Raw genomic sequence first — 57,671 nt, forward strand, 5'->3', positions numbered from 1 at the left:
AGGCGTCTGCCCCTGAAGGGGGTCCTGTGGTCTTGCGCGATATGGTTCCCGCCGCAGCGGGTAAGGAGTAAAGCGATGCTGAAAGATCAGGACCGCATCTTCACCAATCTTTATGGCTTCCAGCCCTGGGGTATTGATGGGGCCATCAGCCGTGGTGATTGGGATGGCACGAAAGAGATCATGGCCAAGGGTCAGGACTGGATCATCGGCGAGATGAAAGAATCCGGCTTGCGCGGGCGGGGGGGGGCAGGCTTTCCCACCGGGCTGAAATGGTCATTCATGCCCAAGGAAAGCAAGGATGGTCGCCCAAGCTATCTGGTGATCAATGCTGATGAATCCGAGCCCGGCACCTGCAAAGACCGCGAAATCATGCGCCATGATCCCCATAAGCTGATCGAAGGGGCTTTGCTGGCGGGCTATGCCATGCGGGCGCGGGCGGCCTATATTTATATTCGCGGAGAATATGTTCTCGAGGCTGAACGGCTGGAGCAGGCCGTGGCGCAAGCCTATGAAAAGGGCTTTTTGGGCAGCAATGCCTGCGGTTCGGGCTATGCTTATGATGTGTATGTGCATCGTGGGGCCGGCGCCTATATTTGTGGCGAGGAAACGGCCCTCATCGAAAGTCTTGAGGGCAAAAAGGGCCAGCCCCGCCTGAAGCCGCCATTTCCCGCCAATGTGGGTGTATTTGGCTGCCCAACCACCGTGAATAATGTGGAATCGATTGCGGTTGCCCCCACCATTTTGCGCCGGGGGGCAAGCTGGTTTTCCGGTTTTGGGCGGCCCAATAATACGGGTACCAAGATTTTCTGTATTTCCGGCCATGTGAATACGCCGTGCAATGTGGAAGAGGAAATGAGCATCCCCATGCGGGAACTGATCGAGAAACATGCCGGTGGTGTGCGGGGGGGCTGGGATAACCTGCTGGCCGTCATTCCCGGCGGCTCATCGGTGCCGCTTTTGCCCAAATCCATCTGCGATACGGTGTTGATGGATTTCGACTCCCTGAAGGAAGCGCAATCGGGCCTGGGAACGGCGGCGGTGATCGTGATGGATAAATCCACCGATATCGTGAAGGCCATTGCCCGGCTCAGCTATTTCTACAAGCATGAATCCTGTGGCCAATGCACACCCTGCCGCGAAGGAACCGGCTGGATGTGGCGGGTGATGGAACGGCTGGTGCTGGGCAAGGCGGAAAAAGAAGAGATCGACATGCTGCTCGATGTTTCAAAGCAGGTCGAAGGCCATACCATCTGCGCCTTGGGCGATGCGGCGGCCTGGCCTATTCAGGGGCTGATGCGCCATTTCCGCGATGAGGTGGAACGCCGGATCGATGTTTATCATGGTCGTCAGGTGACCGAAGCTGCCGAATGAAGACCTTGTTGGGCGCGACCTCCGATAGGTTCGACCCAAAAGAAACTGTTAAGGTGAGACGCGAATGCCAAAGCTGACAATCAACGGCAAGGAAATCGAGGTTGCGCCCGGCTCGACGATTTTGCAGGCGTGCGAGGAAGCGGGCGTTGAAATTCCGCGCTTTTGCTATCACGAGCGTCTTTCGGTCGCCGGAAATTGCCGCATGTGCCTTGTCGAGGTGAAACCCGGACCACCCAAGCCACAGGCATCCTGCGCTTTGCCTGCCGCCGATGGTCAGGAAGTGCGCACCGATAGCCCCATGGTGAAAAAAGCCCGGGAAGGCGTGCTGGAATTTCTGCTGATCAATCATCCGCTGGATTGCCCGATCTGCGATCAGGGCGGCGAATGTGATCTGCAGGATGAAACCATGGCTTATGGCCGTGGGGCAAAGCGCTATGATGAAAATAAACGCGCCGTGGCCGAGAAGAATATGGGGCCGCTGGTCAAAACCATCATGACCCGCTGCATCCATTGCACCCGCTGCATCCGCTTTTCTGAAGAGGTGGCGGGCGTCACCGAAATCGGGGCGATCTATCGTGGCGAGAATATGCAGATCACCACCTATCTTGAACAGGCAATGGAAAGCGAATTGCAGGGCAATGTGATCGATCTGTGCCCGGTGGGCGCGCTCACTTCAAAACCCTATGCTTTCAATGCCCGGCCCTGGGAATTGATCAAGACCGAATCCATCGATGTCATGGATGCGGTGGGCTCGAATATCCGGATCGATGCGCGGGGACGCGATGTGATGCGGATTTTGCCCCGCAATCATGATGATGTGAATGAAGAATGGATTTCGGATAAAACCCGCTTTGCCTGTGATGGCCTTTTAAAAGGGCGGCTCGATCGCCCTTATGTCAAGCGCGATGGCAAGCTGGTGGAAGCCAGCTGGGCGGAAGCCTTTGCCGCGATCAAGGATGGCATCTCGGGCCTTGATGGCAGCCAGATTGCCGGATTGGTGGGCGATCTCAATGAGCTTGAAGGTACCTACGCCTTCCGCGAACTGCTTAAAAATCTTGGCTCCAGCCGGATTGAATGCCGCCAGAATGGTGCGGCCTATGATATCCGCCAGCGGGCATCCTATCTGTTCAATACCGGCATTGCGGGCATCGAGGAAGCGGATTTCTGCCTCCTTGTTGGGGCCAATCCGCGCCATGAAGCGGCCATTTTGAATGCCCGGATTCTAAAGGCCACCCGGCATCGCGGTTTGAAAGTCGCCAATATCGGCCCGGCCCTTGATCAAACCTATGCGGTTGAGCAGCTTGGCGATGATGCCGCTATTTTAAGCGATATTTTGGCGGGCAAGCATCCGGTTGCCAAAAAGCTGGCGGCCGCCGATCGCCCGATGATCATTTTGGGCGAACAGGCTCTGGCGCGTCCGGATGGTGCGGCGATTTTGAAGGCTGGTCATGATATTGCCGAGAAATTCGGCCTCATGTCTCTGGATTGGAACGGCTTTAATGTTCTTCACAGCGCCGCTGCGCGGGTGGGTGCTTTGGATTTGGGCCTTGTGTGTGATGGTGGCGTTGAAGGCATTTTGGCTGATGCTGCCTCTGGGACATTGAAAGCTGTGTTTTTGCTGGGGGCGGATGAAATCAACCCATCGCGCCTTGCCGATTGCTTCACCGTTTATATCGGCAGCCATGGCGATCATGGCGTGCAGCAGGCGGATGTGATTTTGCCAGCGGCGGCCTATTCGGAAAAGCCGGGGCATTATCTCAATCTGGAAGGGCGGGTGCAATTGGCGAACCGGGCCGTCTTCCCGCCCGGGCAGGCGCGCGAGGATTGGACGATTTTCCGTGCCCTTTCGGCGGAAATCGGGCCTGCGCCTTTGCCGTTCGACAGCATTGATGCCCTGCTTTCCGCGCTTTATGAAGTCTTGCCGCATCTGGCTGATGTGGATGTGCGTCCGCAGGCCCAATGGGATGATTTCGGCTCTGATGGTGCGATAGCCCGAGGGCCTATTCCACTGAAACATATCGATTTCTATCAAAGCAATCCGATTGCGCGGGCCTCGAAAACGATGGCCGAGTGCAGTGCGGTGAAACGTCAGAAAATGGAGGCGACGGGTACCCATGGTTGAATGGCTCGCCGGCATTTATGGTGGCACTGATGCTGCCTGGTTTTTTTCCATCGTCACATGGATCATGGCGATTGTCGCCCCGCTCCTTCTTGGCGTTGCATTTGCGGTTTATGCGGATCGCAAGATCTGGGCGGCGATGCAGTTGCGCCGGGGTCCGAATGTGGTGGGGCCGTTCGGTCTTTTCCAAAGCTTTGCCGATGGTCTGAAGCTTTTCATCAAGGAAACCGTTGTTCCCTCGGGCGCCAACAAGGGCATCTTCATTCTGGCGCCGATGCTCACCTTTGTTCTGGCCCTGATCGGTTGGGCGGTTATTCCCTGGGATGTCGGGGCGGTTCTGGCAGATATCAATGTGGGGATTTTATATATCTTTGCCATTTCCTCTTTGGGGGTTTATGGGATCATCATGTCGGGCTGGGCTTCAAATTCCCGCTATGCCTTTTTGGGCGGGCTGCGTTCGGCGGCGCAGATGGTATCTTACGAAGTCTCGATGGGTTTTGTTCTGGTCACTTTGATCAGCTATGCGGGGTCTACCAATCTTTCGGCCATCGTCGAAAATCAGGCTGGCGGCTTCTGGCAATGGCATTTCATCTGGTTTTTCCCAATGTTCGTGATCTTTCTGATTTCGGCTATGGCGGAAACCAATCGTCCGCCTTTCGATCTGCCCGAAGCCGAAGCGGAATTGGTGGCCGGTTATCAGGTGGAATACAGCTCGATGGCCTTCGCGCTGTTCTGGCTGGGGGAATATGGCAATATTCTGCTGATGTGCGCGCTCACCTCCGTGCTCTTTTTCGGTGGATGGTATGCGCCTATTCCGGCCCTTGATTTCATTCCCGGCCCGCTGTGGATGATCGGCAAGATCTGTTTCTTCTTCTTCATCTTTGCCTGGGTGAAAGCAACGGTGCCGCGCTATCGCTATGATCAGCTCATGCGGCTGGGTTGGAAAGTGTTTTTGCCTTTGTCTTTGGCGGCGGTGGTTTTCTACACCGGCTGGGGCATGGCATTTGGCTATATTGGTAATTAAGAGAGGCGGGTAAGATCATGATTGCCTTTCTGGACAGAACGGCGCGCAGCTTCCTTTTATGGGAATTCGTTAAGGCCATGGGGCTGACCTTCAGCTATATGTGGAAGCCCAAAACAACTATCAATTATCCTTATGAAAAAGGTCGGCTTTCGGCTCGTTTTCGGGGTGAGCATGCGTTGAGGCGCTATCCCAATGGCGAGGAACGGTGCATCGCCTGCAAATTATGCGAAGCCATCTGCCCGGCATTGGCGATTACCATCGAAGCCGAACCGCGCGAAGATGGCTCTCGGCGTACCACTCGCTATGATATCGATATGGTGAAGTGTATCTATTGCGGATTGTGTCAGGAAGCCTGCCCGGTGGATGCCATCGTTGAGGGGCCGAACTTTGAATTTGCGGCGGAAACCCGTGAAGAGCTTTTATACGACAAAACAAAACTTCTTGATAATGGCGACCGCTGGGAACGCGAGATTGCCGCGAACCTTGCGCAGGATGCGCCTTATCGTTAGGAAACGATCCACGGCCCGTTCGGGGCCAAACTCATGAGAATGAAGCCACATATGCTGATCATCAGGGGGCGCGAGATGTGCACCATCCAGACTTTGGAAAAAACGCGGGGGACATGGCAATGAGTTTGACCGCTCTGGCGTTTTATCTGTTTGCTTCGATCACGGTTTTATCGGGGTTCATGGTCATTTCTTCACGCAATCCCGTGCATTCGGTTTTGTTTTTGATCCTGGCCTTTTTCAATGCTGCGGCTTTGTTCCTGCTTTTGGGGGCCGAGTTTCTGGCAATGATCCTGTTGATCGTTTATGTGGGCGCGGTGGCCGTTTTGTTCCTTTTCGTGGTGATGATGCTTGATATCAATTATGTCGAGCTGCGCGAGGGTTTTTTGCAATATCTGCCCATCGGCACGCTGGTGGGTTTGATCCTGCTGGTTGAACTTTTGATGGTTGTGGGGGCCTGGCAACTGACACCGGCCATCGATGCCGCTCCGGCTTTAACGGCTGATCCCGATCTTACCAATACGGCGGCTTTGGGCTCTGTTCTCTATACCCGGTATCTTTATGTGTTTCAGGCGTCCGGGCTGGTGCTTTTGGTGGCGATGATTGGTGCCATCGTCCTCACCCTGCGCAGTCGGCCCGGGGTGAAACGTCAGGATATATCAGCGCAAAACCGCAGAAATTCTAAAGATACCATCGAGATCAAAAAAGTGAATGTGGGTGAGGGGATCTGATCCTCATCTGCCATTCGGACAACTCTGGAGAAGGACGTATTCATGGAGATCGGTCTCGGCCATTTTCTCACGGTTGCGGCGATTTTGTTCACGCTGGGGATCTTCGGAATTTTCCTCAACAAAAAGAACGTCATCATCATTTTGATGTCGATCGAATTGATGCTGTTGGCGGTGAACATCAATCTCGTTGCCTTTTCTTCCTATCTGAATGACCTCACCGGGCAGGTTTTCGCCATGTTCGTGCTGACGGTCGCGGCTGCGGAAGCGGCCATCGGATTGGCCATTCTCGTTGTGTATTTCCGTAATCGCGGAACCATCGCGGTTGAGCAGATCAACCAGATGCAAGGCTGAACCAGATGTCTCAATTTCATATCATCGTTTTCGGCCCCTTGCTGGGCTTCCTGATAGCCGGTCTGTTTGCCAGACAAATCGGGGATCGCGGCGCCATGGCCATCACCACGGGCCTTGTCACCTTATCCGCCATTCTCTCGGCTTTTGTGCTGAAGGATGTTGCCTTTGATCATAATCAATATCGCATTCTTGTGCTGGAATGGGTGCGCTCGGGCAGCCTCAGCTTTGATTGGACGCTTTATATCGATAGCCTGACAGCGGTGATGCTGGTGGTGGTCAATACGGTGTCGGCGCTGGTGCACTGGTATTCCATTGGCTATATGAGCCATGATCCCCATCGCGCCCGCTTTTTTGCCTATCTCTCGCTCTTTACCTTTGCGATGCTGATGCTGGTGACCAGTGATAATCTGGTGCAGATGTTCTTTGGCTGGGAAGGGGTGGGCCTGGCGTCCTATCTGCTGATCGGTTTCTGGTTCAAAAAACCCAGTGCCAATGCCGCTGCGATCAAGGCTTTTGTGGTCAATCGGGTGGGGGATTTTGGGTTCAGCCTGGGCATTTTCGCCCTTTTCCTGCTCACCGGTTCCGTGATTTTCGAAGATATTTTCCAATCTCTTGAGGGCTTTGCGGATGCGCGCTTTGTCTTTTTAGGGATGGATGTGCATGCCCTCACCACCATTGCGGTGCTTTTGTTTGTTGGGGCGATGGGGAAATCGGCGCAGTTGTTTTTGCATACCTGGCTGCCCGATGCGATGGAGGGACCGACGCCCGTTTCCGCCCTCATTCATGCTGCGACCATGGTCACCGCCGGGGTCTTTCTGATGGCCCGGATGTCGCCTCTTTTGGAACTGGCACCCGGCGCGCTCACTTTGATCATGATTATTGGCGGGGCTACGGCCTTTTTCGCGGCGTCGGTTGGCCTTGTGCAGAATGATATCAAGCGCGTGATTGCTTATTCCACCTGCTCGCAGCTTGGATATATGTTCGTCGCTATCGGGGCGTCCGCCTATGGGGCGGCTATTTTCCATCTGTTCACCCATGCCTTTTTCAAGGCTCTGCTGTTTTTGGGTGCGGGTTCCGTCATTCATGCCATGTCGGATGAACAGGATATGCGCAAGATGGGGGGCTTATCGAAGATGATCCCGCTCACCTATCTGATGATGATGGTGGGCACGCTGGCGCTCACCGGCTTTCCCTATACAGCCGGGTTCTTTTCCAAGGATATGATCATCGAATCCGCTTTCGCGACCCATAATCCGGCAGCGAGCTTTGGCTTTTTGATGACCGTTATTGCCGCCTTCATGACCAGTTTTTATAGCTGGCGGCTGGTGTTCATGACCTTCCATGGCACGCCTCGTGCCGATGAGAAAATCCTGAGCCATGTGCATGAAAGCCCGGCTGTGATGTGGGTGCCTCTGGCCATCTTGGCGATTGGTGCGGTGATTGCCGGGGTGGTTTTTTCCGATGCCTTCATTGGCGAGGGGCGATTGGCCTTCTGGGCGGGATCGCTGGTGGCTGCCGAAGGCGATGTGATGGATGAAGCCCATCATATTGCAAGCTGGATCAAATGGCTGCCAACCGGCATGATGGCTTTGGGCTTTGCCCTTTCTTTCCTCTTTTATATCGCAAAGCCCGGCTTGCCCGCAGCGATGGCCAGAACATTCCCGGCGGCCTACCAGTTCCTGCTCAATAAATGGTATTTCGATGAGCTTTATGATCGGATTTTCATCCGTCCGGCCTTTTGGATCGGTCGTTTCCTGTGGGTGAGGGGGGATCAGAAAACCATCGATGGATTGGGGCCTGATGGCATCGCCGCGCAGGTGATGGCCGCCGCCCGCCGCGTGCGGGTTCTGCAATCGGGCTATGTTTATCATTATGCCTTCGCGATGCTGATCGGCATTGCGCTCGTTATCACCTATTTTGTCCTGACCGGGGGGGGGTTTTAAGGTATGGCGGATTGGCCCATCCTGACCGCGCTATTGCTTGTTCCACTTTTTGGCGCGCTTTTGATCCTCTCCATTCGTGGCGAGAGTGATCAGGTAAAACAGAATATCCGCTATGTTGCCATGTTCACCACATTGGCCGAGCTCTTGCTCGCAGTCATCATGTGGATCATGTTCGACGTGGGCGAAGCTGGCTTTCAGCTTGTTGAAGACCATGCCTGGATCGGAGACTCGATCCGCTACAAGCTGGGTGTGGATGGCATTTCCATGCTGTTCATCGTTCTAACGGCCTTCCTGATGCCTTTGTGCATTCTGGCCAGCTGGCAATCGGTGACCCGCCGGGTCAAGGATTATATGATCGCCTTTCTGGTCATGGAAACCTTGATGATCGGTGTGTTCAGCGCCCTTGATGTATTCCTGTTCTATATTTTCTTTGAAGGCGGCCTGATCCCGATGTTCCTGATCATCGGGGTTTGGGGGGGTGCGCGGCGCATTTATGCCTCGTTCAAATTCTTCCTCTATACCCTTTTGGGTTCGCTTTTGATGCTGGTAGCCATCTTGTGGATGTATCTGGATGCCGGCACGGCCGATATCCCCACTTTGCTCGATGCCGATTTCCCGGTGCATGTGCAAACATGGCTTTGGCTGGCGTTCTTTGCATCCTTTGCGGTGAAGATGCCGATGTGGCCGGTTCACACCTGGCTGCCCGATGCCCATGTGGAAGCGCCCACAGCGGGTTCGGTCATTCTGGCCGGGGTGATGCTGAAGATGGGCGGCTATGGTTTCTTGCGTTTTTCCATCCCCATGTTCCCCGAGGCTTCAGAAACATTGATGTGGCTGGTCTTTGGCCTGTCGATGGTGGCGGTGGTCTACACCTCGCTCGTGGCTTTAGTGCAAGAAGATATGAAAAAGCTGATTGCCTATAGCTCGGTCGCGCATATGGGCTTTGTGACCATCGGGATTTTCGCCCTCAATCCGCAGGGTGTGGGGGGCGGCATTTTTCAGATGCTCAGCCATGGTGTGGTATCAGCCGCTTTATTCTTGTGTGTAGGCGTGGTTTATGATCGCCTCCACACGCGGGAGATTTCGCGCTATGGTGGCCTTGTCAATATCATGCCGAAATATGCGCTGGTCTTCATGATCTTTGCCATGGCCTCTGTGGGCCTGCCGGGGACCAGCGGCTTCGTGGGGGAATTCCTCGCGCTCACCGGGGCTTATCTGGCCGATAGCCGGGTTGCCTTTGTTGCGGCGCTCGGGGTTATTCTGGCCGCAGCCTATATGCTTTATCTTTATCGCAGGATCTTTTTTGGCGCTCTCATCAAAGAAGATCTCAAGGCATTGCGGGATTTGAATGGGCGGGAAATTGCGATTTTCGCGCCACTGATCGCCGTTGTTTTGTGGATGGGTTTTTATCCGAAGCCTTTTCTTGATGTGATCAATCCTTCGGTCGAGGCGCTGTTGCGTGCGCATCAGGTCTCGATTGCGGCTCCGCTTGCCGATCCTCTCGATGTACAGGCTGCCGAACCTGCCCTTGATGACCAATAAAGGACTGATTGAGACATGCCAGACGTTCTAACTGTTCTGCCGGAACTGATCCTCGCTTTGGGGGCCATGGGGCTTTTGATGATCGGTGTCTTCAATCAAGATAAAAGCTTTGGGCTTTTAAACTGGCTGGCCTCCGGTTTGTTTGTGGCAGCGTTTATTGCCATGATCGCCACATCCTCGGGCCGGGTGACGGCCTTTGGCGGGCTTTTCATCACCGATGATTTTGCCCTGTTCATGAAAACCGTGATTTTGACCGGAGCCATTTTTGCCCTTGGTCTTTCCGGCCAATATCTGCGGGAACGGGGGATTGCGCGTTTTGAATATCCCGTTCTGATCGTGCTGGCGGTTCTGGGGATGCTGATGATGGTTTCGGCCAATGATCTGCTGTCCCTTTATATTGGTCTGGAACTGCAAAGCCTGTCTCTTTATATCCTCGCCGCCTTCAATCGCGATAAGCTGCGCTCTTCGGAAGCCGGGTTGAAATATTTCGTTCTGGGTGCCCTTAGCTCCGGCCTGATGCTCTATGGCATTTCTTTAATCTATGGCTTTTCGGGGAGCACGTCATTTGAAGCCATCGCCGCTTATGGGGCAGGGGATGGGGCCAATGCCATCGGCCTGATTTTTGGGATCGTTTTTCTCATTTCCGGGCTGGCTTTCAAGGTCTCTGCGGTGCCATTCCATATGTGGACGCCTGATGTTTATGAAGGTGCGCCTACACCCGTCACCGCCTTTTTCGGGATTGCGCCCAAGGTGGCGGCGATGGCTTTGTTCATCCGCGCCCTGATCGTGCCCTTTCCCGATCTGGTTGATCAATGGCAGCAGGTTGTGATTGCGCTTTCTGTGGCCTCGATGGTTTTGGGGGCTTTCGCGGCCTTGATGCAAACCAATATCAAGCGGCTGATGGCCTATAGCTCGATTGCCCATATGGGCTATGCCCTCACCGGGCTTGCCACCGGCACCATCGATGGGGTGCAGGGTGTGCTTGTGTATATGGCGATCTATATGGTGATGACGGCGGGCACCTTTGCGCTGATCTTGTCGATGCGCCGCAAAGATGGCCTGACCGAAGATATTGCGGATCTGGCGGGCCTTGCAAAATCGCGCCCGGCTTTGGCCGCCGCCATGGCCATCTTGATGTTCAGCATGGCCGGCATTCCTTTATTGGCGGGTTTTTTCGCCAAGCTCTATGTGTTTCTGGCGGTGGTGAATGCCGGGCTCTATTGGCTGGCTGTGGTGGGCTTTGTCACATCCACGGTGGGTGCGGTCTATTATCTGCGGATCGTAAAGCTGATGTATTTCGATGAGCCCAATGAAACGATCGAACCATTGAAAGACAATGGCATTGCGGCTGTTGGTTTTGTTTCAGCGGCGCTCAATTCCCCCTTGCATCTTGTGCTGATCTGGCCTTTGACTGTGGCGGCCGGGGTTGCAGCACAATCGCTTTTCTAATGCGCCAAGCGGTATGATAGCCCTTGGCGGCGGGGTGCCGTGCCTTTGGCTTGATCAGGTGGATAGCACCAATGATGAAGCCCGCAGGCGGGTGGTGAGCGGCGCGCAGGGGCCTTTATGGATTTGTGCCCGGGTGCAGGAAAAAGGGCGCGGGCGGCGCGGGCGGCAGTGGGTCTCGAAAGATGGCAATTTATTTGCCTCCTTGCTCTATCGTCCGGTGCGGCCTTTATCGCAAAGGGCGCAGTTGTCTTTCGTGGCGGCCCTTGCACTTCATGATGCGCTGACCCATGTCTCGGGTGAACTGTCGGGGCGACTATTCTGTAAATGGCCCAATGATCTGCTGCTCGATGGCGCAAAGATTGCCGGAATTTTGCTGGAAAGCGAACAGGATTGGGTGGTCATGGGGTTGGGCGTCAATCTTTTGCACGCCCCTGATGATAGCGAACGTCCGGCTATTTCGTTGCAAAAGGCAATCGGGCTTGCCATCGATCGATTGGATATGCTGAAGGCCCTGAGCCATTCGACTCAAATCCGCGTGGCCCAATGGGAAGAAGACGGGTTCGCCCCGATCCGTGAAGATTGGCTGGCCCGTGCAACCGGCTTGGGATCGGATATCGTGGTGCGCCTTGAAGAGACTGAATTGCACGGGCGTTTTTGCGGCCTGGCCGATGATGGTGCGCTTTTGCTGCGCCCCCGATCTTTGGGATTGGATGGAAAGTCGGCTGATCCGCATGCGGGGATGATCAGAATAACCGCCGGTGATGTGTTTCCGGTGCTAAAGGGGGCGTGAGCCGTGCTACTAGCGATCGATCAAGGCAATACCAATACCGTTTTCGCCCTTCTGGATGGCGAGGCGATCATCCGCAAATGGCGCATTTCTACCGATGAAAAGCGAACCGCTGATGAATATATGGTCTGGATTTCAGCCCTTTTGAAACTGTCTGAAATGTCGGTCTCCGATATTCAGGGCGCGGTGATTGCGACTGTGGTGCCGCAGGGCAAGCTCAATCTGGTTTTGTTGTGCCGGCGCTATTTTCGCTGCGATCCGCTGGTGGTGGGCGATCCCAATGTTGATTTAGGTGTCGATGTGCGGGTCCATAATCCACAGGAAGTGGGAGCCGACAGATTGGTGAATGCCGTGGCGGCCGATCATATCTATGGCGGGCCTTTGGTGATTGTGGATTTCGGCACAGCCACCACATTTGATGTGATTGGCGGCGATGGGGCCTATCTTGGCGGGGTGATCAGCCCCGGGATTAATTTATCCCTGAAGGCTCTGCATGAAGCCGCCGCCAAATTGCCGCGTATTGCCGTTGAAGCCCCGCTGAGTGACCGGGTAACAGGTCGTTCCACCCTGGAGGCCATGCAATCGGGCGTATTCTGGGGCTATGTGGGTTTGGTTGATGGCATCAATGAGCGCCTGCGCGCTGAACATGCCGCTGATATGAAGGTGATCGCCACGGGCGGTCTGGCAAAGATATTTTACGGTCGGGCGAAAAGCATCGACCAAGTGGACCATGATCTGACAATTGCGGGCATGCGACTGTTGTTTTTAAAAAACCAACATAAATGCACCCCGGTACCGGATGAGGATTGAGATTTTTTCTGATGACATTTGAAGGCATGAAAGACGACGATCTTGTGTTCTGCCCCTTGGGCGGATCGGGCGAGATTGGCATGAACATGAATTTGTTCGGGTGCAATGGCCAATGGTTGATGGTTGATTGCGGGATGACCTTTGGCGATGACAGGCTGCCCGGCATCGATCTGGTGTTTCCTGATCCCGGCTTTATCGAGGATCGCCGCGATGATCTGGTGGCTTTGGTGCTGACCCATGGTCATGAAGATCATATCGGCGCCGTTCCTTATTTGTGGGAGCGCTTGCGTTGCCCGATCTATGCCACCCCCTTTACCGCCGAACTGGTGCGGGGAAAACTGGCCGAAGCCGGTCTTCTTAATGAGGTGACATTGCATGTCATTCCGGTGGGGGGCACGTTGGAAGCGGGCTGTTTCAAGGTGACCTATGTGCCTTTGGCCCATTCCATTCCTGAAGGCCATGGACTGAAGATCGAAACCCCTCATGGGACCATTTTTCATACCGGTGATTGGAAACTGGATGATGTGCCGCAGATCGGCAGCCCCACATCAGAGGCCGATCTGGGCCTGATGGGGGATGGCGGCATTCTGGCGATGATCGGCGATAGCACCAATGTGTTTAACAGCCGCCAATCGGGATCGGAAGAAGGTGTTCGCACGGCGCTGATCGATCTGGTTGGCACATTGGAAGGCCGGGTGGTGATCACCACCTTTGCCTCGAATGCGGCGCGGCTGAAAACCGTGGCGGAGGTAGCGCAAAAACATGGTCGCAAGATCGTTCTGGCTGGTCGCTCCATGCATCGGATCGTCGAGGCGGCACGGAAAACCGGCTATCTCCCCGATTGGCCGGAAACGGTGCCCGAGGACAAGGCATCGTCTTTGCCCCGCAATGAAGTGCTGATTTTATGCACCGGCGGGCAGGGCGAGCCCCGAGCCGCTTTGGCACGCATTGCGGCGGGCGATCATCGCAATCTTTCTCTCGCGGCAGGGGATACGGTGATTTTCTCATCCAAAATCATCCCCGGCAATGAGCGCGTGCTGGGTTTTCTGATGAATAAACTGGCGCTTTTGGATGTGGATGTGATCACCGAGCGGGATGCCGATATTCATGTCTCGGGCCATCCCGGACGGCCGGAACTGGAACGGATGTATGGCTGGATCAAGCCGCAGATCGCTATCCCCGTGCATGGGGAAGCCCGACATTTGAAGCATCATGCGGCTTTTGCCAAATCTTTGGGCGTGCCCCACGCATTGGCCCCCAAAAATGGCGATATCATTCGTCTGGCGCCGGGGCCTTTGGCTTTGGTGGATCAGGCCCCCGCCGGGCGTTTGGTGCTGGATGGGAAGGCTGTGATAGCGGTGAACCATGAAGCCATACAGGCGCGTCGGCGCTTGATGGAAAATGGTTTCGTCAGCCTTGTCATTCTGCAGGAAGATGATGGCAGCTTGTTGGGTGATCCCGAGATCATCGCCCAAGGCGTTGCGGGAATGGAGCCGGGGGGTGCCCTTGAAAGCGATCTGCTCGATGAAATCGATCAGGCCCTGACGAATTTATCGAGCCGGGAAATGCTGCTGGAAAAAACTGTGGCGGAAAGCGCCCGTATCGCTGCACGGCGTTTTCTGCGGATCAAAACCGGTAAAAATCCGCAGGTTGACGTGCGGGTGATCCGCTTTGATGATGAGCCCTTATGACGGCTTTTATCCATAGCTTCACCGAAAGGCACAGATGATGATCGGACGGCTTAATCATGTGGCGATCGTGGTTCCTGATCTTGAGGCGGCCACAAAGCTTTATCGCGATACATTGGGGGCCGAGGTGTCATCGCCCAAAGATCAGCCCGATCATGGGGTGACCACGGTTTTCGTTAAACTGCCCAATAGCAAGATCGAATTTCTGCATCCCCTGGGCGAAATGAGCCCGGTGGCCAAATTTCTGGAGCGCAATCCTGCCGGGGGTATTCATCATCTGTGCTATGAGGTGGATGATATCTATGCGGCCCGGGATCGGCTCTTGGCGGATGGCTTGCGGATATTGGGTGATGATGAGCCAAAGATCGGGGCCCATGGCAAGCCGGTGCTTTTTTTGCACCCGAAGGATTTCAACGGAACTCTGGTTGAAATCGAACAGGTCTGATCTGGATCAAGCATGTCTTATGTAACGGGAATAATGGTTTATCTTGTGCTGTGGTGGCTGGTTTTTTTCATGGCCCTGCCTATCGGCGTCACATCACAAGATGAATCGACCGATGACACGATCCCCGGAACCCCGGGAAGCGCCCCCGTGCGCCCGATGATCTGGCGAAAAGCCGGGGCTGCCAGCATCATCGCCGCGATTTTGTGGGTGTTTTTTTATATATTTATCGCCTAAGGGCCTGCTCTGTTTGTTGTTTTTACTACTTTAAATATTTTAATGATTGTTTGGAAATAAATATAATCGTCAGCGTTTTGCCTTAAAAATTTAATTCGGTAATTCTGGTTAAACACCAAATTATTTTGTAGTAATGGAATTTCTGATGTGTTCAGGAAGGAAAGGTCTACAAAAATGCCAAATCAACAGACAAAAACTCCTAAGCTATACTCTCGTTTTTCAAGAAATTTATTCTCAATATTTATAATCAGTTGTCCATCTTTTTCAATAGCTGAAACTTTACAGTCTGATGAATCAACGACTACGCAGTCTGAACAGAACTCTTCACGAGAGGGATCTCTGGTTCTTGAAGAAATTATGGTGACGGCACAAAAGCGCACACAATCTTTGCGTGATGTTCCATCATCGGTAGCAACATTTGGCGGTGATGCTTTGGATGTTTTAACATCACCGGGTTCAGATATTCGCGATTTGGCCGGGCGTGTTCCCAGTCTTAATGCCGAAGGCTCGAATGGGAATATCATGCCGCGCTTTTATATTCGTGGCCTTGGCAATACAGATTTTGATCTGAATGCTTCACAGCCGGTTGGGATTTATGTCGATGGTGTTGTGAAAGAAAATGTCCTTCTCAAAAGTCAGATGATGTTCGATATCGAACGGATCGAAGTTTTGCGTGGTCCGCAGGGCACGCTTTTTGGTCGCAACACACCGGCTGGGATCGTAAAGATTGAAACCCGCAAGCCAACCCATGAATTCGATGCCTATGCCCTGGCCAGCTATGGACGGTTCAACAGCTTCCAATTTGAAGGCGCCATGGGTGGCTCGATCATTGATGGTGTTTTGGCGGCGCGCGTTTCCGGGCGATTACAGCATCAGGATGATTATATTGATAATCTGGCGGAAAATGCGCCTGCCAATACTTTGGAATTGGGCCGTTTGAACGATATTGGCGGCCGGGTGCAGTTTCTCTACACGCCTACAGAAAATTTTTCTGCCTTGCTGAATTTTCACGCCCGCAGCTTTGATGGCGATTCAGAAATCTTCCGGGCCAATATCATCGCGCCCGGCGGGGGCTTTGTGGACGGGTTTCGGCGGGATCAGGTTTTCCAGGACGGCGAAAATGATCAGGGGCTGGATTTAAGGGGCGCTAGCCTGAGCATGGATTATGTGCGGGGGCCCTTGACCTTCACATCGATTACCGGCTTCGAAAATGCCAGCAAACCGATCGGGCGCGGGGACATTGATGGCGGTTTTGGTGCTGCATTTTTGGGCGAAGGGAATTTCGGACCCGGTTTCATCCCCTTTCCTTCGGCTTCAGGCTCGGATGTGCCTGATCTTGATCAATGGACCCAGGAATTCAGAGTTGCCGGTGAAGGTCTTGGGATCTTTGATTTCCAAGCCGGTTTTTTCTATTTCTCGGATGATATCAGGATCAATAATTTCAGCTTCGACACCTTGAACAATAACGCTCTGAATGGGGCTGCCAGCCAAAGACAGCAAACCGAAGCCTGGGGGATTTTTGGTTCGGTCGATATTCATCTGACCCCCAGACTGACGGTGGCCGGTGGCGTTCGCTATACCGAGGAAGATAAGGATTTTCAGGCGGAAAGAACTTTGGGCGGTCCTGGCCCCCTGCCTTTAAGTTTTCGCTCCACAAGTGATGAGGTGATCAGTTGGGATGCCAGTGTCAATTATGATCTAAGCAGCAATACCACAGTTTATAGCCGGATTGCCCGGAGCTTTCGCGCGCCTTCCATACAAGGTCGCATTACCTTTGCAGATGATATCACGGTGGCTGACTCTGAAACAATTCTATCTATTGAGGCTGGTTTCAAAACCGAATTGTTTGATAATCGCCTGCGGCTCAATGTATCGGCCTTCAATTATGATATGGATGATCAGCAGCTCACGGCGGTTGGTGGCGATGTCAATACGGCCCGGCTTTTGAATGCACAGGATTCGGATGGTCGGGGCTTTGAAATGGATGCGGAATGGGCTGTGACCTCGGCTTTGAGGCTGACCGCAGGCATGAGCTATAATTTCACCAAGATCAATGATCCCGATATTCGTGTTCCCTTTCCGGGCGGGATTAATGGGGTTTGTCCGCAGACCTGTGTCATCGATAATCCAATTGTCGATGGCCTGATTTCCATTGATGGAAACCGTCTTCCGAATGCGCCGCGCTGGATTGCTAATTGGACAGCCCGTTACGGCATCCCCTTTGGTGAATCCCATGAGTTTTATCTGTTCACCGATTGGGCGCTGACCACGAAATCCAATTTCTTCCTCTATAATTCGCAGGAATTCAGCAATGGCACCAATGCTGTTGGTGGCGTGCGCATGGGGGCGAAGTTGAATGATGGTCGCTTTGATTTTGCGCTTTATGGTCGCAATATCACGGATCAAACATTCCTGCGCGGAGGCATTGATTTCAATAATCTGACCGGCTTTATCAATCCGCCGCCCTTATGGGGTGTTGAATTGCGGGCCAATTTCTAAAGCCAGTCGTTTTTGCAACATCGTTTTGCTCGTGAAGGGGCATGAAATATCTGCCCCTTCAAAGCAATAAGATCTGATGACATGCGAAAAGTCAGGCAAATGCCTGAAGGATAATAGCCATAAAAAAAGACAGGATCATCACATGACCCTGTCTTTATTAAACGCGGTTACAAAACCGTGAACCTGTCAGCCTTCTGGTGGCGACTTTATTTTCATATTCAGAGTTTTCCCCTCCCTGAACTTGGTCCGCGCCGCAGCTTTTAAAAGCCTCTTACGCGACGAGATGAACGTTACGCAGCAGGCCTTGCCCTGTCACCTGTCTCGGACCCGAAAAGCCGATTTATGGCCCATCTTTTCAGGCGCTGTTGCCGATATGCCACATTTTTATTCGGATATTGCGTCATAGCGCATCAGAATGCATTTGCCTTGGGTCCATTGTGTTTGGCAAAAGGAAGATAAACCGTTATCGGTTGCCTTCCACACTTTATGTCAGAAAGATTCGCTGCTCATGCGCCTGTCAAAACTTTTTCTGCCGGTAATGAAAGAAACGCCGGCTGAAGCCCAAATCATTTCCCACCGGCTTATGTTGCGAAGCGGCATGATCCGTCAGGCGGCGGCCGGGATCTATAGCTGGCTGCCTATGGGGTTGCGAGTGCTTCGCAATGTGGAACGGATCGTGCGCGAAGAACAGGATCGCGCCGGCGCTCAGGAAGTGCTGATGCCCAGCGTGCAGCAGGCTGATTTGTGGCGGCAATCGGGCCGCTATGATGCCTATGGCCCTGAAATGTTGCGGATCGTTGATCGCCATGAGCGGGAAATGCTTTTTGGTCCCACCCATGAAGAGCAGGTGACCGATATTTTCCGCAATTCGATCAAAAGCTATAAGGATCTGCCGCGCAATCTTTATCAGATTCAGTGGAAATTCCGCGATGAAATCCGCCCGCGTTTCGGGGTCATGCGGGGTCGTGAATTTCTGATGAAGGATAATTATTCCTTCGATCTGGATGAGGCGGCGGCGCGGCGTTCCTATAACCGGATGTTTGTCGCCTATCTGCGCACCTTTGCCCGCCTTGGCGTGCGGGCCATCCCCATGCGCGCCGATACCGGCCCTATTGGTGGCGATCTGAGCCATGAATTCATCGTGCTGGCCCCCACCGGGGAAAGTGCGGTTTTTTATGATCATGCTTTCAACCGCTTTGAAATTCCAGGCGAAGACATCGATTATGATGGCGATCTGCAGCCCATCGTCGATCATTGGACCAGCCTTTATGCCGCGACCGAGGAAATGCACGATCCCAAAGGCCAGAATGTGCCTGCTGATCATATGCTCATGACCGGTCGGGGGATCGAGGTGGGCCATATTTTCTATTTCGGCACCAAATATTCTGAACCCATGGGGGCTGTGGTGCAGGGCGCGGATGGCGAGAAGATCACCGTGCATATGGGCTCTTATGGCATTGGGGTATCAAGGCTGGTGGGGGCGATCATCGAAGCCAGCCATGATGATAATGGCATCATCTGGCCTGAAAGCGTGGCCCCTTGGCGGGTGGGACTGATTAATCTGCGCGGCGATGATCCGGCCTGCGCTGCCGCCTGCGATGATCTTTATGACAAGCTGGGCCGCGCGGGTGTTGATGTTCTTTATGATGATAGCGCCGAACGCGCGGGCGGCAAATTCGCCAAGATGGATCTGATCGGTTTGCCATGGCAGGTGATGCTGGGGCCGCGCGGGCTGAAAGCCGGGGTGGTGGAACTGAAAAACCGGGCCACCGGCGAACGCGAAGAACTGACAGCCGAAGCCGCTTTTGCCAAGCTGGCGGGTGGAAAGGGATGAGGTCTTTTGATTTCGCGCTTTGAATGGTCGGTGGCGATGCGCTATCTGCGCGCACGCCGTTCGGATGGGTTTATCTCGCTCATTGCCATTTTCTCTTTTTTAGGGATCATGCTGGGGGTGGCGACCCTGATCATCGTGATGTCGGTGATGAATGGCTTTCGTGCCGAATTGGTCTCGAAGCTTCTGGGCTTTAATGGCCATGTCATCGTTTCCGGCGTGGGCAATGAAATCGTTGATTATGGGGCCATCAGCACAGCCATTCGCAAGGTGGATGGGGTGGTATCAGCCTCGCCCTATATTCATGCACAGGTGATGGCGATCAAGGATGGCCGGGCTTCGGGCGCTTTTGTGCGCGGCCTGCCTGATGAAGACCTCGATTTCTCGAAGCTCGATGGCATGACCATTCGCAGCGGAAATTTGCAGCGTCTTGATTTTGAACGCACCATCGTCATGGGCTATCGTCTGGCCCGCAGCCTGGGCGTTGATGCCGGTGACGAAGTGACGCTGATCGCCCCAAGCTTTACCGCCACGCCCTTTGGCTCCTTGCCCCGGGGGATCGCCTTTGAGGTGGCGGCCACCCTTGATGTGGGGATCTATGATTTTGATAATCTGTTTATCGGCATGCCCTTAGCCGAAGCCCAGACATTTTTTCGCTATGGCAATGCGGTCACCAATATCGAGGTGATGGTGGAGCGCCCTGAAGATGTGGAGCGCTATCTTGCCCCCATCGATCAGGCGGCAGGCGCGATGAGCTATGTGACCACTTGGCGGCAAACCAATCAAAGCCTTGTGTCGGCGCTTGATGTGGAGCGCAATGTGATGTTTTTGATCCTCACCCTGATCATCGTGGTGGCGGCCTTCAATATCATTTCCAGCCTGATCATGCTGGTGAAAGACAAGGCCCGGGATGTGGCGATCCTGCGCACCATGGGGGCGAGCCAGGGTTCGATCATGCGGATTTTCATCATATCGGGCGCGAGCGTGGGGGTGGTGGGCACGGCTTTGGGGGTCATTATCGGGGTGCTGTTCTGTCTCAATATCGAGGCGATCAAATCCTTGCTTGAAGTTCTGACCGGGACCGATCTGTGGAATGCCGAGGTGCGGTTCCTGTCGGAAATTCCGGCGCTCGTCGATCCTGTGGAAGTGGTGATCATCGTATCCATGGCGCTGGTTTTGTCTTTTCTCGCCACCTTGCCCCCGTCCTTGCGGGCGGCGCGTCTCGATCCCGTTGATGTTTTGAGGTATGAATGACCGCCGCCATCGCCATCGTCGCGCTCACAAAAATCTATCGTCAGGGGCCGCGCAGCCTTGAGGTTCTGCATGATGTCAGCCTGTCTGTCGAACCCGGTGAGATCGTTGGGCTGATGGGGCAGAGCGGGGCCGGCAAATCCACCCTTTTGCACAGCGCGGGCTTGCTGGAACGCCCCACTTCCGGCGAAGTGTGGATCGAAGGCACGCCCTGCGCCACCGCTTCCGAGCGGGAGCGCACGAAGCTGAGGCTTGGAAAGCTGGGCTTTGTCTATCAATTCCATCATCTTTTGCCGGAATTTTCCGCCCTTGAAAATGTCGCCATGCCCCTCACCATTGCCGGGGTGCCTAAACCGCAAGCCGAGGCCCGGGCAACCGAAAGCCTCAGCCGCTTAGGGTTAGCGGATCGCTTGCATCACCGCCCCGGGCAGCTTTCGGGCGGCGAGCAGCAGCGCGTGGCCATCGCCCGCGCCTTGGCCAATAAACCGGCGGTTTTGCTGGCCGATGAACCCACGGGCAATCTGGACGAATCCACCGCCGGGCGGGTGATGAACGAATTGGTGGATGTTGCCCGGGAACAGGGATTGGCGGCTTTGGTGGCGACCCATAATCCCGGTCTGGCCGGGCGGATGGATCGCATTCTCACCTTGCGCGAAGGGCGTTTGCTCACGGATTGATGCCCCGAATGCAAGCGAAGGGTTATGTGTTTTCCTTCTCTTGTGTAGCCCCAGCGCGTATAAAGAACTATCCTTTTGCAAGTGGGAGCCGCCATCATGATCCTGTTTCAATTAAATTATCCGGCCATTGCCATTGCGGCGATCATCTATATGGGGGTGGCCGCATTGTGGTATTCGCCGCTGGCTTTGGGGCGGCGCTGGATGGATGAGAACCGCTTTGGTGCCGAAGATATCGAGCAGCGCGGGATGTTTCCGGCCTTGCTCTATGCGTTTTTGGCGGCGCTCATTCTGGCTTTGGGGCTGGCTTTGCTGGCGCATTTGCTGGGCATCACCCATTGGTTTATGGGGGCGCTGATGGGGCTGTTCGCCAGCCTGATGATTTCGGTGCCTGCGGCTTTACCGGTTTATGTGTTTGAAAATAGATCGATCCGGCTTTTCGCCATCAATGAAGGCATGCCGGTGCTGGCGATGATGATCATGGGTGCCGTGATCGTTGGCTGGAAATAAAGGCGGGTTGAAGCTGATGGCCTGTGCGGATTTCGTTCATTTAAGGGTGCATTCGGCCTATTCCCTGCTGGAAGGGGCGATCCATATCAAGGATTTGGCCAGCTTGTGCAAGGCTGAGGGGATGCCCGCTGTGGCTATCACCGATACCGCCAATTTATTCGGTGCCCTTGAATTTTCCCAAACCATGGCCGCTGCCGGTGTGCAGCCGATCATCGGGGTGACCTTACCGCTGCTCAATCCCTATCAGGCGGGGCCGTCCAATGGCCGCAAACCCGATCCACAATCCATTGCTTTATTGGCGAAAAACAAGATCGGCTATGGCAATCTGATGAAGCTGGTATCAAAAGCGCATCTGGAAAGCGATGGCTATGAACCGGCCCATATCACCCTTGAAGCCTTGAAGGAACCGGGGCGCACGGATGGGCTGATCGCCTTCACCGGCGGGGCTTTTGGCCCTATCGGCCATTTGATCCATGATGGCCAGATGGATAAAGCCAATGCCCTTCTTGATGATCTGACAGCGCTTTTTCCCGGCCGGCTTTATATCGAGCTGCAACGCCATGGCCTGCCGCAGGAAAAGACGACCGAGCCGGTTTTTCTGGATCAGGCCTATGCCCGCGATCTTCCCCTGATCGCCACCAATCAATGCTTTTTTCCCGATGAAAAAATGTATGAAGCCCATGATGCGCTTTTGTGCATTGCCCAAGGCACCTATGTCGAGACCCCCGAACGGCGGCGGCTGACGCCCGAGCATGGGTTTAAATCGGCATCCCGGATGCAGGCTTTATTTGCCGATCTGCCCGAAGCCATCGACAATAGCCTGATCATCGCCAAGCGCTGCGCTTATAAGCTTGATATCGTAGCGCCGATCCTGCCCAATTTTGCTTCCCATACCGGCCTTTCCGAAGCCGAGCTTTTACGCACCGAAGCGCAAGCGGGCCTGCTGGAGCGGCTCGATCAGTCAGTTTATCACGAACAGGATGATGAGGCCGCCAAATCGGAAAAAGCAAAGCCCTATCATGAACGTCTGAATTATGAGCTTGGCGTCATCAATGATATGGGCTTTCCGGGCTATTTTCTGATCGTTTCCGATTTCATCAAATGGGCGAAGGATCATGGGATTCCGGTGGGGCCGGGGCGTGGATCGGGGGCCGGGTCTTTGGTGGCCTGGGCCTTGCGGATCACGGATCTTGATCCCTTGCGTTTTTCCTTGCTGTTTGAGCGGTTTCTCAATCCCGAACGGGTTTCCATGCCCGATTTCGATGTCGATTTCTGTCAGGACAAGCGGGAAAAAGTCATCCGCTATGTTCAGGATAAATACGGCTTTGATCAGGTGGCCCAGATCATCACCTTTGGGAAATTACAGGCGCGGGCAGTTTTGCGCGATGTGGGCCGGGTGATGCAACAGCCCTATCCGGTGACCGATCGCTTGTGCAAGCTGGTGCCGAACAATCCCGCCGATCCCAAAACCCTGGCCGAAGCGATTGCGGGTGAGGCCCGTCTGCGGGAAGCCCGGCGCGAAGATCCCCTGACCGCGCAGGTGATCGACCGAGCTTTGCAGCTCGAAGGTCTTTATCGTCATGCCTCCACCCATGCTGCCGGGGTGGTGATTGGGGATCGCCCCCTTGATGAACTGGTGCCGCTTTATCGCGATCCCCGTTCGCCCATGCCGGTCACCCAATTCAATATGAAATGGGTGGAACAGGCGGGGCTTGTGAAATTCGATTTTCTAGGGCTCAAAACCCTTACCGTTCTTGATTATGCCATCCATTATATTGCCGAACGGGGGATGCGCATCGATCTGTCATCTTTGCCCCTTGATGATCCCAAAACCTTCGCGCTTTTGGCCGATGGCGATACCGCAGGTGTGTTCCAGCTTGAATCGACCGGGATGCGGGCGATGCTGAAGGGGCTGAAGCCCGATAAATTCGAGGATATCATCGCTATCGTGGCGCTTTATCGCCCTGGGCCTATGGAAAATATCCCCACCTATATCAGCCGCAAGCATGGCAAGGAGGCGGTGATCTATCCCCATGCGATGATCGCCCATATTCTGGAAGAAACCTATGGCATTGCGATCTATCAGGAACAGGTGATGCAGATCGCCCAAGTGATGGCGGGCTATAGCCTGGGCGAAGCCGATCTGCTGCGCCGGGCGATGGGCAAGAAAATCGCTGCGGAAATGGATAAGCAGCGGGATCGTTTCATCAGCGGCGCGCGCGAAAAAGCTGTGCCGGATGAAAAAGCCCATGAAATTTTCGATCTTCTGGCAAAATTCGCAGGCTATGGGTTCAATAAATCCCATGCCGCCGCCTATGCCCTTGTGGCCTATCACACAGCCTATCTGAAGGCGAATTTCCCGGTTGAGTTCATGGCCGCTACCATGACCCTTGATATGAACAATACCGATAAGCTTGGGATGTTCAAAAAAGAACTCGTGAAAATGGGCATCGATCTGCTGCCCCCCGATGTCAATGCTTCTGCCGTTCATTTCCGGGTGGAAAAGGCCCCCGTGAAAAAAGATGCACCGCCGTCTGCCGCCGATGATCCCAAAGCAGGCTTATGTGTTCGCTATGCTTTGGCTGCCATCAAGGGGGTGGGGGAAAAGGCGATGGAGCAGATCATTGCCGAGCGCACGGCCCATGGCCCTTATACGGATCTTTATGATTTTGCCGAACGTTTGGACCCCAGCCTGATCAATCGTCGCCAGATCGATCATCTGGCCGCCGCCGGGGCTTTTGATGGCTTGGAATCCAATCGGGCGCGGATCGTTGAGGCATCGGATTTTCTGATGCGTCATGCCCAGGCCACCATGGCGATGAAAAAAAGCAATCAGACCAGCCTGTTTGCGGCTGCGGATGGCAGCCCAGATCTTGATCAGCGCCCCAAGCTTCCCACTGTAAAGCCATGGGATAGCGCCACCTTGCTGGCCAAAGAGCTTTCGGCGGTGGGGTTTTATCTGTCGGCACATCCTTTGGATAGCTATGCCACCATCTTGCATCATTATCGGGTGAAATCTGCCGCCGAAGTCACCTCCGGCCCCGATTATGCGGGCATGACCGTTAAGATGGCCGGGGCCATCGAAAGCTATGGAGAGCGGAGATCGCGGGTTAAAAACCGGCCCTTCGGGGTGTTTGTCCTGTCTGATGCTTCGGGCGGGTTCGAGGTGATGGTGTTTGAAGATGGCTTGGATAATGCCCGGATTCTGGCTGAAAAGGGTGCGCCTGTCGTTCTTGATGTCGAGGTGCGCAGGCGGCCCGATGATGATGCGGTCAGATTATCGGCGAAATCCATCATCTCGCTGGAAACCATTGCCGAACAGGTGGAATCCGTCCTCGATATCGTGATCAGCGATGCCCGCCCTTTACCGGAGATCAAAAGCCAGACCGATCATTTCAAAGGGGGTCGCGGCCGGATCAGCCTGATCGTCCCTTTGAGCGGGGGTGGGGATGTCACCATCGATCTGGCGGGATATTATCGTGTCACCCCGGCCCTGATCGATGCCCTCGGAAGCCTTGATGGCGTTTTGGAAGCGGTGAACGCATGAGCCTTATGGCCCATGGTTTCAAGCCTGTGCGCGCGGCCCCGGCAGCATCGCTTTTGCTGGTGCGCGATGGGATTGATGGGCTTGAGGTTCTGATGGTGGAGCGCAGCCGTGCCATGCGCTTTGCCAGCGGTATGATGGTTTTTCCCGGTGGGCGGGTGGATCCTGGCGATGCCAGCGCCGCCCTCATCAGGCATATCGAACGTCCTGCGGGAAAAGGCGCCCGGCGTTTGGGCCCTCATGATGCCTATCGTCTGGCCGCCCTGCGTGAGCTTTTTGAAGAAACCGGCCTTTTGCGCGCCCGGCTGCAATCCGGACGCTTGAGCGATGTGAAACGCCAGCATCTGGCCCAGCGCTATCGCCATGCCTTGCAGGGTGGGGGGTTGACATTATCGGCTTTTGCTCGGCGGGCGGGGCTTTTGTTTCGGCCCGATGAACTGGTGCCCTTTGCCCATTGGATCACCCCGGAATTATCGCCAAAACGCTTTGATACCCGCTTTTATCTGGCACCCGCACCCATAGGCCAAAGGCCATCATCGGATGGCATTGAAAATATTCACCTTGATTGGTGGCGGCCTTCAGACCTGCTCAAGGCTTGGGAAAAGGGCACGCGGCCCCTGATGTTTCCCACCCGGCTCAATCTGATGAAGCTATCGCGGGCCCAAACGGTGGCCGAAGCCATGCAGCAGGCGCGCCGAACCCCGATCATCACCATCATCCCGGAAATCATCGGGCCGGGGCAAAGGCGCTTTTTGCTGCCCGCTGAAGCCGGATTTGGCATCACCGAAGCCACCCATGAAGATCTTGATCCGTCTGAACGAAAATTGATCTCGAAAGCAGCGAAATCGGCCTTTAATCTTTAGAACATGTGGCCAAGGCAGTTGCCCGAAAGGCCCTGAACAGAGTAGGGATAGGCAGACTCTTTCCTTATAATATTGCGCTTTTCAGGAGAAATCATCTTGAGTGCCATTCTTGATATCATTGGTCGTGAAATTCTCGATTCTCGCGGCAATCCCACGGTCGAGGTGGATGTCATCCTTGATAATGGCGGTTTTGGCCGCGCGGCCGTGCCTTCGGGGGCGTCCACCGGTGCCCATGAAGCCATCGAATTGCGCGATGGTGGCAGCCGCTATGGCGGTAAAGGCGTTCTGAAAGCCGTTGAAGCCGTGAATGGCGAGATTTTCGATGCCCTCTCGGGCCTTGATGCCGAAGATCAGGTGGAGCTCGATCAGATCATGATCGATCTAGATGGCACGGAAAACAAGGGCAGGCTTGGGGCCAATGCCATTCTGGGTGTCAGCCTTGCCATGGCGAAGGCGGCTGCCGATGGTTTGGGGCAACCCCTTTATCGCTATCTGGGCGGCCCTTCGGCGCGGGTATTGCCCTTGCCGATGATGAATATCATCAATGGCGGCGAACATGCCGATAATGCCATCGATGTGCAGGAATTCATGATCATGCCGGTTACCGCGGGCACCATGGCCGATGCCGTGCGCATGGGGGCGGAAGTGTTTCATGCTCTGAAGAAAAAGCTTGGCAAGATGGGCTTGTCCACCTCGGTGGGCGATGAGGGGGGATTTGCCCCGGCGCTCAATAGTACAAATCAGGCTTTGGATGTGATCATGGAAGCCATAGCCGATGCCGGCTATCGCGCTGGCGAAGATGTGCTTTTAGCGATGGATGCCGCCTCGACCGAATTTTACAAGGATGGCAAATATGTGTTGGCGGGCGAGGGCAAAACCCTTGGCTCTGATGAATTGGTGGCCTATTGGGAAAAGCTGGTCACGGATTATCCCATCGTTTCCATCGAAGATGGCATGGCCGAAGATGATTGGGATGGCTGGGCGGCGCTGACCAAAAGCCTTGGTCAAAAGGTGCAATTGGTGGGTGATGATCTGTTTGTCACCAATCCCGTGCGCTTGTCGCGGGGGATTTCATCACAGATCGCCAATTCCATTCTGATCAAGGTGAACCAGATTGGAACATTGACCGAAACCCTGGCCGCTGTTGATATGGCGCATCGGGCTGGCTATACGGCGGTGATGTCACATCGTTCGGGTGAAACCGAAGATTCAACCATCGCCGATCTGGCGGTGGCCACTAATTGCGGACAGATCAAAACCGGTTCGCTGGCGCGGTCCGATCGTTTGGCAAAATATAATCAGTTGATCCGGATCGAAGAAGAGCTTTCAAGTGCCGCCGATTATGCGGGCCTTTATGCACTGAAACAAAAATAATTAAAAACAGGGGCTTGTTAGGTTAAGCTCAGAAAAAGGATGCGGTGTGAAAGCCGCATCCTTTTTTATTTGGCACTGATTATCTGATCCGGGTTCGGGAAACACCCGCGCGTTTTTCATAGCTGCGCAAGCCTGCAAGGCCCAGCATCGCCAGAACCAGTTCCATCAAATCGCCCGATGCCACTTGGGGCAGGGCATAGGTTAGTTCCAGCCCGGCTGCGGTGAGCGCCCACTGCCCAACCGGCGCGCCGATGAACTCCCATGCCAAAGCTGCGCCACACACCCAGCCGATGAAAGGCCGCCAGCCGGCTACGAACAACGAGCCGTGCTTAGCCTCCTCGGCATTGACGGCCATTTGCGCCAGATTGAGCTTCGACAAGGTCATGTCGAGCTCGTGTTTTAAAAGGGCGGCCTGATCCTTGTCGGTGACAAGGCTGTCAACAATGCCGAATAGTTTATCGGCAAGCCCGGTGATGAGGGGCAGGGGCATCAGGCCAGCCCCCTTTCGCGAGAGTTCAACAGGCTCTTTTCAACGTTGAAATCGGCCAATCTGTTGAGCCATCCTCGCAAGAATTTTGCCAGAACCGGGCGGCGAGCGGTGAGGCGAAAATAAAAACGGCGACGTTCTTCGAGCAGGCTTGCCAGAAAGGCCGGTCCAAGGCGTTCATATTCCGATTGCGCCCGCGTCCGGCTCAAGGGGCCCATCAGGCCATCTTCCGCGATGGCGGGGCCGCTCACCGCATTCAGTACCCTTTGCAAGAGCCGGATGGCCTCGGTTGGTCCCATATGAACGGCAGCATCAATCAAAATGGGTTGCACAGCCGGGGGCAGGCGGTCCAGCCCCGGGTCTTTGATATAGCGGGCCGCATAAATCTGTTTGGCCTCATCGCGGCTCATGGCCCGCAAATCATCAACATCGACCGAGGCCTGACGCCAATCGCTCAGTGTTTTCAGGGTGATCCCAAGATTTGTGGGGCCGCCGGGATCATCCGGATCATCCACAAAGCCCCCTTCGCGGCGGAGAATATCATCGAGAATCTGATCATGGTTCATGGGTTGTTTCTCCTTCATCAGAAGGAATATAACCATATTGGTACAAAGTCAACACAAAACGAACCAAAAAAGTGCATATCCATCTAGAATGTCTATCCGCCAGAGAGCCAGAAAAAGCCGTAGATCATCTTTTTCCTTGATCTCGGTTCGTGCATGTGATTCGATTCGTTTATGCGTTCATCCATTTCCATCAGCCGCCGCATGCATAGGGCCATGATTCCGGCCGTTCTTGTTTTGCTTTTGGGCTATTTTCTGGTTCATTCCATCATGGGCCAGCTAGGCTTTCTGGCTTTGCGGGATTTGTCGCGGCAAACGGAGATCATGGAAAGAAAAGCCACCCAGATTGCTCAGAAGCGCGCGGCCCTTGAAGCGCGTGTGGCTTTATTGCGGCCCGATCATCTCGATCCCGATATGCTTGATGAGCAGGTGCGGCGCTCTTTGGGCTTTGTGCATCAAGATGAGATCCTGATTTTGAACCCGGATGACTTGATTGCGCCGCATTGAATGATCGCTTTTAGCGATTTTTGCGCATTATTATTGCATCGCAGCACGATCACAAGCTTGCCATCAAGCGCTTTTTCTTTGAAATAAGCGTCTCCCGCCGATATTGATGGGGCGGACAGACAGCGTTCATCCTGCTTTGGTGGCGATTGAGCGTGATCTGCGGTTTCGCCGTGGTCAGTCTGTCCATTCACAGTTTCCCGTTCCTCGCAAAGACGGATCGCTCGATGGCAAAGACTCCTTCCCCTCGATCCAGCAAAACCGGTAGCAATTCCAAGGCATCGCCCGAATATAAGGCGAGCCGTGATGAAATGCTGGATTTCTTCAAACAGATGTCGCTTGTTCGCCGCTTTGAAGAAAAAGCTGGCCAGATGTATGGCATGGGCCTGATCGGTGGCTTTTGCCATCTTTATATCGGCCAGGAAGCCGTGGCCGTGGGCCTGCAATCAGCCCTCAAAAAGGGTGACAATATCATCACCGGCTATCGCGCCCATGGCCATGCGATCATCACCGGGGCCACCCCCAAATCGGTGATGGCGGAATTGACCGGCCGGGCCGCAGGCATTGCCAAGGGCAAGGGCGGCTCGATGCATATGTTTGACCCCAAAGCCGGATTTTTTGGCGGCCATGGCATTGTCGGGGCGCAGGTTCCCCTTGGCACCGGCCTTGGTTTCGCGGCCAAATATAAAGGCACAGATAATGTCGTGCTGACCTATTTTGGCGATGGCGCAGCCAATCAGGGCCAGGTTTATGAAGCCTTCAATATGGCCAAGCTTTGGAATCTGCCGGTTATTTATGTGATCGAAAACAATCAATATGCCATGGGCACATCGGTTGCGCGGTCATCCGGGCAGCAGGAATTATACAAGCGCGGGGAAAGCTTTGGCATTCCCGGCAGGCTTGTGGATGGCATGAATGTGCTGGAAGTGCGCGCCGCTGCCGATGAGGCGGTGAAATATGTGCGCGAAGGCAATGGCCCGATTCTTTTGGAGCTGAAAACCTATCGCTATCGCGGCCATTCGATGTCTGATCCGGCGAAATACCGGTCCCGCGATGAGGTGCAAACCACGCGCGAGGAACGCGATCCAATCGAATTCATCAAAAAGCGGCTGATCGAAGATGGTGTGGACGAAGAAACCCTGAAAGCCATCGACAAAGAGATCAAGGACGAGATTTCGGATGTTGCGGATTTTGCCCGCAATGCCCCCGAACCCGATCCGTCTGAGCTTTATACCGACATTCTTGTCGAGTCTTGAGGAGCGCGAGACAACTATGCCTATTGAAATCACAATGCCCGCGCTGTCTCCTACCATGGAGTCTGGCACCTTATCGAAATGGCTGAAAAAAGAGGGCGATGCGGTAACCGCCGGCGATATCATCGCCGAGATCGAAACCGATAAAGCCACGATGGAAGTGGAAGCCGTGGATGAAGGCACCATTGGCAAGCTTTTGGTGGATGAGGGCAGCGAAGATGTGCCCGTGGGGCAGGTGATCGCCCTGCTTTTGGAAGAGGGCGAAGAGAGTGCCGATCTAAAGGATGCGGTATCCCGGGCCGAAGATAATAAGCCCAAAGAAGCTGCGAAATCTGCTGCTGACGATGATGAGGCGGCGGCCAAATCGGATGACGATGCGCCAAAGCGGCCCTCGCGCCCCGCTGAAGCCGCCCCGCCCATGGAGGCGGAAATCCCCGCTGGTACCGAGATGGTCAAGCAAACCGTGCGCGAGGCCCTGCGCGATGCCATGGCCGAAGAAATGCGCCGGGATGAAACCGTGTTTATCATGGGCGAGGAAGTGGCGGAATATCAAGGCGCCTATAAGGTCACTCAGGGTCTGCTCGATGAATTTGGCGCGAAACGCGTGATCGATACGCCGATCACCGAATATGGCTTTGCCGGTCTTGGCACCGGCGCGGCTTTGGGTGGATTGAAGCCCATCGTTGAATTCATGACCTTTAATTTTGCCATGCAGGCGATTGATCATATTATCAATTCCGCAGCCAAACAGCGCTATATGGCGGGCGGCAAGGTGGATGTGCCGATTGTGTTTCGGGGCCCCAATGGGGCGGCAGCACGGGTCGCAGCCCAGCACAGCCAGAATTATGCGCCCTGGTATGCCGCCATTCCCGGCTTGAAGGTGGTGGCGCCTTATTCTGCATCCGATGCCAAGGGCTTGTTGAAAGCGGCCATCCGCGATCCCAATCCTGTGGTGTTTTTGGAAAATGAAATCATCTATGGCCAGAGCTTTGATGTGCCCAAGCTTGATGATTTCGTGCTGCCCATCGGCAAGGCGAAAGTCGTTCGGGAAGGCACGGATGTCACCATCGTTGCCTATTCCATCGCCGTGCGCGAGGCTCTGAGCGCCGCAGATAAGCTGGCGGATGAAGGGGTGAGCGTTGAAGTGGTGGATCTGCGCACTTTGCGCCCGCTGGATATGGAAACGGTGGCCCGCTCGGTCCGCAAAACCAATCGCTGCGTGGTGGCGGAAGAAGGCTGGCCCACATGCTCGATTGCCAGCGAGATTTCTGCGCGCCTGATGGAAGATGCCTTTGATTATCTGGATGCGCCGGTTTTGCGGGTGACGGATGAAGACACCCCCACGCCCTATGCCGCCAATCTGGAAAAATTATGGCTGATTTCGCCGGAGCGGATCGTCGAGGCCGTGAAAAAAGTATGCTATCGCGGATGATCCACAGGCTTTTCTATCTTTTTTGCGGCCCGTCTTTAGCGGGCGGGTCGCGATGATCCGCTTCAAGGGTCGGGAATTTTCACCCGGTCTTTTGAGGGGATAAAATTTTTGCGATATCGGCTCCTGTCTCAATCCCGGCATTGAGATTTTTCATCCGGCTGTGCAAAAAGAATGGCACGCCAGTTTCAGGAGGTGCGCTTTCTTGTGCACCGCTCCGTTTAGAAGAGGGATCAGCTTCATGCCCATCGAAATTCTCATGCCTGCTCTGTCGCCCACGATGGAAAAGGGAACGCTGGCCAAATGGCTGGTGAGTGAAGGAGATACTGTGGCCTCGGGCGATATCATTGCCGAGATCGAAACCGATAAAGCCACCATGGAGGTGGAAGCCATCGATGAAGGGCGCGTGGGCAAAATTTTGATTTCCGAAGGCACCGAAGATGTTCCGGTGAATGATGTGATCGCCATCCTTTTAGAAGAAGGCGAGGATGAAAGTGCTCTCGAAGGCGCTAATGGGGGCGCGAAAAAAGACGCCGCCAAGGATCAGGAGGGCGCGCCAAAGGTGGAGGCCCGGAAGACTGAAGCCCCAAAATCCGGTTCAAAATCTGATGATTCGGATTCTGGCGAGTCCAAAGCGCCGCCCGCGCCTGAAACGGCTGAGGGCGAGCGGATTTTTGCCTCCCCCCTTGCCCGTCGCTTGGCCCAGCAGGCGGGGCTTGATCTCACCGCCATCACTGGCAGCGGCCCCAAGGGGCGGATCATCAAGGCCGATATTGATGCCGCCAAAGACGGGGCCGCGCCCGCCCGCGCTGATCAACCGAAAGCCGCCTCAGCGGATAAGGCCGCTCCGGCAGAAAAAGCGGCTGCGGGGCCGAGGGCAGGAGCAGGGGCTGTGGATGCGCCGGGCTTCGAGCCGCCCGCCGATATTCCTTATGATGAGGTGAAATTGTCGGGGATGCGCAAGGTGATCGCCAAGCGCATGACCCAATCGAAATCCCATGTGCCGCATTTCTATCTGACCATCGATGTAAGCCTTGAAAAGCTGATGGCCCAGCGCAAGGACCTCAATGCCCGTTTGGAAGGCGAGGGGGTCAAAATCTCGGTCAATGATTTCATCATCCGCGCTTCGGCCCTGGCGCTCAAAAAGGTGCCGGCGGCCAATGCGATGTTTGCGGGTGATAAGGCCTATCTGTTCAAACGGCAGGATATATCGGTGGCCGTGGCCATTGATGGCGGGCTGATCACGCCGGTGATCCGCGATGCCGGGGCAAAGGGGCTTGCCACCATCAGCCGCGAGATGAAGGAGCTGGCCACGAAAGCCCGCGATGGCAAGCTGATGCCCGAAGATTATCAGGGCGGCACCTTTTCGATCTCCAATCTCGGCATGTTTGGCATTCGGGAGTTCGGCGCGGTGATCAATCCGCCGCAAGGGGCTATTCTGGCCGTTGGCGCCGGTGAAAAGCGGGCCGTGGTGGTTGATGATGCGGTGGCTGTGAAGCTGATGATGAGCGTGACATTGGCGGTGGATCACCGGGTTCTGGATGGGGCCATCGGGGCGGAATTCCTCGCCGCCTTCAAGGGCTATATCGAAGACCCCATGACCATGCTTTTGTGATCTGACGACAGGAAAAGGAAAAACGGATGAGCGATACAAAATTTGATCTTGTCGTGATCGGGGCGGGGCCTGGCGGCTATGTGGCAGCCATTCGCGCGGCGCAGTTGGGGCTGAAAACCGCGATCATCGAACGCGAGCATTTGGGGGGCATCTGCCTCAATTGGGGCTGCATCCCCACCAAGGCGCTTTTGCGAACATCCGAGATCAAGCATTATCTGGATAATGCCTCCAGTTTTGGCTTGTCTGTCAAGGAAGTCGGCTTTGATCTCAAGAAAGTGGTTGAGCGCTCCCGCAAGGTGGCGGGGCAATTGAATGCCGGGGTGAAGGGGCTTTTGAAGAAGAACAAGGTCACCACCATCATGGGCGAAGCCCGGCTGAAGGGCAAAGGCAAGGTCAGTGTGAAGGCGGACGGCAAAACCACTGAATTAGAAGCGAAGAACATCATCCTTGCCACCGGCGCACGGGCGCGGGAATTGCCGCATCTGAAGGCTGATGGCAAGCTTGTGTGGACCTATAAACACGCCATGACGCCGGAAACCATGCCCAAATCCCTGCTTGTGGTGGGATCGGGGGCCATTGGGATCGAATTTGCGAGCTTCTATCGCGATATGGGGGCTGACGTCACCATCGTTGAGATGATGGACCGTATTGTGCCGGTAGAAGATGCCGAGGTTTCAGCCTTTGCCAAAAAGCAGTTTGAAAAGCAGGGGATGAAGTTCATCCTTGAGGCGAGTGTTGAGAAGATCGAGACCAAATCCGATAGTGTTACGGCCACGATCAAGGGCAAGGACGGCAAAACTACGGACATGACCGTGGACCGGGTGATTCTGGCCATCGGCATCACTGGCAATGTGGAAAATCTTGGCCTTGAAGATGCGGGCGTAAAGGTGGATCGCGGCCATGTGGTGGCCGATGAATGGGGCCGCACGGGCGTTGATGGCATCTGGGCGATTGGGGATATTTCCGGTCCGCCCTGGCTTGCCCATAAAGCCAGCCATGAAGGGGTGATTGCGGTTGAAAAAATCGCCGGGGTAAAGGGGCTGCACCCGATGAAGAAAGAGCTGATCCCCGGCTGTACCTATTCCCGTCCGCAAATTGCATCTGTGGGCCTGACCGAAGCCGCCGCCAAAGATGCCGGCCACAGCGTGAAGGTGGGGAAATTTCCCTTCATCGGCAATGGCAAAGCGATTGCCTTGGGCGAACCGGAAGGCTTCATCAAAACCATATTCGATGCCAAAAGCGGCGAATTGCTGGGTGCCCACATGATCGGGGCCGAGGTCACGGAACTGATCCAGGGCTATGCCGTGGCAAAATCGCTGGAAACCACAGAAGCCGAATTGATGCACACCATCTTCCCGCATCCCACGCTTTCGGAAATGATGCATGAAAGCGTGCTCGATGCCTATGATCGGGCTATCCATTATTAGGTTTTAGACCCGGTTTTGGTGTTGGGATTGTGAATGCTTGAATGGCTTTTACAAGAAAGCAGCGTTATTCAGAATTGGATTGTGAGCCTTGGTATCATTGCCGGTCTCATTTTTGCATTTGTCAGAAGTCGCGCCATTGACAGGCAGGCAAAACATGCTGGAGAGTAGGCGCATCTTAATCGCAGGGCGCATGCAACCGAGCTTTTCAATAAAGCTGTGGAGCAATTATATAGTGAGCATCTCGCCATAAGGCTTGGTGCGGTCTACACTCTCATCGGGATTGTTGAAAGATATCCGGATCTCGATTTTAAAACGGTTGAGATTTTTCAGGCGCGGATCAGAGAAGACTCTTCAGAAAATGTCACGCCTGACATTCAGGAAATGATAAACTATATAATCCAGAATGATGAAGTTGATGAAAGCGGGGATGCCGATCATGGCTAGTTCATATGGTGCCCATAGCGCAAAATTTCGCAAAGACCTGAAGGCATTGCGAAAGGATTATCCCCCCATCAATTTGGCCGGGGCCACAATTGGCTGCGTTCGCCTGGATGGGGCTGATTTGGAAGAGGCCAATCTGGAAAATGCAAATCTTTCAAAAGCGAGCCTCGTTGGAGCTAATCTTAAAAATACCCGATTGAAAGGCACGATTTTGAAGGGTGCAGATTTAAGCGATGTGCGCAATCTGACCGAAGAGCAAATCAAGCAGGCGATTACCGATGAGGAGACGATATTGCCGGATTATCTTGCACGCGGCATGTCTCTTTCATTTGGGTGATGCCTGATGGTTTTGCATGTCTCATATGCGTTCATGACGGTGTTCGAGACATAGCAGGCAAACTATGGTAAAGGCAGCCAAATTCTTTTTAAACGGAAGTGATCGATGACCGAAATTACGCCCATCCGCGATAACACACCCTATCAGCGCAAGCCCGATTGGCTGCGGGTGAAAGCCCCGGTTTCCAAGGAATTTGCTGAAACCAAAAAGCTGATGCGGCGCTTGGGGCTGAATACGGTGTGCGAAGAAGCGGCGTGCCCCAATATCGGCGAATGCTGGCAGAAAAAACATGCCACCGTGATGATTCTGGGCGATACCTGCACCCGTGCCTGCGCTTTTTGCAATATCAAGACCGGCATGCCCGGCAAGGTGGATGTGCTGGAACCGGTTCATGTGGCCGAAGCCTGCGGCGAGATGGGGCTGGAGCATATCGTTATCACATCGGTGGATCGCGATGATCTCGATGATGGCGGCGCGCATCAGTTTGTGCGGGTGATCGAAGAATTGCGCAGCCGGTCACCGGGCACCACGATTGAAATTCTCACCCCCGATTTCCGACACAAGGCCGGTGCCATCGAGCGGGTGGCCGAAGCCCGTCCTGATGTGTTCAATCATAATCTGGAAACCGTTCCCCGGCTTTATCCAACCATTCGCCCCGGGGCGCGCTATTATCATTCCCTGAAGCTGCTTGAAACCGTGAAGCGGGTTGACCCTTCGATTTTCACCAAATCCGGTGTGATGGTCGGTTTAGGGGAGGAGCGGATGGAAGTGAGCCAGGTGATGGATGATATGCGCTCGGCGGATATCGATTTTCTGACCATCGGGCAATATCTGCAACCCACCCCCCGCCATGCCAAGGTGGACCGCTTTGTAACCCCGGATGATTTTGCCAATTTTGAACAATTGGCGCGGGCCAAGGGCTTTTTGATGGTCTCGGCATCGCCGCTCACCCGATCAAGCTATCATGCGGGGGATGATTTTTTGCGCTTGCGGGCCGCTCGGGAAGAGCGCTTGCAAAGGCAATCCCATAATCAAACGCAAAATCAATAATCTGTATGCCGCTTGCCAGGATTTGGCGTGATCTGATCGAGGCACGACAAGGCATAGACTCAAGGCATGGACTCAAGGCATGAACTGGCGCAATATTTATGCCGCATCATGAAGAACGAAAATATCTGCCCTATAGCCCGGAGCAGATGTTTGATCTGGTGGCGGATGTGGCATCCTATCCGCAGTTCCTGCCCTGGCTGGTCAGCGCCCGGGTTTATGATCAGCGCGACAACAGCTTTCAGGCGGATTTGATCGTCGGCTTCAAGGTTTTTAAAGAGCGCTTTACATCCAAGGTGCAATTAGAACCAAAGCGGCGGGTGCAGGTGAATTATATTCGCGGCCCTTTACGTTATTTGCATAATGAATGGATTTTCCACGCGGTGGAGGGGGGTGGTTGCGCCATCGATTTCTGTGTGGATTTCGAGTTTAAAAATCACTTGTTCGAGCGATTGGCCGGGGCTGTTTTTACTGAGGCGGTGAGCCGCATGGTCAAGGCTTTCGAGCAACGCGCCGACCGCGTTTATGCAAAGCCCGATGCGCCAAAACCGCCTTCACGATCTGGCGTTTGAAAGGGCTTCACGCAATAAAGGTTCCAGATCAAAAGGCCTGTTGCGATAGTCCTTGTGCCAATTGGCACCCAGATCATCGAGCAGAAAGCTTTGGCCTGCGCCCAGGGCATAAAAGGCCAGTGATTTCTGTTCGCCAAGATCGGCAGATTTCAAAGATGCGATCATTTTATTATATTGCCGATCTGATGTGCGCTTGAATTCGGCGGCATCCGGTCGTGATGGGGCTTCAGCAAAGATGGTGCCCGGCTCCTGGGCTGCCAATTGCAATATTTTCATTTCAAAATAATTGGCGGTGCCTTCCTGCCATGCGGTGAAAGCGGCCCAGCGCGCCGCCTTTTCACCACTGATATTTTTGAAATGCTCTAAAGCATCAAGATGAATGTGCAAAAGATGAAGGCGGCGCGCCCGATCCGGTGCAGCTAGGGCCGCAGCCAGACTTTCGCTTAGTAATTGAAACGCTTTTTGCACCTTTTGATCGGCATAGGGAAAGGGAAAGTCGCTCATCCATGCGCCATTTTCATCGCCCTCATCCGCCAGCATCAGGGCTTCGGCGCGTTTTTGATAATCTGTCATGGTCATCTGATATTGATGAAAATGCTCATGCAGCCAGATCCCGATCCATAAGGGAAAAGGATTGGCCGTATAGGGCGAGCCGATGATGATGGTGGGTTTGCGCCCAAAGGTGGTAAAAGCGCGAATACGATAGGGATTATGCGGGGTTTCGGCCTGATAAACCGGGCAGCCGCCCAGATCGGGCATCTGCCGCGCAAAGCCTTCTGGCACATCATCAACACAGATCACCGCCTGTTCATCCGGGGCGATCAAAAGGGTTGTTTTGGGGGTGTGTTCAAAATCCGGCCAGATCAGGCCCCCATGATGATCGGCAATTTTCATGGCGATGGAAAGATTGAGCCGATCTCCGGCCGAAATATTTTGCGCCATAGATCGATCTGCGGGCGCAAACAGATGAAATAAAGAAGCGACAAGAATAAGGGATAAAAATTTCATAATCACAGCGTATAGGGTGAAAGCGGGATAAACAGCACACGATCAGGTGAACGCAAGGATTTCATTCTCTATCATCCGGCATCAGCAGGGCAAGGGCCTGCGCCACGGTTTCCATGCGAACGGCAGCACGCCCGATATCGCCAAATTCCCGCCTTATGCTTTTAGTCTCAAACCCCCGGCGGGCCAGCCCGAACCACACCAGCCCCACAGGCTTAACGGCGCTTCCACCCCCGGGGCCGGCAATTCCGGTCACGGAAACGGCAATATCGGCACGGGAATAGCGCAGAGCCCCATCGGCCATGGCGCGGGCTACGGGCTCTGAAACAGCGCCATAGTGATCGATCAGGGCCATGGGCACATCGAGCAGATCCTGTTTTGCGGCATTGGAATAGGTGATGAAGCCGCGATCAAACACATCGGATGAACCGGCAATGTCGGTGATGGCCGCCCCGATCAATCCCCCCGTGCAGGATTCCGCCGTCGCCAACAGGATCGAGCGGTCGCGGCAGGCCGTGACAAGGGCACGCGCCGCTTCTTCAATGACGGGGGGAAAAGGGGTCATGCCTTGGGCCTTTCCTTCACGGGCTGAACGCTCCTGATGCAAAATCAGCCATGGGATGTGCTGTTATTCTGGAGCAGGCAGCAGCACGGTGGCGGTGGCCTGGGCGGCAATGCCTTCGCGGCGGCCGGTAAAGCCCAAGCCCTCGGTGGTTGTCGCCTTTACCGATATGCGCCGGATATCCAGATCGAGAATATCCGCGATTTTCTGCCGCATGGCCATCACATGGGGGCCGATTTTGGGGCGTTCGCAAATGAGGGTGATATCGCAATGGCTGATCCGCCCCGATGCCGCCCTTACCAGCCCCCCGGCATGGGCGAGAAATTGATCCGATGAGGCCCCTTTCCACTGGGGATCATCCGGCGGGAAATGATGGCCGATATCGCCATCCGCCAAGGCCCCCAAAATCGCATCCGTCAAGGCATGAAGGCCCACATCGGCATCGGAATGGCCCTTCAATCCCGCACTGTGCGCGATCCTGATCCCACAGAGCCACAGATGATCCCCCGGCTCGAAACGATGCACATCAAAGCCGAGGCCAGTGCGCGGCTCCAGAGTCCGTGGTTCATGATTATGGGTTTCATATCGGGCGAAATCGGCAGGCGTGGTCAATTTGATATTCTCCTCATCGCCCTCGGTCAGGCGCACGGGCAATCCGGCGGCTTCGGCAATGGCGGCATCATCGGTCATCTCCTCGCCCGCCAAAGCCGCATTCTGATGGGCTTTGAGCAAGGGCTGGAAGGGAAAGCCTTGCGGGGTTTGCGCCCGCCAAAGCTGATCGCGGGAAACCGTGCCGATGATCCGGCCGCCATCGCCGCGCTTTAGGGTATCGGTCACCGCCAGTGCCGGAATGGCACCAGACCCAGCATCACAGGCCGCGATCACCCGGTCGATCAGATTTTTGCTGACAAAGCAGCGGGCGGCATCATGGATGAGAACCAGATCGGGCGGCGTGCCGGTCTGTGTTTCATCGGCCAGCGCCATAAGCCCCGCATAAACCGAGCCTTGGCGCGTGGCGCCACCCTTGATCGGCGGTGCAATCTCAAAGCCCGCTGCCGCAGTTTCATAAAGGGCGCGATCATCAGGATTGATCACCACATGAATGCTGTGAATGGCGGGGTGGCAGGCAAAAGCCGCGATGCTGCGGCTTAAAACCATTTTCCCACCCACCAGCCGATATTGCTTGGGCAAACCCTCTCCCGCCCGCTGGCCGCGCCCTGCCGCCACGATCAACACAGCGATCCGGAGGGAGGATTGGGGAGGGGGCTGGGCCGGATCAGTTGCATTTCGTGCTGATTGTGACATATAGATTGCTCAAATTTAAGGCAGTGCTGTCAAAGCACCGTGGCGACAGGAAATGGAGCGCCGATCATGACGCGGCTTTCGCCTTCTATAAAGATTGGTTCGGTTGAAATAAAGGACCCGGTGATCCTCGCCCCGATGTCGGGGGTGACCGATCAGCCTTTCCGGCGATTGGTCAAGCGTTTTGGCACCTCTTTGCTGGTGACCGAGATGATCGCCTCGGAAGCGATGATCCGCGAAACCCGGGATTCGATGAAAAAGGCGCAGGCCACTTTGGATGAACGCCCGGTTTCGGTGCAGCTTGCGGGCTGCAAGGCATCGAGCATGGCCGATGCGGCAAAGCTGAATGAAGATCTGGGGGCCGATATCATCGATATCAATATGGGCTGCCCGGTGAAAAAAGTGGTCAATGGCTATGCCGGTTCGGCCTTGATGCGCGATCTTGATCATGCCGCCAGCCTGATCCGGGCCACGGTGGATGCCGTGCGGGTGCCCGTTACCTTGAAAATGCGCACCGGTTGGGACGATAGCAGCCGTAATGCCCCGGAACTGGCGCGCATCGCTCAGGATCTGGGGGTGAAAATGATCACCGTGCATGGCCGCACCCGCTGCCAGATGTATCGCGGCCATGCCGATTGGGCCTTTATCCGCAAGGTGAAAGAGGCCGTGCATTTGCCGGTGATCGCCAATGGCGATATCAACAGCTATGAAGATGCCGAACAGGCTTTGGCCCTTTCGGGTGCCGATGGGGTGATGGTGGGTCGTGGTACCTATGGCCGGCCCTGGTTCATCAATCAGCTTCGGCATTTTTTGAAAAATGGGCAAAAACTGGCCGATCCGTCCCTTGAGGATCAAGCGGCGCTGGTGCTCGATCATTATCGCGATATGATCGATTATTATGGAGCCGATGTGGGCGTGAGATTGGCCCGAAAGCATTTGGGCTGGTATACCAAAGGCCTGCCGGGATCGGCTGAATTCAGGAATAATGTGAATAAGATATCCGATTTCAATGCCGTCACTTCGGCGATCAGCAGCTATTATGAGCCGCTTTTGAAATCCATGGCTGCTTGAGGATGGGCGGCTTGAGAATGCCAGACCTTTCCGTGTCTCAATCCTGCGAGCCGGACATTTCGGAAAAAGATATCCTCAATGCGCTGCCCTTGGCGGCCCTTGTCATTCGGCCCGATAATCGGATCGCTTTGGCCAATGCTGCGGCGGAAAGCCTGTTCGGTCTGGCCGAGGCGGCTTTGCGAAAGGCCGCATTGGATGCGCTTTTCGGGATCGAGAATCAGATCAACCCGTTGGTAGATCGGATTCGCGCCGGCAGCGGCGTTGTGGTGGCGCGGGATCTGCCCTTGTCGGGTATTTTAAAGCACATGATGGCCGATGTGCAGGCGGCCCAGATTGCCGATTATCCGGGTTTTGTGCTGCTGGTTCTGGAAGAACGCAGGCTTCCCGGGGTGATGCGTCGGCAATCCACAGTGGAAGGGGCGGCACGTTCGGTTTTCGGGCTGGCCGGGATGCTGGCGCATGAGATTAAAAATCCGCTATCCGGAATTCGCGGGGCGGCGCAATTGCTGGAAAAACAAAGCGCCGGGCGGGGCCGGGCCATGGCCATTCTGATCCGGGACGAGGTTGATCGCATCAAACGGCTGGTGGATCAGCTTGAAAGCTTTACCGATGTGCGGCCCTTTACCCGGCAGGCGTTGAATATCCATACAGTTCTCAATCATGTGCGGGCCGTGGCGAAAAGCGGCTTTGCCAGCCATGTGCAGATTGTTGAAAGCTATGATCCGTCTTTGCCGCCGGTTTTGGGAGATCGGGATCGGCTGGTGCAATTATTCCTGAATCTGGTGAAAAATGCCGCCGAAGCCGTGCCCGCGAGCGGGGGTGTGATCAGGATCGGCACGGCTTTTCGCCATGGCTTGCGGATGGCGGCGCCCGATGGCGCGCCGGTTGATCTGCCGGTGGAAATCACCATCAGCGATAATGGTCCGGGCATCAGGGCTGATCTTGCGGATCATATTTTTGAACCCTTTGTCACCGGGCGCGAAGGGGGATCGGGTTTGGGGCTGGCTATGGTGGCCAAGCTGGTGGCTGAATTGGGTGGGTTGGTTGAGGTGGAATGCCCCGATCAGGGGGGGACCCGCTTTATTTTGCTGTTCAGGGCCGCCAGCGATGCAGGGGGGGAGGGGTGATGGCAGACGCAATCCGGGTTCTGGTGGCCGATGATGATCGATCGATCAGGCTGGTGATCGAAGAAGCCTTGAAGGCCATGGGTTGTGCAGTGACCATGGCGCATAATGCTGCGCAATTATGGGAATCTGTGACCAGCCAAAGCTTCGATGTTGTGATCACCGATGTTTTGATGCCCGATAATAACGGGCTGGATATCCTGCCCAATATCCGCAGCCTTCATCCCGATCTGCCGGTGATTGTGATGAGCGCGCAAAATACCCTGATGACAGCGGTCAAAGCCACCGAAAGGGGGGCTTTCGATTATCTGGCAAAGCCTTTTGATCTTGATGAACTGGAACGTCTGGTGCGCAGCGCTGCAGCCCGGCAAAAAGATGATCAACCCTTTGGGGTGCACCCTCATGATGCCGATAATCCCTTGATCGGTCGCTCTCCGGCGATGCAGGATCTCTATCGGGCCATGGCGCGCCTGATGCCCACCGATCTGACCGTGACCATCACCGGGGAATCGGGGACCGGCAAGGAATTGGTGGCCCGGGCGCTGCATTCCATGGGGCGGCGGCGCAAAGGCCCGTTCATAGCAGTGAATATGGCCGCCATTCCCCGCGATCTTATAGAAAGCGAGCTGTTTGGCCATGAACGCGGGGCCTATACCGGGGCCCATAGCCGGGCAGACGGGCGCTTTGAACAGGCCCGAACCGGCACGCTTTTTCTCGATGAAATCGGCGATATGCCCTATGAAGCCCAAACGCGTCTGCTGCGTGTTTTACAAGAGGGTGAATTCACGACTTTGGGCGGCGGACAGCCGATCTCGGTCGATGTGCGGATCATTGCCGCCACCAATAAGGATCTGGGCGCATTGGTGGCCAATGGCCGCTTTCGTGAGGATTTATATTATCGCCTGTGTGTGGTGCCCCTGAATTTACCCCCTTTGCGCGATCGATTGAGCGATCTGCCCGATCTGGTGCAGCATTTCCTTGGCCGGGCGGCGGGGGAAGGCCTTTCGCCCAAGCGTTTTTCCCCGGCAGCACTGGATCGTTTGGCCCGGCATGATTGGCCTGGCAATGTGCGGGAACTGGAAAATCTGGTGCGCAGGCTGTGTGTTTTGAATTCGGAAAAATCCATTAGCGCCCAAGCCGTTGATCAGACATTGGGTTTGAAAATCGGTGATCATGCAGATCATAAAAAAGATTGGCGTGAAGAAGGATTGCAAGAGGCGGTCGAACGCTATCTGAAGCGCTATTTCAAGGCGCATGGCGATGCCTTGCCCCCGGCGGGCCTGCATATGCGAATCTTACGCGAGATCGAAAGGCCGCTGATTGAATTGAGCCTGAAGGCAACGCAGGGAAATCAGCTTAAATCAGCCGAGCTTTTGGGGCTTAATCGCAATACACTGCGCAAGAAAATCCGTGAATTGGGAATCCGCTTTGATCGGGGCCAAAAATGAGCGATCAGAATGAAGGATTGGGCATTTTTTGCACATCTGTGTCATGTTGATCAGAAAACTGTTGCATTTTTGCATCTGTTCCTATGGACTCAGCCCATGCCTCATCTCAAAAGCAGTTGTCTGAACTCTTGATGACCCAAAAAACCGATCCGATCTCCGCACGGCCGGATGCATCTGAGCTTGAGGAAATGCCTGATCAGGAACAGGATCAGGCATCCCCTCGGGCATGGCATGCACCCCCGCGCAGGCCGCGCCGCATGGCGCGCTTTCGCCTGTGGGTGCGGCGGTCGGGGGTGGGCTTGAAGCTTGAAATCAGCCTTGCGATCATTGCCGTTGCCTCCGGCATTGCCACATATATCGCCCTCAGCCGCAAGGGGGCTGCCGAAGATGTGGCCGATGGGCTGGTGGCAACGCTTTTGCTGCTTAATCTCGTGCTTTTAGTCTCCTTGGCGGCTTTGGTGGCCCGGCGGGTGGTGCGGGTATGGTTTGCGCGGAAAGAAGGCTCGGCGGGATCGCGTTTGCATCTGCGATTGGTGGCTCTTTTTGCGGCCATTGCCTCGGTCCCGCCGGTGATCATGGCGATTTTATCGGTGCTGTTCTTGCAATATGGGGTGCAGAACTGGTTTTCCGATTCCGTGCGCGGGGCTTTGAATAACAGCCTCGAGGTGGCGGATGCCTATATCGAAGAGCATCGCCAGAATATCAAACTCGATCTGATTGCAATGTCCAATGATCTTAATCGCGTGGCTTTGCAGGGCGAACGGGATCGCGAATTTTTGCAAGGTTTGGTGGAAGAACAGGCGCTGCTGCGATCCTTGCAGGAAGTGATCGTGTTCAGCAGCAATGGCCGGGTTCTGGCGAAATACACCTTCAATCTCGATCTTTCAGCCAATCGGGTGCCGGAATCGGTGATGCGCCGGGTGACAGGGGGCGAGCAGGTGATCATCGCCGATCCCGGTGATGATCAGGTGCGGGCTTTGACCAGGCTCGATCAATTCTATGATGCCTTTTTATATATCGGACGCCGGGTGGATCCCCGGGTCACCGCCCATGTGGAAGCCGCGCGGCGGGCGGTGGAAACCTATCGCACCCTGGAAAGCCAGCGCTCATCGGTGCAGGTGCGGTCCAATGCCATTTTCATCGTGGTCACGCTTTTGATCCTGCTCGCTGCGGTGTGGATCGGTTTGTGGTTCGCCAATCGCTTGGTGGCACCCATCAGCCAATTGGTGGAAGCGGCCAATCGCGTTCGCCAGGGTGATCTGACAGCGCGGGCCGAAGGGCCGGGCGGCCCCGATGAAATCGGCGTGCTTTCGCGTACCTTCAATCGCATGACCCGGCAGCTTGAAGCCCAAAGGCGTGAATTGGTCAGCACCAATCGCGAATTGGATGATCGCCGCAGTTTTCTTGAAACCGTGCTCGAAGGGGTGTCGGCGGGGGTTTTGGGGGTAACAGAAGAAGGCATGATTCATTTGCCCAATCGGTCGGCCTGCGATCTTTTAGGCATTGCCCCGGATTTGCTTTTGGGCAGGCCCTTGGCCGAGATCGCGCCGCAGATGGCAGCCCTTTTGGCCGATGCAGCGCAATCAAACCATAAAATCGCCCAAACACAGGTGACGGTGATGCGCAAGGATCAGGCCCGAACCCTTCTGGTGCGGGTCACCGCCGAAGCCGATGGTTATAAAGGGGGCATGGGCGGCTATGTGGTGACATTCGATGATGTGACCGATCAATTGCGCGATCAACGCACCGCCGCCTGGGCGGATGTGGCCCGTCGCATTGCCCATGAAATCAAAAATCCTCTCACCCCCATTCAGCTTTCAGCCGAGCGTCTGCAAAGAAAATATGTCCGTGAAATCATCAGCGACCCGGCAGTTTTTTCCCAATGTACGGAAACCATCATCAGGCAGGTGGGGGATTTACGCCGTATGGTGGATGAATTCAGTTCTTTTGCGCGGATGCCTGCACCGGTTTTCAAAGAGCATAATCTTCATGACATCATCCGGCAAACCGTGTTCTTACAGGAAATGGGCCATAGTGATGTCGCCTTCGAGACCAGGCTCCCCGAACAGATCTTGAAGATGGTCTGCGATGGCAGGCTATTGGCTCAGGCGCTGACCAATCTTTTGAAAAATGCCCGGGAATCGATCTCAGCACGGATCGAAGACGGCGATAAAAGCCCGGGTCTCGTTCAATTGACTTTGCAATCATCGGGGGATCAGGTTGATATCATCATTGCCGATAATGGCCGTGGTCTTCCTGAAGATGCCGATCGTTTGGTCGAGCCTTATGTAACCACAAGGGCCAAGGGCACCGGCCTTGGGCTGGCGATCGTGAAGAAAATTGCCGAAGAACATGGCGGCGTTCTGCTGCTGGCCAATGGCCGGGATGGGGGCGCGGTGGTGACCTTGCGCTTTGCCGCCGATTATCTTGAGAAACAGACGACAAACGAGCCGGAACGCGATAAACGCGCGGCGGAATGAGCTGAAAAGGCCGGAATATGCTACAAAAGAAAGGGTGCTGATGGCACTGGATATTTTAATCGTTGATGATGAAGCCGATATTCGTGAACTTGTGGCCGGAATCCTGAGTGATGAAGGCTATGGAACACGGGTGGCTCATGATTGCGACAGTGCTTTGGCCGAATTGGAAGCCCGGCGTCCATCGCTGCTGATTTTGGATATCTGGTTGCAGGGCAGCCGCCTTGATGGGCTGGAGGTGCTTGAACTTGTGAAGCGCCGCCATCCCGATTTGCCGGTGGTGATCATTTCCGGCCATGGCAATGTGGAAACCGCCGTCGCCGCGATCAAGCGCGGGGCTTATGATTTTATTGAAAAGCCATTCAAGGCCGATCAGCTTTTGTTCATTGTGGCCCGGGCCACCGAGGCCGAACAATTGCGGCGTGAAAACGAAGATCTGAAACGCCGGGTTGGGCCGGTTTTTGAATTGACCGGACAATCCGGGGCCATCAATGCGGTGCGTCAGGCCATCGAGCGGGTGGCTCCCACCAATTCCCGCGTTTTGTTTTCCGGCCCGCCGGGTTCGGGTAAGGAAGTGGCGGCCCGGCTTTTACATGCGCGCTCCAAGCGCTTTCAGGCGCCCTTTGTGATCGTTTCAGCGGCTTCGATGGAGCCGCATCGCATGGAGGAGGAACTGTTTGGCATCGAGCGGGATGGCGGGCTGGTGAAAACCGGCCTGTTCGAGCGGGCCCATGCCGGCACCCTGTTCATTGATGAAGTGGCGGATATGCCCATCACCACCCAAGGCAAAATTCTGCGCATTCTGACCGAGCAGACATTCGAGCGGGTGGGCGGTTCAAAGCGGGTGCAGGTTGATGTGCGCGTGGTTTCGGCATCAAGCCGGGATTTGCGGAAAGCGATCACTCAAGGCACTTTTCGTGAAGATCTGTTTCATCGCCTGTCGGTGGTGCCGATTCAGGTGCCATCCTTATGCGAGCGTCGCGATGATATTCCATCCTTATCCGAGCATTTCGTGAAGGCCGTGGCGGCGGCCACGGGGCGTGCCCCCAAAGGCTTTAGCGAGCCGGCGCTCGCCGCTTTGCAGGCTTATGAATGGCCGGGCAATGTGCGGCAATTGCGCAATGTGATCGAGCGCATCCTGATCATGGCCCATGATGGTCGCGATATTATCGAACCCGATATGCTGCCTTTGGAACTGACCGAAGATGCCAGCAGCCTTTTGCGCGGGGATAGCGATAATGCCCTGATGACCTTATCCCTGCGTGAGGCGCGCGAAGCCTTTGAGCGGGAATATCTGCGCGTGCAGATCACCCGCTTTTCGGGCAATATTTCAAAAACGGCCAATTTCATCGGGATGGAACGCAGCGCTTTGCACAGAAAGCTGAAAAATCTTGGCCTTGGGGGGCATGAACGGCGCGATGAGGATGAATGAGGGACAGGCGGCGCAAGCAATGATGAACCGGGCCACCAAGGGCGCCGGCTCAAGGGGAATGTGATGAAAGTCGTGGTGTGTGGCGCCGGGCAGGTGGGGCTTAATATCGCCCGCTATCTGGCCGATCAGAAAAATGATGTGATCATCGTGGATCGTTCAGCAAAGCTGATCCGTAAGGTGGGCGAAAGCCTTGATGTGCAGGCGATGGAGGGCCATGCGTCTGATCCCGATGTGCTGGAGGCCGCAGGCCTTGCTGAAGCCGATATGATCATTGCCGTTACCATTTCAGATGAAGTGAATATGGTGGCCTGCCAGATTGCTCATTCGCTTTTCAATGTGCCGACCAAAATTGCCCGTATCCGCAATCAAAGCTATCTGGCCCCCCAATGGAGCGATCTGTTCACCCGTGATAATATTCCCATCGATGTGATCATCTCCCCTGAAGTGGAGGTGGCGGAAGCGATTTATCGCAGGCTCGAAGTGCCCGGGGCTTTCGACACCCTGCCTTTTTCAGAGGATAGCGTGCGGGTTTTGGGGATCAGGCTGGATGAACGCTGCCCGGTGGTGGATACACCCTTGCGGCAATTGACCGAGCTGTTCCCTGATCTGCGGGTGCGGGTGATGGGGATCATGCGCGGTGGTAAATTATTTGTGCCCCTGGCCGATGATCATATGGAAATCGGCGATGGCGTTTATATCGCCGTTGAAAAACGCTATGTGGCCCGGGCTATGGGTGTGTTCGGCCATGAGGAAGAGGCCGCCCGAAGGATCGTGGTGATTGGCGGCGGATCGGTGGGGATGTTCCTTGCTCAAAAGCTGGAATCCCGCACCCCGCGCCTGAATGTGAAGCTGATCGAACGCGATGAGGAGCGGGCCGCCTATGTGGCGGATAAAATGAGCCGCACCGTGGTGATCCATGGCGATGCCCTTGATCCCGAAATCCTGCGCGAGGCCAATGTGGGCGAGGCGGAAACGGTGGTGGCCGTCACCAATGAGGATGAGGTCAATATCCTTGCGACGTTGCTGGCCAAACGCCATGGCTGTTCCCGGGCGATGACCTTGATCAACAATACATCCTTTCGGTCTTTGATCGGTACCTTGGGGATTGATGTGCATATCGATCCCCGGGAAATGACCGTTTCCACGATTTTGCGCCATATTCGGCGCGGCCGGATTCGCGATCTGCATTCGATTGCCGACGGGGCGGCGGAAATCATTGAAGCCGAAGTGCTGGAAGCCTCGTCCGTCAATGGGCGATCTTTGGCGAAAGTTAAGCTTCCACGGGGTGTGCTGGTAGGGGCTATTGTGCGCGATAAAAAGGTGATCATGCCGCGCGGCGATACAGTTTTTCAAGCGGGAGACCGGGTGATCGTGCTGGCGCTTACGGATGCCGTCAAAGCCGTTGAGCAATTATTTTCCGTGCATCTTGAATTCTTTTGATCGTAAATGAGTTAGGGCCGTCATTCGCTTTTTTGTATTGATCCTGGATCAAAAAGACACACATGATCGTTTATTGAGAGAAAAGTTTCGACAACGAATTGTCGCGGCGCAACAAACGTGGCAAGCTATGATCATCGGGGGATATTTTCTCAGTTCAGGCATAAAGTTCCCCGGATTCGTTCGGCTTTGTCGATCCTGGTTTTAAGTGGAATGAAGCGTTCGAAGAAACGGTCGATCTCAACGATAATGTTCAACAAAAAAAGAATGGCGACACATGTCAGAAAAATCGCAAAATCTTCAGGATGTCTTTCTCAATGCAATCCGCAAATCAAAAACGCCTGTAACCGTCTTTCTCGTCAATGGGGTTAAGTTGCAGGGCGTGATTACATGGTTTGATAATTTCTGCGTCCTTTTGCGCCGCGATGGTCATTCTCAACTGGTTTATAAACATGCGATTTCGACCATCATGCCATCGGGTCCGGTGAGCCTGTTTGAGCCGGAAAAAGATCTCGAAACAGATTGATCGTCGATCAAGGGAAACTTTGTGATCCACATTACGGATGAGCATGTCGGGCTTCGGTCTCCCCATGATGGGGAGCAGCCGACCCGGGCTCTTGTCATTCACCCATGGGTGAAAAAAAACGCGCATAAAACGGCTTATGACGATAAGGTGCGCAGCCCCGCCGCCCGCTTGGAAGAAGCGGTTGGTCTGGCCATGGCCATCAATATCGCGGTCGAGCGGGCAGAGCTTGTGGCTTTGGCCCCGGCTCGGCCCGCAACCCTGCTTGGCAAGGGCAAGGTTGCGGAGATGGGCAGCTATATCGCCGAACACAGCATTGATCTGGTGATCATGGATGCCGAACTTTCGCCTGTTCAGCAGCGCAATCTGGAGCGCGAGTGGAAAACCAAGGTGATCGATCGCACCGGGCTTATTCTTGAAATCTTTGGTGAACGTGCGGCCACCAAAGAAGGGGAATTGCAGGTTGAACTGGCGCATCTGAATTATCAGAAATCGCGCCTTGTCAGAAGCTGGACCCATCTGGAGCGGCAGCGCGGCGGTTTCGGTTTCATCGGCGGCCCCGGTGAAACCCAGATCGAAGCCGACAGGCGCATCATCACGGATCGCATTGCCCAGATCAAACGTCAGCTTGAAACCGTGACCCGAACCCGGGAATTGCATCGCACCCGGCGGCAAAAGGCCCCTTATCCGGTGGTTGCCCTTGTGGGCTATACCAATGCCGGCAAATCCACCCTGTTCAATCGGCTGACCCATTCAGATGTGCTGGCGGCCGATATGCTGTTTGCGACCCTTGATCCCACCATGCGATCCATTGATCTGGTCACCGGACGCAAAGTGATCCTGAGCGATACCGTTGGCTTCATCTCGGATCTTCCCACCCATCTGATCGCGGCATTCCGGGCCACATTGGAAGAAGTGATTTCTGCCGATCTGATCGTGCATGTGCGTGATGTGGCCCACCCCGATAGTGAGGCGCAAAAGGCCGATGTGCTCCATGTGCTCGCCGATCTGGGCGTGAAGCCGGGCGAGGTGGCGGGCCCGATGATGATCGAGGCCTTGAATAAAATTGATCTTCTGCCCGATGCTGAGCGGGATGCTTTGGTTAATCTCTCGCAAAAGTCGCCGCACGATGTGCCTGTGTCTGCATTATCCGGGGCTGGTCTTCATGAATTGATGGAAAGGATCGATCAGTGTGTGGGCGCCGATGATAGCGTGCATGATCTGATTATCGAGCCTTGGCGTGGGGGTGATCTTTCCTGGCTGCATCGCCATGGCGAGGTTTTAGCGCAATCTGCCGATGATGAGGGGCGCACCCATGTAAAGGTGCGGATCGATCCGGTGAGCCATGCTAAATTTCTGGCGCTGCAGGGTGGGGATCAATCCTGATCGTTTGTTTATAAAAAAGGGGCTGCAATCGGCCCCTTTTTCTTTGCTGCCTGTGCCCATCATTAGAATGGGAACAAAATATCATAAAGCTGTTGGCCATAGCGAGGCTGCTGCATATCGCTGAGCTGGCCGCGCCCGCCATAGGAAATGCGCGCCTCGGCAATTTGTGAGTGGTTGATGATATTGGTGGCGGAAATATCTTCCGGGCGAACCAATCCAGCGATCAGCAGTTCCCGCACTTCAAAATTCACCCGCACTTCCTGTCGCCCCTGGATCACCAGATTGCCATTGGGCAGCACATCGATGACGATGGCAGCTATGGTCAATTCGATGGTTTCCGAACGATCCACTTCTCCATTCCCGGTTGAAGAACTGGTCGATCCGAAATCGGCCAAGGCGGCCGGGTTCACGGTATTGGGTAAAACCTTGTTGAGCTTGCCTTCAAAGCCCAGAAAGCCATCGAGACCGGCGGTTTCCGTATTATTGCGCGAACGGATCGTTTGGTTCTCAATGGCGGCCCGGTCATTGATCTCGATGGCTACGGTTAGAATATCGCCGATCTGGGCAGCCCGTTGATCGCGGAAAAAAGCCTTCGCCCCGGTTCGCCATAAGGAATTGGCCTGGCCCACGCCTTGATCCTGGCTCATCATCGGCAAGGAGAGGGATCGCGTTCTCGTGGGGGCCTGAACATTTTCGATGGGGGCCAGATCGGGGGCTTTGCCGATATTTGCCAGACGATCCCCCATAGTGCAGGCCCCAAGGCTGGCGCTGAGAAGCCCGATTTTTAGCCATTGGCTATAGATGTGATAAGCCCTGTTCATGACACGTCCTTCCTATTTTTTCCAGAAGATGCCTTCATTGAGATCATTGCGAAGCGGCCACAACGGCACGGTTCATCACTTCAACCACCCCGGATGCGGTGACGCGGGCCTCTACGGTGCGATTGCTGGCCGTATTCAAAAGCCGGATGAAATCACCTTTGGCGCCATCCTGCATGGCTTTCCCGGTGGCGCTTACAGTGAGGGCACCATTGCGGACGAACATTGTTACGACCGAGCCTTTGGTGACTAAAAGCGGTCGCTGCACCTGGCTTGTGCGCAGGGCTTGCCCGGCCCGCAGCATCCGCACGGGGGCAAGGCCGATCAATTCCGAAGCATCCCGGATCATGGTGCGATTGATGCGCCGCTCCGACATTTCGATCCAATCGATGTCTGACCGGCTGATCACCTCATCGCTGTTCATATTGCGGACCAGCACCGGGATCATTGCAGTGGGCTCGGCCATGCCGGAAAGGGCCACCCGATTCCAGTTTCCTTCATCATGGGGGATGGCAAGGGTGGCGGTGAAGCGACCCGTTGTTTCATCCACCGAAAGGGCCTCGATACGCAGTTTGCCCAGATCAGCCGACAGGGCGGCATAAAGAGGATTGCTCATATTGGTGAGACGCACGGATACCTGTTCATGATTACCGGAACGGGAAATGTCATCAGCAAGCTTTTTGAGGATGATCTCTTCAGGAACCCTATGCCCGGCGCGGGTGATCTTGATATAGCCGCTGGCATTTTCAAGGCCGTGGGCAAAACCTGCCTTTTGCAGGGCGCGATCGATATCAAAGCGCGAGAGGGTCAGGCTTTCACCGGGCAGGGGGGCTGAGGCCAGAACGGTTTCAGCCGCCTTTTGCGCAGAGATTTGATCCGGCAGGGTTAAAAGCACATCACCAAGGGTGATCAGCGGGCCGTTAACAGTGGCGGATGATTTGGTCATCATTGCCATCGCCAGGGGGCTGGTCATAAGCAGGGCGCTCAATGCGGTCATCACGATCAGGCTTTTCAGCATCATCGATGCGATCATCGCGCGGGCTTTGGTCATGTCATCTTTCCCTATCAGGAGCATTTCAAAAGGGCGGGTTCATCAGCGCAGGCTGTTCACGGCATTGAGCATTTCATCGGATGTGGTGATCACCCGGGAATTCAATTCATAAGCGCGCTGGGCAGTGATCAGATTGGTGATTTCCTGGACCGGATCGACATTTGATTTCTCAAGGAAACCCTGCTCGATCAGGCCAAAGCCATTGGTGCCCGGGGTGGCCACAGTGGCCGGGCCGGATGCCTGGCTTTCCCGCAAAAGATTAGAGCCAATGGCTTCCAAACCGGCTTCATTGGTAAAGGTGGCAAGATCAAGCTGCCCCACGATCTGGGGGTTGACCTGGCCTTGCAGGGTCACCTGAACTTCGCCTTCCTGATTGATGCTGACATCGATCGCTTCTTCAGGAATATTGATGCCGGGCAGGATTTCAAAGCCTTCGGGCGTTACGATCCGGCCATCCTGATCGCGTTGAAACGATCCGGCGCGGGTATAAAGCTCTTCGCCATCAGGGCTTTGGACGCGGAAAAAGCCCCGGCCATTGATCGCCAGATCAAGGGGATTATCGGTCAATTCAAGGCTGCCTTGGGTGGCGATGCGATAAACCCCGGCGGCGCGCACGCCCACACCCACCTGAATGCCCGATGGCACCACATTGCCTTGTGCCGTTGAATTGGCACCCACCCGTTCGATATTCTGATAGAGCAGATCCTGGAATTCAGCACGGCGGCGCTTGAAAGCCGTGGTGTTGAGATTGGCGATATTGTTCGAGATCACTTCGACATTCAATTGCTGAGCAAGCATCCCGGTGGCGGCTGTATTCAATGATTTCATTGTCTTGTCCTTGAATTATGGGCTGGAAGCGCTTTTAAAAATCAGGCTTGGACCTGTGAGAGCCGATCAATGGCGCGGTCCTGCTGCTCGGAATAGGTATTGAGGCTGCGTTCCATCGATTGATAGCTGCGCAGCACATTGATCATGCTGGTCACCTGCTCGATGGGATTGACGTTCGATCCTTCCAAAGCCCCCTGAACGAGCCGCAGCTCAGCGGGCGGCAGCTCTTCACGCTCGGTGGCAAAAAGGCTGTCGCCCCGGCGCTCCAAGCCTTGATAATTGGCAAATTGCACCATCTGGATCTGGCCGATATCGCCAAGATCCGAGCGCATGGTGCCATCTTCGGTGATGATGATATTGGTATCATCAGGATTGATCCTGATCGGCTGATCATTGACCCCTAAAACACGCTGACCCGTTTGCGTCGTTAATTCACCATCGATATTGATGCGAAAATTGCCGTTGCGGGTGTAAAGGCGTTCGCCCTCGTCGCTTTGGATGACCATGAAGCCTTCATTTTCCATGGCCACATCCAGCGGATTGCGGGTCATGATAAACTCGCCCTTGCTCATATCGGGGACCACCCCATAATCCAGAACCATCCGCACATCGCGCAGTTCTTTGGGGCCTTCGCCTTTCATGGTGAACAGATAATCCTGAAAAACCACCCGTTCGCGCTTGAAAGCCGTGGTGGATGCATTGGCAATATTATTGGCGATCACATCCATGCGCCGCAGCATGGCGCCTTGATGCGATAAGCCGATTGAAAGCAATGTGTCCATCATCCGTCTCCATTTTTCGCAAGGTCTCAAAAGGAACGCCAAATCACCGGCGCTGCCCTTGCCTCATCGCAATGCAATGCCCGTGCCAGATTATGGAATTCAATGATTTCAATGGATTGGTGATTTTGATCGTGAAAGCTGGCCGTGAACGGATGAGCATGGGGCAGAGTTTGCCGCTTTGATCAGGACGACGTGCGACCAAGAGTCTTTCAAGACCCTTACGACTTATTAACACTCTCGATATTAACTATAGCAAGACAGAGCGCGCTTGAGCTTATGTGCAGGATCGGTTTTCTGAAATTGAACGGACGGACCCATGGCAGTTGACGATAATCTCGATGATGATCTTGCTGGCGATTTGGGGGATATGCCTCAGGCCAAAAAATTCAGCGGGAAGAAAATTATCCTGATTGCCGTTCCGGCTCTTGTCATCCTGATTGCGATCATTGTTGTGCTGATGATGCTGATGGGCGGCAAGGAAGAACCAGTGGCCGATGACAAGCCGGTGAAGGAGCAGATCCAGTTGATCTTTATTGATCTGCCCGAAATGGTCGTCAATCTCAACACCGGGGAACGCCAGCAGCAGTTTCTGCGGGCCCGCATCAGCCTTGAGGTTGACAGGCAAAGTGCCCGGGCGGCGGTGGAAGAAAAAATGCCGCGGATCATTGATGATTTTCAGGTATATTTGCGCGAATTGCGGGTGCAGGATCTCAATGGCTCGGCGGGTCTTTATCGTTTGAAGGAAGAATTGCTGGTTCGGATCAATACATCGGTGGCGCCGGTGGAAGTCAAAGACGTTCTGTTCAGGGAAATGCTGGTTCAGTAGAGCAAACATGGCCGACGAAACCGAAAATGAAGAGATCGATGACGAAGCCGTAGCCGCGGAATGGGCCGCTATGGCCGGTGCCGATGATGATGCCCCCGATGACGATGCCGTGGCCGCAGAATGGGAAGCCATGGCCGCTGGCGATGCGGAAGATGATGATGGGGATGGCTATTCGGGCAGTGCGCCGGGGCGGGTTCTCGATCAGGATGAAATCGATAGCCTGCTCGGTTTTGATGGCGAGGATGATGGCGGCGATTCTCATGGTATACAGGCGCTGATCAACAGTGCTCTGGTGTCCTATGAACGCCTGCCGATGCTCGATATCATCTTTGACCGCATGGTGCGGATGATGTCCACCTCCTTGCGTAATTTCACCTCTGATAATATCGAGGTCAGCCTTGATAATATCACCTCCGTGCGCTTTGGCGATTATCTCAATTCCATCCCGCTGCCGGCCATGCTGGCCGTGTTCCGGGCCGAAGAATGGGATAATTACGGCCTGATGACCGTTGATAGCTCGCTCATTTATTCCATTGTTGATGTGCTTTTGGGCGGACGCCGGGGCACGGCGGCGATGCGGATCGAAGGGCGGCCCTATACCACCATTGAACAAACCCTTGTCGAACGCATGATCGCGGTCATTTTGAAGGATATGTCGGCGGCGTTCGAGCCTTTATCACCCACCAATTTCACCTTTGATCGGCTGGAAACCAATCCGCGCTTTGCGACCATCGCCCGCCCGCCCAATGCCGCCGTGCTGATCAAGCTGCGGATTGATATGGAAGATCGCGGCGGACGATTGGAACTGCTTTATCCCTATGCCACATTGGAACCCGTGCGCGAATTGCTGCTGCAGCGTTTCATGGGTGAAAAATTCGGTCGCGACAGTATCTGGGAAACCCATCTCGCCACCGAATTATGGTCTGCCGATCTGCAGCTTCGGGCGGTGCTTGATGAACAGGTGATGAGCCTGCGGGATGTGATGAATCTTCAGGTGGGCCAAACCATTCAGCTGAATGTCACGCCTCAGGACAGCCTTGAAATGCGCTGCGGCGAGGTGACTTTGCTCAATGCCAGAATGGGACGATCAGGGCAAAAACTGGCGGTGCAGGTGAATAATGTGAACCGCTTGAAACGTGCGGGTCGAAAGGATTGAAGCCATGTCGATGACAGAGATGACAGGTCTTGCGCTTGATGCGACATTGATCGTGCTGCTGGCCGCCGTTCTTTATGCCTGTATTCGGGTGAACAGCCGTTTGCAAGAGATGCGCAAAGGTCAAAATGAACTGGCAAGCCTTGTGGATCGCTTGGAAAATGCCACCACGCAGGCAAAAGAATCCATTGCAAATCTGCGGAAAATGGGCGGCGAGGCGGATGACAATCTTCAATCCTCGACGCGCAAGGCCCGGGCCATGGCCGATGAATTGACCCTGATCACCGAAGCGGGAAACAATCTGGCCGATCGGCTTGAGAAGAAATTGACCGCCAAAGCGGCGCGGGATTCGGCTGAAACGGCGGGAACTGAAGAAAAAGTGACCCCGATCCGAAGTGGTCGGCCGGATCTTTTGAAAGCCCTGAAGGAAGCCCGATGAGCGTGCGTGCGTTTTTATCAGTCAATAGCATTGGTCGGCCCCTTGCCCGATTGAGGCTTTTGCCGGTTTTCATCATGGTTGCGGTGGTGGGCCTCGCTATTAAATCGGGGACTTTCGCTGGCGACCTCAGCCGCTTGGTCAGCAAGGCCAGCGCGCAGGAAACGGCAGCCCCTGCGGCCAATGGCGCTGAACCGAAAGCCGATCAACCCAATGAAAAGGCCCAGGATGGGGCCGGGGCGGCAGAAGCAACCGCATCAGCACCTTTGTCAGGCGACGATGAAGCGGTTTCCGCAACAGCCGCGATTGCCGGGATCAGCCGGTCTGAAATGAATCTGTTGCAAGACCTGAGAAAGCGCCGCCAACAGCTTGAAGAACAAGAACAAAAAGCAGCCTTGCGTGAGCAGATACTGGCCTCGACCGAACGCCGGATCGATCAGAAGATTTCTGAATTGCGAACCATCGAGCAAAAAATCGCTGCCTTGGTGGAAAAGCATGAAGATCAGGAAGATCAGCAGATTCAATCGATCGTTAAAGTCTATGAAACCATGAAGCCCAAGGATGCCGCCGCGATTTTCGAACGTCTTGATATGGATATTCAGCAGCAGGTTGCTTTGCGGATGTCGGATCGTAAAATGGCAGCCCTTCTGGCGGAAATGGATACCGATGTGGCAAAAACCCTGACCACAAGGCTCGCCACGCGCAATCCCTTACCGAATGTTGAGGCGCTGGGGCAGGAAACAGCTGCACAATAGATTGAAATTAACAGGCTTTTAACTGTCGGACTGC

Annotated in this window: 52 protein-coding genes (1 of these 52 only partly in view); 43 read left to right on the forward strand and 9 right to left on the reverse strand. The window is 54.9% G+C overall.

Annotation, left to right across the window (positions count from 1 at the left end):
• The 23 genes from nuoE to eno form a co-directional block, all read left to right on the forward strand.
• Positions 1-71 carry the end of an NADH-quinone oxidoreductase subunit NuoE gene (gene nuoE / locus QK300_RS07765; protein WP_281301126.1) on the forward strand. The gene continues 541 nt to the left of window position 1, outside the view, so only the last 71 of its 612 coding nucleotides appear in the window; the start codon falls outside the window, past its left edge; the stop codon is at positions 69-71.
• Positions 72-75: 4 nt separating this feature from the next.
• Positions 76-1,371 carry an NADH-quinone oxidoreductase subunit NuoF gene (gene nuoF / locus QK300_RS07770; protein WP_281301127.1) on the forward strand — a complete coding sequence of 432 codons (1,296 nt, stop codon included), beginning with the start codon at positions 76-78 and terminating at the stop codon, positions 1,369-1,371.
• Between the two features lie 64 nt (positions 1,372-1,435).
• The gene (nuoG, locus tag QK300_RS07775; protein ID WP_281301128.1) at positions 1,436-3,493 is read left to right on the forward strand and encodes an NADH-quinone oxidoreductase subunit NuoG; all 2,058 of its coding nucleotides are present in this window, start codon (positions 1,436-1,438) and stop codon (positions 3,491-3,493) included.
• A complete protein-coding gene (gene nuoH / locus QK300_RS07780) occupies positions 3,486-4,514 on the forward strand; it encodes an NADH-quinone oxidoreductase subunit NuoH (RefSeq protein ID WP_281301129.1) in 1,029 nt (342 codons plus the stop codon). Before nuoG ends, nuoH begins: the two co-directional genes overlap by 8 nt.
• A gap of 20 nt (positions 4,515-4,534) precedes the next feature.
• Complete coding sequence (gene nuoI, locus QK300_RS07785) at positions 4,535-5,023, forward strand: NADH-quinone oxidoreductase subunit NuoI (protein ID WP_042084628.1); 489 nt, start codon at positions 4,535-4,537, stop codon at positions 5,021-5,023.
• Between the two features lie 119 nt (positions 5,024-5,142).
• Positions 5,143-5,751 (forward strand): NADH-quinone oxidoreductase subunit J, encoded by a 609-nt coding sequence (locus QK300_RS07790; RefSeq protein ID WP_281301131.1) that lies wholly within the window; start codon positions 5,143-5,145, stop codon positions 5,749-5,751.
• Positions 5,752-5,793: 42 nt separating this feature from the next.
• Positions 5,794-6,102, forward strand: coding sequence for an NADH-quinone oxidoreductase subunit NuoK (nuoK, locus tag QK300_RS07795; RefSeq protein WP_042084451.1), 309 nt, complete (start codon positions 5,794-5,796; stop codon positions 6,100-6,102).
• A gap of 5 nt (positions 6,103-6,107) precedes the next feature.
• Positions 6,108-8,045, forward strand: a complete 1,938-nt coding sequence (gene nuoL / locus QK300_RS07800) for an NADH-quinone oxidoreductase subunit L (protein ID WP_281301132.1) — start codon at positions 6,108-6,110, stop codon at positions 8,043-8,045.
• 3 nt (positions 8,046-8,048) lie between these two features.
• Entirely contained in the window at positions 8,049-9,587 is a 1,539-nt protein-coding gene (locus QK300_RS07805) for an NADH-quinone oxidoreductase subunit M (protein ID WP_281301133.1), read from the forward strand.
• A 15-nt stretch (positions 9,588-9,602) separates the two neighbouring features.
• On the forward strand, positions 9,603-11,036 hold the full coding sequence (gene nuoN / locus QK300_RS07810; protein WP_281301134.1) for an NADH-quinone oxidoreductase subunit NuoN: 1,434 nt from the start codon (positions 9,603-9,605) through the stop codon (positions 11,034-11,036).
• A gap of 13 nt (positions 11,037-11,049) precedes the next feature.
• Positions 11,050-11,826: a biotin--[acetyl-CoA-carboxylase] ligase gene (locus tag QK300_RS07815; RefSeq protein ID WP_281301135.1), complete on the forward strand. Its 777-nt coding sequence runs from the start codon at positions 11,050-11,052 to the stop codon at positions 11,824-11,826.
• A 3-nt stretch (positions 11,827-11,829) separates the two neighbouring features.
• Positions 11,830-12,633 carry a type III pantothenate kinase gene (locus QK300_RS07820; protein ID WP_281301136.1) on the forward strand — a complete coding sequence of 268 codons (804 nt, stop codon included), beginning with the start codon at positions 11,830-11,832 and terminating at the stop codon, positions 12,631-12,633.
• Positions 12,634-12,644: 11 nt separating this feature from the next.
• The gene (locus QK300_RS07825) at positions 12,645-14,324 is read left to right on the forward strand and encodes a ribonuclease J (RefSeq protein WP_281301137.1); all 1,680 of its coding nucleotides are present in this window, start codon (positions 12,645-12,647) and stop codon (positions 14,322-14,324) included.
• 37 nt (positions 14,325-14,361) lie between these two features.
• Positions 14,362-14,766 (forward strand): methylmalonyl-CoA epimerase, encoded by a 405-nt coding sequence (gene mce / locus QK300_RS07830; protein WP_281320834.1) that lies wholly within the window; start codon positions 14,362-14,364, stop codon positions 14,764-14,766.
• A gap of 12 nt (positions 14,767-14,778) precedes the next feature.
• Entirely contained in the window at positions 14,779-15,000 is a 222-nt protein-coding gene (locus QK300_RS07835) for a DUF1467 family protein (protein ID WP_042084440.1), read from the forward strand.
• Positions 15,001-15,360: 360 nt separating this feature from the next.
• Positions 15,361-17,499, forward strand: coding sequence for a TonB-dependent receptor (locus QK300_RS07840; RefSeq protein WP_281320835.1), 2,139 nt, complete (start codon positions 15,361-15,363; stop codon positions 17,497-17,499).
• A 508-nt stretch (positions 17,500-18,007) separates the two neighbouring features.
• Complete coding sequence (gene proS / locus QK300_RS07845; RefSeq protein WP_042084621.1) at positions 18,008-19,333, forward strand: proline--tRNA ligase; 1,326 nt, start codon at positions 18,008-18,010, stop codon at positions 19,331-19,333.
• 36 nt (positions 19,334-19,369) lie between these two features.
• On the forward strand, positions 19,370-20,584 hold the full coding sequence (locus tag QK300_RS07850; protein WP_348651854.1) for a lipoprotein-releasing ABC transporter permease subunit: 1,215 nt from the start codon (positions 19,370-19,372) through the stop codon (positions 20,582-20,584).
• Positions 20,581-21,258, forward strand: a complete 678-nt coding sequence (locus tag QK300_RS07855; RefSeq protein ID WP_281301141.1) for an ABC transporter ATP-binding protein — start codon at positions 20,581-20,583, stop codon at positions 21,256-21,258. Before QK300_RS07850 ends, QK300_RS07855 begins: the two co-directional genes overlap by 4 nt.
• 96 nt (positions 21,259-21,354) lie before the next feature.
• Positions 21,355-21,765, forward strand: a complete 411-nt coding sequence (locus QK300_RS07860; RefSeq protein WP_281301142.1) for a DUF1761 domain-containing protein — start codon at positions 21,355-21,357, stop codon at positions 21,763-21,765.
• Positions 21,752-25,312 (forward strand): DNA polymerase III subunit alpha, encoded by a 3,561-nt coding sequence (gene dnaE / locus QK300_RS07865; protein WP_281301143.1) that lies wholly within the window; start codon positions 21,752-21,754, stop codon positions 25,310-25,312. The genes QK300_RS07860 and dnaE overlap by 14 nt, the downstream gene beginning before the upstream one ends.
• Entirely contained in the window at positions 25,309-26,172 is an 864-nt protein-coding gene (locus tag QK300_RS07870; protein ID WP_281301144.1) for an NUDIX domain-containing protein, read from the forward strand. The genes dnaE and QK300_RS07870 overlap by 4 nt, the downstream gene beginning before the upstream one ends.
• A 96-nt stretch (positions 26,173-26,268) precedes the next feature.
• The gene (gene eno / locus QK300_RS07875; protein WP_042084617.1) at positions 26,269-27,546 is read left to right on the forward strand and encodes a phosphopyruvate hydratase; all 1,278 of its coding nucleotides are present in this window, start codon (positions 26,269-26,271) and stop codon (positions 27,544-27,546) included.
• 79 nt (positions 27,547-27,625) lie between these two features.
• Here the strand turns inward: eno and QK300_RS07880 are convergent, their stop codons facing one another.
• Entirely contained in the window at positions 27,626-28,036 is a 411-nt protein-coding gene (locus QK300_RS07880; RefSeq protein WP_281301145.1) for a 3TM-type holin, read from the reverse strand.
• Positions 28,036-28,599: an N-acetylmuramidase gene (locus QK300_RS07885; protein WP_281301146.1), complete on the reverse strand. Its 564-nt coding sequence runs from the start codon at positions 28,597-28,599 to the stop codon at positions 28,036-28,038. The genes QK300_RS07880 and QK300_RS07885 overlap by 1 nt, the downstream gene beginning before the upstream one ends.
• A 213-nt stretch (positions 28,600-28,812) precedes the next feature.
• Here QK300_RS07885 and QK300_RS07890 point away from each other — a divergent pair, with 213 nt between their 5' ends.
• The 8 genes from QK300_RS07890 (at position 28,813) to QK300_RS07925 (ending at position 37,221) form a co-directional block, all read left to right on the forward strand.
• On the forward strand, positions 28,813-29,103 hold the full coding sequence (locus tag QK300_RS07890) for a septum formation initiator family protein (protein WP_281301147.1): 291 nt from the start codon (positions 28,813-28,815) through the stop codon (positions 29,101-29,103).
• 224 nt (positions 29,104-29,327) lie between these two features.
• A complete protein-coding gene (gene pdhA / locus QK300_RS07895) occupies positions 29,328-30,356 on the forward strand; it encodes a pyruvate dehydrogenase (acetyl-transferring) E1 component subunit alpha (RefSeq protein ID WP_281301148.1) in 1,029 nt (342 codons plus the stop codon).
• A gap of 16 nt (positions 30,357-30,372) precedes the next feature.
• The gene (locus tag QK300_RS07900; protein ID WP_281301149.1) at positions 30,373-31,785 is read left to right on the forward strand and encodes a pyruvate dehydrogenase complex E1 component subunit beta; all 1,413 of its coding nucleotides are present in this window, start codon (positions 30,373-30,375) and stop codon (positions 31,783-31,785) included.
• 238 nt (positions 31,786-32,023) lie between these two features.
• Positions 32,024-33,397 (forward strand): pyruvate dehydrogenase complex dihydrolipoamide acetyltransferase, encoded by a 1,374-nt coding sequence (locus QK300_RS07905; protein ID WP_281301150.1) that lies wholly within the window; start codon positions 32,024-32,026, stop codon positions 33,395-33,397.
• 26 nt (positions 33,398-33,423) lie between these two features.
• On the forward strand, positions 33,424-34,824 hold the full coding sequence (gene lpdA, locus QK300_RS07910; protein ID WP_281301151.1) for a dihydrolipoyl dehydrogenase: 1,401 nt from the start codon (positions 33,424-33,426) through the stop codon (positions 34,822-34,824).
• 415 nt (positions 34,825-35,239) lie between these two features.
• The gene (locus tag QK300_RS07915) at positions 35,240-35,602 is read left to right on the forward strand and encodes a pentapeptide repeat-containing protein (RefSeq protein WP_281301153.1); all 363 of its coding nucleotides are present in this window, start codon (positions 35,240-35,242) and stop codon (positions 35,600-35,602) included.
• A 105-nt stretch (positions 35,603-35,707) separates the two neighbouring features.
• Positions 35,708-36,652, forward strand: a complete 945-nt coding sequence (gene lipA / locus QK300_RS07920; RefSeq protein ID WP_281301154.1) for a lipoyl synthase — start codon at positions 35,708-35,710, stop codon at positions 36,650-36,652.
• 98 nt (positions 36,653-36,750) lie between these two features.
• Positions 36,751-37,221, forward strand: coding sequence for a type II toxin-antitoxin system RatA family toxin (locus QK300_RS07925; protein ID WP_281301155.1), 471 nt, complete (start codon positions 36,751-36,753; stop codon positions 37,219-37,221).
• Here QK300_RS07925 and QK300_RS07930 read toward each other — a convergent pair.
• From QK300_RS07930 to QK300_RS07940, 3 genes are all read right to left on the reverse strand, one after another.
• Complete coding sequence (locus tag QK300_RS07930; protein WP_281301156.1) at positions 37,204-38,163, reverse strand: hypothetical protein; 960 nt, start codon at positions 38,161-38,163, stop codon at positions 37,204-37,206. The genes QK300_RS07925 and QK300_RS07930 overlap by 18 nt on opposite strands.
• A gap of 127 nt (positions 38,164-38,290) precedes the next feature.
• Positions 38,291-38,791 (reverse strand): CinA family protein, encoded by a 501-nt coding sequence (locus tag QK300_RS07935; protein WP_281301157.1) that lies wholly within the window; start codon positions 38,789-38,791, stop codon positions 38,291-38,293.
• A gap of 63 nt (positions 38,792-38,854) precedes the next feature.
• Positions 38,855-40,021 carry a bifunctional 2-C-methyl-D-erythritol 4-phosphate cytidylyltransferase/2-C-methyl-D-erythritol 2,4-cyclodiphosphate synthase gene (locus tag QK300_RS07940; protein WP_281301158.1) on the reverse strand — a complete coding sequence of 389 codons (1,167 nt, stop codon included), beginning with the start codon at positions 40,019-40,021 and terminating at the stop codon, positions 38,855-38,857.
• A 138-nt stretch (positions 40,022-40,159) separates the two neighbouring features.
• Here QK300_RS07940 and dusB point away from each other — a divergent pair, with 138 nt between their 5' ends.
• The 8 genes from dusB (at position 40,160) to hflX (ending at position 50,988) form a co-directional block, all read left to right on the forward strand.
• Complete coding sequence (gene dusB, locus QK300_RS07945; protein WP_042084401.1) at positions 40,160-41,161, forward strand: tRNA dihydrouridine synthase DusB; 1,002 nt, start codon at positions 40,160-40,162, stop codon at positions 41,159-41,161.
• Between the two features lie 17 nt (positions 41,162-41,178).
• Positions 41,179-42,288 (forward strand): ATP-binding protein, encoded by a 1,110-nt coding sequence (locus QK300_RS07950; protein WP_281301159.1) that lies wholly within the window; start codon positions 41,179-41,181, stop codon positions 42,286-42,288.
• Positions 42,288-43,733, forward strand: coding sequence for a nitrogen regulation protein NR(I) (gene ntrC, locus QK300_RS07955; RefSeq protein ID WP_281301160.1), 1,446 nt, complete (start codon positions 42,288-42,290; stop codon positions 43,731-43,733). Before QK300_RS07950 ends, ntrC begins: the two co-directional genes overlap by 1 nt.
• Before the next feature lie 131 nt (positions 43,734-43,864).
• Complete coding sequence (locus tag QK300_RS07960; protein ID WP_281301161.1) at positions 43,865-46,213, forward strand: PAS domain-containing sensor histidine kinase; 2,349 nt, start codon at positions 43,865-43,867, stop codon at positions 46,211-46,213.
• Positions 46,214-46,253: 40 nt separating this feature from the next.
• Positions 46,254-47,642 (forward strand): sigma-54 dependent transcriptional regulator, encoded by a 1,389-nt coding sequence (locus QK300_RS07965; RefSeq protein ID WP_281301162.1) that lies wholly within the window; start codon positions 46,254-46,256, stop codon positions 47,640-47,642.
• Positions 47,643-47,705: 63 nt separating this feature from the next.
• Positions 47,706-49,082 carry a Trk system potassium transporter TrkA gene (trkA, locus tag QK300_RS07970; protein WP_281301163.1) on the forward strand — a complete coding sequence of 459 codons (1,377 nt, stop codon included), beginning with the start codon at positions 47,706-47,708 and terminating at the stop codon, positions 49,080-49,082.
• Between the two features lie 274 nt (positions 49,083-49,356).
• Complete coding sequence (hfq, locus tag QK300_RS07975) at positions 49,357-49,605, forward strand: RNA chaperone Hfq (RefSeq protein WP_042084395.1); 249 nt, start codon at positions 49,357-49,359, stop codon at positions 49,603-49,605.
• Positions 49,606-49,713: 108 nt separating this feature from the next.
• Positions 49,714-50,988, forward strand: a complete 1,275-nt coding sequence (gene hflX, locus QK300_RS07980; protein WP_348651855.1) for a GTPase HflX — start codon at positions 49,714-49,716, stop codon at positions 50,986-50,988.
• Between the two features lie 62 nt (positions 50,989-51,050).
• On the opposite strand, the gene flgH is transcribed toward hflX, so the two are convergent.
• From flgH to flgF, 4 genes are read right to left on the reverse strand one after another with little or no spacing between them, the layout of a single operon-like run.
• Positions 51,051-51,809 (reverse strand): flagellar basal body L-ring protein FlgH, encoded by a 759-nt coding sequence (gene flgH, locus QK300_RS07985; RefSeq protein WP_281301165.1) that lies wholly within the window; start codon positions 51,807-51,809, stop codon positions 51,051-51,053.
• Between the two features lie 43 nt (positions 51,810-51,852).
• Entirely contained in the window at positions 51,853-52,857 is a 1,005-nt protein-coding gene (flgA, locus tag QK300_RS07990) for a flagellar basal body P-ring formation chaperone FlgA (protein WP_281301166.1), read from the reverse strand.
• 42 nt (positions 52,858-52,899) lie between these two features.
• Positions 52,900-53,685: a flagellar basal-body rod protein FlgG gene (gene flgG / locus QK300_RS07995; RefSeq protein ID WP_281301167.1), complete on the reverse strand. Its 786-nt coding sequence runs from the start codon at positions 53,683-53,685 to the stop codon at positions 52,900-52,902.
• Between the two features lie 41 nt (positions 53,686-53,726).
• Positions 53,727-54,470, reverse strand: a complete 744-nt coding sequence (flgF, locus tag QK300_RS08000) for a flagellar basal-body rod protein FlgF (protein ID WP_281301168.1) — start codon at positions 54,468-54,470, stop codon at positions 53,727-53,729.
• 313 nt (positions 54,471-54,783) lie between these two features.
• On the opposite strand from flgF, the gene QK300_RS08005 reads away from it, so the two are divergent.
• The 4 genes from QK300_RS08005 to QK300_RS08020 are packed head-to-tail and all read left to right on the forward strand — an operon-like array spanning position 54,784 to position 57,637.
• On the forward strand, positions 54,784-55,293 hold the full coding sequence (locus QK300_RS08005; protein ID WP_281301169.1) for a flagellar basal body-associated FliL family protein: 510 nt from the start codon (positions 54,784-54,786) through the stop codon (positions 55,291-55,293).
• A gap of 7 nt (positions 55,294-55,300) precedes the next feature.
• A complete protein-coding gene (fliM, locus tag QK300_RS08010; RefSeq protein WP_281301170.1) occupies positions 55,301-56,449 on the forward strand; it encodes a flagellar motor switch protein FliM in 1,149 nt (382 codons plus the stop codon).
• 4 nt (positions 56,450-56,453) lie between these two features.
• On the forward strand, positions 56,454-56,885 hold the full coding sequence (locus QK300_RS08015; RefSeq protein ID WP_281301171.1) for a DUF6468 domain-containing protein: 432 nt from the start codon (positions 56,454-56,456) through the stop codon (positions 56,883-56,885).
• Positions 56,882-57,637 carry a hypothetical protein gene (locus QK300_RS08020; protein WP_281301172.1) on the forward strand — a complete coding sequence of 252 codons (756 nt, stop codon included), beginning with the start codon at positions 56,882-56,884 and terminating at the stop codon, positions 57,635-57,637. The genes QK300_RS08015 and QK300_RS08020 overlap by 4 nt, the downstream gene beginning before the upstream one ends.
• The last annotated feature ends 34 nt before the right edge of the window (positions 57,638-57,671 follow it).

This window comes from Iodidimonas sp. MBR-22 (assembly GCF_029946565.1).
Taxonomy (GTDB): Bacteria; Pseudomonadota; Alphaproteobacteria; order Sphingomonadales; family Rhodothalassiaceae; genus Iodidimonas; species Iodidimonas nitroreducens.

What these genes read in the sequence shown, in the direction of transcription:
- QK300_RS07965 (WP_281301162.1), top strand. Translation starts at nt 46,254, where the DNA reads ATGGCACTGGATATTTTAATCGTTGATGATGAAGCCGATATTCGTGAA.
- QK300_RS07960 (WP_281301161.1), top strand. Translation starts at nt 43,865, where the DNA reads ATGACCCAAAAAACCGATCCGATCTCCGCACGGCCGGATGCATCTGAG.
- ntrC (WP_281301160.1), top strand. Translation starts at nt 42,288, where the DNA reads ATGGCAGACGCAATCCGGGTTCTGGTGGCCGATGATGATCGATCGATC.
- hfq (WP_042084395.1), top strand. Translation starts at nt 49,357, where the DNA reads ATGTCAGAAAAATCGCAAAATCTTCAGGATGTCTTTCTCAATGCAATC.
- QK300_RS07885 (WP_281301146.1), bottom strand. Translation starts at nt 28,599, where the DNA reads ATGAACCATGATCAGATTCTCGATGATATTCTCCGCCGCGAAGGGGGC.
- QK300_RS07905 (WP_281301150.1), top strand. Translation starts at nt 32,024, where the DNA reads ATGCCCATCGAAATTCTCATGCCTGCTCTGTCGCCCACGATGGAAAAG.
- QK300_RS07790 (WP_281301131.1), top strand. Translation starts at nt 5,143, where the DNA reads ATGAGTTTGACCGCTCTGGCGTTTTATCTGTTTGCTTCGATCACGGTT.
- mce (WP_281320834.1), top strand. Translation starts at nt 14,362, where the DNA reads ATGATCGGACGGCTTAATCATGTGGCGATCGTGGTTCCTGATCTTGAG.
- QK300_RS07935 (WP_281301157.1), bottom strand. Translation starts at nt 38,791, where the DNA reads ATGACCCCTTTTCCCCCCGTCATTGAAGAAGCGGCGCGTGCCCTTGTC.
- proS (WP_042084621.1), top strand. Translation starts at nt 18,008, where the DNA reads ATGCGCCTGTCAAAACTTTTTCTGCCGGTAATGAAAGAAACGCCGGCT.
- fliM (WP_281301170.1), top strand. Translation starts at nt 55,301, where the DNA reads ATGGCCGACGAAACCGAAAATGAAGAGATCGATGACGAAGCCGTAGCC.
- QK300_RS07815 (WP_281301135.1), top strand. Translation starts at nt 11,050, where the DNA reads ATGATAGCCCTTGGCGGCGGGGTGCCGTGCCTTTGGCTTGATCAGGTG.
- QK300_RS07850 (WP_348651854.1), top strand. Translation starts at nt 19,370, where the DNA reads ATGCGCTATCTGCGCGCACGCCGTTCGGATGGGTTTATCTCGCTCATT.
- trkA (WP_281301163.1), top strand. Translation starts at nt 47,706, where the DNA reads ATGAAAGTCGTGGTGTGTGGCGCCGGGCAGGTGGGGCTTAATATCGCC.
- QK300_RS08005 (WP_281301169.1), top strand. Translation starts at nt 54,784, where the DNA reads ATGGCAGTTGACGATAATCTCGATGATGATCTTGCTGGCGATTTGGGG.
- QK300_RS07825 (WP_281301137.1), top strand. Translation starts at nt 12,645, where the DNA reads ATGACATTTGAAGGCATGAAAGACGACGATCTTGTGTTCTGCCCCTTG.
- QK300_RS07880 (WP_281301145.1), bottom strand. Translation starts at nt 28,036, where the DNA reads ATGCCCCTGCCCCTCATCACCGGGCTTGCCGATAAACTATTCGGCATT.
- QK300_RS07855 (WP_281301141.1), top strand. Translation starts at nt 20,581, where the DNA reads ATGACCGCCGCCATCGCCATCGTCGCGCTCACAAAAATCTATCGTCAG.
- nuoK (WP_042084451.1), top strand. Translation starts at nt 5,794, where the DNA reads ATGGAGATCGGTCTCGGCCATTTTCTCACGGTTGCGGCGATTTTGTTC.
- QK300_RS08015 (WP_281301171.1), top strand. Translation starts at nt 56,454, where the DNA reads ATGTCGATGACAGAGATGACAGGTCTTGCGCTTGATGCGACATTGATC.
- QK300_RS07870 (WP_281301144.1), top strand. Translation starts at nt 25,309, where the DNA reads ATGAGCCTTATGGCCCATGGTTTCAAGCCTGTGCGCGCGGCCCCGGCA.
- flgH (WP_281301165.1), bottom strand. Translation starts at nt 51,809, where the DNA reads ATGAACAGGGCTTATCACATCTATAGCCAATGGCTAAAAATCGGGCTT.
- QK300_RS07915 (WP_281301153.1), top strand. Translation starts at nt 35,240, where the DNA reads ATGAAAGCGGGGATGCCGATCATGGCTAGTTCATATGGTGCCCATAGC.
- nuoH (WP_281301129.1), top strand. Translation starts at nt 3,486, where the DNA reads ATGGTTGAATGGCTCGCCGGCATTTATGGTGGCACTGATGCTGCCTGG.
- QK300_RS07930 (WP_281301156.1), bottom strand. Translation starts at nt 38,163, where the DNA reads ATGGCGCAAAATATTTCGGCCGGAGATCGGCTCAATCTTTCCATCGCC.
- QK300_RS07890 (WP_281301147.1), top strand. Translation starts at nt 28,813, where the DNA reads ATGATTCCGGCCGTTCTTGTTTTGCTTTTGGGCTATTTTCTGGTTCAT.
- QK300_RS07925 (WP_281301155.1), top strand. Translation starts at nt 36,751, where the DNA reads ATGCCGCATCATGAAGAACGAAAATATCTGCCCTATAGCCCGGAGCAG.
- flgA (WP_281301166.1), bottom strand. Translation starts at nt 52,857, where the DNA reads ATGACCAAAGCCCGCGCGATGATCGCATCGATGATGCTGAAAAGCCTG.
- QK300_RS07805 (WP_281301133.1), top strand. Translation starts at nt 8,049, where the DNA reads ATGGCGGATTGGCCCATCCTGACCGCGCTATTGCTTGTTCCACTTTTT.
- dusB (WP_042084401.1), top strand. Translation starts at nt 40,160, where the DNA reads ATGACGCGGCTTTCGCCTTCTATAAAGATTGGTTCGGTTGAAATAAAG.
- lipA (WP_281301154.1), top strand. Translation starts at nt 35,708, where the DNA reads ATGACCGAAATTACGCCCATCCGCGATAACACACCCTATCAGCGCAAG.
- lpdA (WP_281301151.1), top strand. Translation starts at nt 33,424, where the DNA reads ATGAGCGATACAAAATTTGATCTTGTCGTGATCGGGGCGGGGCCTGGC.
- nuoG (WP_281301128.1), top strand. Translation starts at nt 1,436, where the DNA reads ATGCCAAAGCTGACAATCAACGGCAAGGAAATCGAGGTTGCGCCCGGC.
- nuoL (WP_281301132.1), top strand. Translation starts at nt 6,108, where the DNA reads ATGTCTCAATTTCATATCATCGTTTTCGGCCCCTTGCTGGGCTTCCTG.
- flgF (WP_281301168.1), bottom strand. Translation starts at nt 54,470, where the DNA reads ATGATGGACACATTGCTTTCAATCGGCTTATCGCATCAAGGCGCCATG.
- QK300_RS07860 (WP_281301142.1), top strand. Translation starts at nt 21,355, where the DNA reads ATGATCCTGTTTCAATTAAATTATCCGGCCATTGCCATTGCGGCGATC.
- flgG (WP_281301167.1), bottom strand. Translation starts at nt 53,685, where the DNA reads ATGAAATCATTGAATACAGCCGCCACCGGGATGCTTGCTCAGCAATTG.
- QK300_RS07835 (WP_042084440.1), top strand. Translation starts at nt 14,779, where the DNA reads ATGTCTTATGTAACGGGAATAATGGTTTATCTTGTGCTGTGGTGGCTG.
- pdhA (WP_281301148.1), top strand. Translation starts at nt 29,328, where the DNA reads ATGGCAAAGACTCCTTCCCCTCGATCCAGCAAAACCGGTAGCAATTCC.
- QK300_RS08020 (WP_281301172.1), top strand. Translation starts at nt 56,882, where the DNA reads ATGAGCGTGCGTGCGTTTTTATCAGTCAATAGCATTGGTCGGCCCCTT.
- nuoF (WP_281301127.1), top strand. Translation starts at nt 76, where the DNA reads ATGCTGAAAGATCAGGACCGCATCTTCACCAATCTTTATGGCTTCCAG.
- QK300_RS07900 (WP_281301149.1), top strand. Translation starts at nt 30,373, where the DNA reads ATGCCTATTGAAATCACAATGCCCGCGCTGTCTCCTACCATGGAGTCT.
- nuoN (WP_281301134.1), top strand. Translation starts at nt 9,603, where the DNA reads ATGCCAGACGTTCTAACTGTTCTGCCGGAACTGATCCTCGCTTTGGGG.
- QK300_RS07950 (WP_281301159.1), top strand. Translation starts at nt 41,179, where the DNA reads ATGCCAGACCTTTCCGTGTCTCAATCCTGCGAGCCGGACATTTCGGAA.